Source organism: Sinorhizobium mexicanum, from assembly GCF_013488225.1.
Classification (GTDB): domain Bacteria; phylum Pseudomonadota; class Alphaproteobacteria; order Rhizobiales; family Rhizobiaceae; genus Sinorhizobium; species Sinorhizobium mexicanum.
Genome location: NZ_CP041241.1, coordinates 734,214 through 791,884, shown reverse-complemented (window position 1 = coordinate 791,884; position 57,671 = coordinate 734,214). Strand labels below are relative to the sequence as shown.

At 62.0% G+C, this 57,671-nt stretch carries 50 protein-coding genes (2 of these 50 cut by a window edge); 20 read left to right on the top strand and 30 right to left on the bottom strand.

Annotated features, from left to right (window positions below):
* Nucleotides 1-677, bottom strand: the 5' portion of a protein-coding gene (locus tag FKV68_RS27905) for an aminotransferase class V-fold PLP-dependent enzyme (RefSeq protein ID WP_180943750.1). The gene continues 523 nt to the left of window position 1, outside the view; only the first 677 of its 1,200 coding nucleotides appear in the window; its start codon is at nt 675-677; its stop codon lies off the left edge, out of view.
* A 163-nt stretch (nt 678-840) separates the two neighbouring features.
* On the opposite strand from FKV68_RS27905, the gene FKV68_RS27900 reads away from it, so the two are divergent.
* A complete protein-coding gene (locus FKV68_RS27900; protein ID WP_246452765.1) occupies nt 841-1,653 on the top strand; it encodes an IclR family transcriptional regulator in 813 nt (270 codons plus the stop codon).
* 15 nt (nt 1,654-1,668) lie between these two features.
* Here FKV68_RS27900 and FKV68_RS27895 read toward each other — a convergent pair whose 3' ends face one another.
* The 5 genes from FKV68_RS27895 to FKV68_RS27875 all read right to left on the bottom strand — a co-directional run bounded on the left by FKV68_RS27895 (nt 1,669) and on the right by FKV68_RS27875 (nt 6,834).
* Complete coding sequence (locus FKV68_RS27895) at nt 1,669-2,160, bottom strand: RidA family protein (RefSeq protein WP_245181741.1); 492 nt, start codon at nt 2,158-2,160, stop codon at nt 1,669-1,671.
* Between the two features lie 44 nt (nt 2,161-2,204).
* Complete coding sequence (locus tag FKV68_RS27890) at nt 2,205-3,410, bottom strand: amidohydrolase/deacetylase family metallohydrolase (protein WP_180943749.1); 1,206 nt, start codon at nt 3,408-3,410, stop codon at nt 2,205-2,207.
* A 3-nt stretch (nt 3,411-3,413) separates the two neighbouring features.
* On the bottom strand, nt 3,414-4,283 hold the full coding sequence (locus FKV68_RS27885; RefSeq protein ID WP_180943748.1) for an ABC transporter permease: 870 nt from the start codon (nt 4,281-4,283) through the stop codon (nt 3,414-3,416).
* On the bottom strand, nt 4,283-5,224 hold the full coding sequence (locus tag FKV68_RS27880; protein WP_180943747.1) for an ABC transporter permease: 942 nt from the start codon (nt 5,222-5,224) through the stop codon (nt 4,283-4,285). The genes FKV68_RS27885 and FKV68_RS27880 overlap by 1 nt, the downstream gene beginning before the upstream one ends.
* A gap of 77 nt (nt 5,225-5,301) precedes the next feature.
* A complete protein-coding gene (locus FKV68_RS27875) occupies nt 5,302-6,834 on the bottom strand; it encodes an ABC transporter substrate-binding protein (protein WP_180943746.1) in 1,533 nt (510 codons plus the stop codon).
* Nucleotides 6,835-7,250: 416 nt separating this feature from the next.
* Here FKV68_RS27875 and ugpB point away from each other — a divergent pair, with 416 nt between their 5' ends.
* From ugpB to FKV68_RS27855, 4 genes are all read left to right on the top strand, one after another.
* Nucleotides 7,251-8,561 carry a sn-glycerol-3-phosphate ABC transporter substrate-binding protein UgpB gene (gene ugpB / locus FKV68_RS27870; protein WP_180943745.1) on the top strand — a complete coding sequence of 437 codons (1,311 nt, stop codon included), beginning with the start codon at nt 7,251-7,253 and terminating at the stop codon, nt 8,559-8,561.
* A 67-nt stretch (nt 8,562-8,628) separates the two neighbouring features.
* Nucleotides 8,629-9,510, top strand: coding sequence for a sn-glycerol-3-phosphate ABC transporter permease UgpA (ugpA, locus tag FKV68_RS27865; protein WP_180943744.1), 882 nt, complete (start codon nt 8,629-8,631; stop codon nt 9,508-9,510).
* Nucleotides 9,511-9,519: 9 nt separating this feature from the next.
* Nucleotides 9,520-10,368 carry a sn-glycerol-3-phosphate ABC transporter permease UgpE gene (gene ugpE, locus FKV68_RS27860; protein ID WP_180943743.1) on the top strand — a complete coding sequence of 283 codons (849 nt, stop codon included), beginning with the start codon at nt 9,520-9,522 and terminating at the stop codon, nt 10,366-10,368.
* The gene (locus FKV68_RS27855) at nt 10,368-11,429 is read left to right on the top strand and encodes a sn-glycerol-3-phosphate import ATP-binding protein UgpC (RefSeq protein WP_180943742.1); all 1,062 of its coding nucleotides are present in this window, start codon (nt 10,368-10,370) and stop codon (nt 11,427-11,429) included. Before ugpE ends, FKV68_RS27855 begins: the two co-directional genes overlap by 1 nt.
* Nucleotides 11,430-11,468: 39 nt before the next feature.
* Here the strand turns inward: FKV68_RS27855 and FKV68_RS27850 are convergent, their stop codons facing one another.
* The 5 genes from FKV68_RS27850 to FKV68_RS27830 form a co-directional block, all read right to left on the bottom strand.
* Entirely contained in the window at nt 11,469-12,137 is a 669-nt protein-coding gene (locus FKV68_RS27850; protein WP_180943741.1) for an RBBP9/YdeN family alpha/beta hydrolase, read from the bottom strand.
* Between the two features lie 207 nt (nt 12,138-12,344).
* The gene (locus FKV68_RS27845) at nt 12,345-13,019 is read right to left on the bottom strand and encodes an HAD family hydrolase (RefSeq protein WP_180943740.1); all 675 of its coding nucleotides are present in this window, start codon (nt 13,017-13,019) and stop codon (nt 12,345-12,347) included.
* A gap of 115 nt (nt 13,020-13,134) precedes the next feature.
* On the bottom strand, nt 13,135-13,797 hold the full coding sequence (locus FKV68_RS27840; protein WP_180943739.1) for a metallophosphoesterase family protein: 663 nt from the start codon (nt 13,795-13,797) through the stop codon (nt 13,135-13,137).
* A gap of 204 nt (nt 13,798-14,001) precedes the next feature.
* Entirely contained in the window at nt 14,002-14,382 is a 381-nt protein-coding gene (locus FKV68_RS27835) for a hypothetical protein (protein ID WP_180943738.1), read from the bottom strand.
* Between the two features lie 162 nt (nt 14,383-14,544).
* A complete protein-coding gene (locus FKV68_RS27830) occupies nt 14,545-16,242 on the bottom strand; it encodes a phosphoethanolamine transferase (RefSeq protein ID WP_180943737.1) in 1,698 nt (565 codons plus the stop codon).
* 198 nt (nt 16,243-16,440) lie between these two features.
* Here FKV68_RS27830 and FKV68_RS27825 point away from each other — a divergent pair, with 198 nt between their 5' ends.
* From FKV68_RS27825 to FKV68_RS27785, 9 genes are all read left to right on the top strand, one after another.
* Nucleotides 16,441-16,791 (top strand): PepSY domain-containing protein, encoded by a 351-nt coding sequence (locus FKV68_RS27825; RefSeq protein ID WP_245181726.1) that lies wholly within the window; start codon nt 16,441-16,443, stop codon nt 16,789-16,791.
* A complete protein-coding gene (locus FKV68_RS27820; RefSeq protein ID WP_180943736.1) occupies nt 16,791-17,345 on the top strand; it encodes a cytochrome b/b6 domain-containing protein in 555 nt (184 codons plus the stop codon). Before FKV68_RS27825 ends, FKV68_RS27820 begins: the two co-directional genes overlap by 1 nt.
* A 13-nt stretch (nt 17,346-17,358) precedes the next feature.
* Nucleotides 17,359-18,033, top strand: coding sequence for a response regulator transcription factor (locus tag FKV68_RS27815; protein WP_180943735.1), 675 nt, complete (start codon nt 17,359-17,361; stop codon nt 18,031-18,033).
* Complete coding sequence (locus FKV68_RS27810) at nt 18,030-19,382, top strand: sensor histidine kinase (RefSeq protein ID WP_180943734.1); 1,353 nt, start codon at nt 18,030-18,032, stop codon at nt 19,380-19,382. Before FKV68_RS27815 ends, FKV68_RS27810 begins: the two co-directional genes overlap by 4 nt.
* 170 nt (nt 19,383-19,552) lie before the next feature.
* Complete coding sequence (locus tag FKV68_RS27805) at nt 19,553-20,257, top strand: CerR family C-terminal domain-containing protein (protein WP_180943733.1); 705 nt, start codon at nt 19,553-19,555, stop codon at nt 20,255-20,257.
* Nucleotides 20,254-21,261, top strand: a complete 1,008-nt coding sequence (gene hlyD / locus FKV68_RS27800; protein WP_180943732.1) for a secretion protein HlyD — start codon at nt 20,254-20,256, stop codon at nt 21,259-21,261. The genes FKV68_RS27805 and hlyD overlap by 4 nt, the downstream gene beginning before the upstream one ends.
* A complete protein-coding gene (locus FKV68_RS27795; RefSeq protein ID WP_180943731.1) occupies nt 21,258-23,018 on the top strand; it encodes an ATP-binding cassette domain-containing protein in 1,761 nt (586 codons plus the stop codon). Before hlyD ends, FKV68_RS27795 begins: the two co-directional genes overlap by 4 nt.
* On the top strand, nt 23,015-24,169 hold the full coding sequence (locus FKV68_RS27790; RefSeq protein WP_180943730.1) for an ABC transporter permease: 1,155 nt from the start codon (nt 23,015-23,017) through the stop codon (nt 24,167-24,169). Before FKV68_RS27795 ends, FKV68_RS27790 begins: the two co-directional genes overlap by 4 nt.
* Nucleotide 24,170: 1 nt before the next feature.
* Nucleotides 24,171-25,283 carry an ABC transporter permease gene (locus FKV68_RS27785; RefSeq protein ID WP_180943729.1) on the top strand — a complete coding sequence of 371 codons (1,113 nt, stop codon included), beginning with the start codon at nt 24,171-24,173 and terminating at the stop codon, nt 25,281-25,283.
* A 5-nt stretch (nt 25,284-25,288) separates the two neighbouring features.
* On the opposite strand, the gene FKV68_RS27780 is transcribed toward FKV68_RS27785, so the two are convergent.
* The 4 genes from FKV68_RS27780 to FKV68_RS27765 all read right to left on the bottom strand — a co-directional run bounded on the left by FKV68_RS27780 (nt 25,289) and on the right by FKV68_RS27765 (nt 27,629).
* On the bottom strand, nt 25,289-25,675 hold the full coding sequence (locus FKV68_RS27780) for a type II toxin-antitoxin system VapC family toxin (RefSeq protein WP_180943728.1): 387 nt from the start codon (nt 25,673-25,675) through the stop codon (nt 25,289-25,291).
* Nucleotides 25,672-25,917: a type II toxin-antitoxin system Phd/YefM family antitoxin gene (locus tag FKV68_RS27775; protein WP_180943924.1), complete on the bottom strand. Its 246-nt coding sequence runs from the start codon at nt 25,915-25,917 to the stop codon at nt 25,672-25,674. Before FKV68_RS27775 ends, FKV68_RS27780 begins: the two co-directional genes overlap by 4 nt.
* Nucleotides 25,918-25,975: 58 nt before the next feature.
* Nucleotides 25,976-26,578: an alpha/beta hydrolase gene (locus FKV68_RS27770; protein WP_180943727.1), complete on the bottom strand. Its 603-nt coding sequence runs from the start codon at nt 26,576-26,578 to the stop codon at nt 25,976-25,978.
* A 118-nt stretch (nt 26,579-26,696) separates the two neighbouring features.
* Nucleotides 26,697-27,629 carry a VOC family protein gene (locus FKV68_RS27765; RefSeq protein WP_180943726.1) on the bottom strand — a complete coding sequence of 311 codons (933 nt, stop codon included), beginning with the start codon at nt 27,627-27,629 and terminating at the stop codon, nt 26,697-26,699.
* A 240-nt stretch (nt 27,630-27,869) separates the two neighbouring features.
* Here FKV68_RS27765 and FKV68_RS27760 point away from each other — a divergent pair, with 240 nt between their 5' ends.
* Nucleotides 27,870-29,693 (top strand): sensor histidine kinase, encoded by a 1,824-nt coding sequence (locus FKV68_RS27760; protein ID WP_180943725.1) that lies wholly within the window; start codon nt 27,870-27,872, stop codon nt 29,691-29,693.
* Nucleotides 29,690-31,054, top strand: coding sequence for a sigma-54-dependent transcriptional regulator (locus FKV68_RS27755; protein ID WP_180943724.1), 1,365 nt, complete (start codon nt 29,690-29,692; stop codon nt 31,052-31,054). The genes FKV68_RS27760 and FKV68_RS27755 overlap by 4 nt, the downstream gene beginning before the upstream one ends.
* Nucleotides 31,055-31,059: 5 nt before the next feature.
* On the opposite strand, the gene FKV68_RS27750 is transcribed toward FKV68_RS27755, so the two are convergent.
* The 5 genes from FKV68_RS27750 to FKV68_RS27730 form a co-directional block, all read right to left on the bottom strand.
* Nucleotides 31,060-32,406 (bottom strand): mechanosensitive ion channel family protein, encoded by a 1,347-nt coding sequence (locus tag FKV68_RS27750; protein ID WP_180943723.1) that lies wholly within the window; start codon nt 32,404-32,406, stop codon nt 31,060-31,062.
* Nucleotides 32,407-32,659: 253 nt separating this feature from the next.
* Nucleotides 32,660-34,261 carry an ABC transporter ATP-binding protein gene (locus FKV68_RS27745; protein ID WP_180943722.1) on the bottom strand — a complete coding sequence of 534 codons (1,602 nt, stop codon included), beginning with the start codon at nt 34,259-34,261 and terminating at the stop codon, nt 32,660-32,662.
* Between the two features lies 1 nt (nt 34,262).
* Nucleotides 34,263-35,393, bottom strand: coding sequence for an ABC transporter permease (locus FKV68_RS27740; protein ID WP_180943721.1), 1,131 nt, complete (start codon nt 35,391-35,393; stop codon nt 34,263-34,265).
* Nucleotides 35,386-36,309 carry an oligopeptide ABC transporter permease OppB gene (gene oppB / locus FKV68_RS27735; RefSeq protein WP_180943720.1) on the bottom strand — a complete coding sequence of 308 codons (924 nt, stop codon included), beginning with the start codon at nt 36,307-36,309 and terminating at the stop codon, nt 35,386-35,388. The genes FKV68_RS27740 and oppB overlap by 8 nt, the downstream gene beginning before the upstream one ends.
* A gap of 54 nt (nt 36,310-36,363) precedes the next feature.
* Nucleotides 36,364-37,962, bottom strand: coding sequence for a peptide ABC transporter substrate-binding protein (locus FKV68_RS27730; RefSeq protein WP_180943719.1), 1,599 nt, complete (start codon nt 37,960-37,962; stop codon nt 36,364-36,366).
* A gap of 753 nt (nt 37,963-38,715) precedes the next feature.
* Between FKV68_RS27730 and fba the strand changes: the two genes are divergently transcribed.
* A complete protein-coding gene (gene fba, locus FKV68_RS27725; protein WP_180943718.1) occupies nt 38,716-39,762 on the top strand; it encodes a class II fructose-bisphosphate aldolase in 1,047 nt (348 codons plus the stop codon).
* A gap of 106 nt (nt 39,763-39,868) precedes the next feature.
* Here the strand turns inward: fba and FKV68_RS27720 are convergent, their stop codons facing one another.
* The 5 genes from FKV68_RS27720 to FKV68_RS27700 all read right to left on the bottom strand — a co-directional run bounded on the left by FKV68_RS27720 (nt 39,869) and on the right by FKV68_RS27700 (nt 46,236).
* Nucleotides 39,869-41,662 carry an ABC transporter ATP-binding protein gene (locus FKV68_RS27720; RefSeq protein ID WP_180943717.1) on the bottom strand — a complete coding sequence of 598 codons (1,794 nt, stop codon included), beginning with the start codon at nt 41,660-41,662 and terminating at the stop codon, nt 39,869-39,871.
* Nucleotides 41,663-41,670: 8 nt separating this feature from the next.
* Nucleotides 41,671-42,708 carry a glycosyltransferase family 2 protein gene (locus FKV68_RS27715; protein ID WP_180943716.1) on the bottom strand — a complete coding sequence of 346 codons (1,038 nt, stop codon included), beginning with the start codon at nt 42,706-42,708 and terminating at the stop codon, nt 41,671-41,673.
* A gap of 1 nt (nt 42,709) precedes the next feature.
* Nucleotides 42,710-43,813 (bottom strand): glycosyltransferase family 2 protein, encoded by a 1,104-nt coding sequence (locus FKV68_RS27710; protein ID WP_180943715.1) that lies wholly within the window; start codon nt 43,811-43,813, stop codon nt 42,710-42,712.
* A gap of 16 nt (nt 43,814-43,829) precedes the next feature.
* Complete coding sequence (locus FKV68_RS27705) at nt 43,830-45,017, bottom strand: acyltransferase family protein (RefSeq protein WP_180943714.1); 1,188 nt, start codon at nt 45,015-45,017, stop codon at nt 43,830-43,832.
* 394 nt (nt 45,018-45,411) lie between these two features.
* Nucleotides 45,412-46,236 (bottom strand): MerR family transcriptional regulator, encoded by an 825-nt coding sequence (locus FKV68_RS27700; protein WP_180943713.1) that lies wholly within the window; start codon nt 46,234-46,236, stop codon nt 45,412-45,414.
* A 229-nt stretch (nt 46,237-46,465) separates the two neighbouring features.
* Here FKV68_RS27700 and FKV68_RS27695 point away from each other — a divergent pair, with 229 nt between their 5' ends.
* Together FKV68_RS27695 and FKV68_RS27690 are read left to right on the top strand one after the other, a co-directional pair.
* The gene (locus FKV68_RS27695) at nt 46,466-47,734 is read left to right on the top strand and encodes a 4-aminobutyrate--2-oxoglutarate transaminase (RefSeq protein WP_180943712.1); all 1,269 of its coding nucleotides are present in this window, start codon (nt 46,466-46,468) and stop codon (nt 47,732-47,734) included.
* A gap of 128 nt (nt 47,735-47,862) precedes the next feature.
* Nucleotides 47,863-49,338, top strand: a complete 1,476-nt coding sequence (locus FKV68_RS27690; RefSeq protein WP_180943711.1) for an NAD-dependent succinate-semialdehyde dehydrogenase — start codon at nt 47,863-47,865, stop codon at nt 49,336-49,338.
* A gap of 15 nt (nt 49,339-49,353) precedes the next feature.
* Here FKV68_RS27690 and fabI read toward each other — a convergent pair whose 3' ends face one another.
* Genes fabI through FKV68_RS27670 form a run of 4 tightly spaced genes read right to left on the bottom strand, consistent with a single transcriptional unit; the run spans nt 49,354 to nt 54,552 of the window.
* Nucleotides 49,354-50,139, bottom strand: a complete 786-nt coding sequence (gene fabI / locus FKV68_RS27685; RefSeq protein ID WP_180943710.1) for an enoyl-ACP reductase FabI — start codon at nt 50,137-50,139, stop codon at nt 49,354-49,356.
* Between the two features lie 14 nt (nt 50,140-50,153).
* On the bottom strand, nt 50,154-51,338 hold the full coding sequence (locus FKV68_RS27680; RefSeq protein ID WP_180943709.1) for an acetate/propionate family kinase: 1,185 nt from the start codon (nt 51,336-51,338) through the stop codon (nt 50,154-50,156).
* A gap of 4 nt (nt 51,339-51,342) precedes the next feature.
* Entirely contained in the window at nt 51,343-52,299 is a 957-nt protein-coding gene (locus tag FKV68_RS27675) for a phosphate acetyltransferase (RefSeq protein WP_180943708.1), read from the bottom strand.
* An 18-nt stretch (nt 52,300-52,317) separates the two neighbouring features.
* Entirely contained in the window at nt 52,318-54,552 is a 2,235-nt protein-coding gene (locus FKV68_RS27670) for a DUF3141 domain-containing protein (protein WP_180943707.1), read from the bottom strand.
* A 362-nt stretch (nt 54,553-54,914) separates the two neighbouring features.
* Here FKV68_RS27670 and htpG point away from each other — a divergent pair, with 362 nt between their 5' ends.
* A complete protein-coding gene (htpG, locus tag FKV68_RS27665) occupies nt 54,915-56,804 on the top strand; it encodes a molecular chaperone HtpG (RefSeq protein WP_180943706.1) in 1,890 nt (629 codons plus the stop codon).
* A 189-nt stretch (nt 56,805-56,993) separates the two neighbouring features.
* On the opposite strand, the gene FKV68_RS27660 is transcribed toward htpG, so the two are convergent.
* Nucleotides 56,994-57,671, bottom strand: partial view of a CaiB/BaiF CoA transferase family protein gene (locus FKV68_RS27660; protein WP_180943705.1) — the 3' portion only. It continues 510 nt past the right edge of the window; the window shows 678 of its 1,188 coding nt (coding positions 511-1,188); its start codon lies beyond the right edge, outside the window; its stop codon occupies nt 56,994-56,996.

The window sequence follows — 57,671 nt, the reverse complement described above, 5'->3', positions numbered from 1 at the left end:
CCGGCGACGATGCCCGAGGTCGGCCCGCCGAGGAACTTGTGACCGGAATAAAGTGCGATGTCCGCGCCCGCCGCGAGGAAGCCCCTGAGATCGTACTCTGAGGCCGCATCGACGATGACCGGCACGCGCCTGGCATGGCAGACTTCGACGAATTCGCTGAGGCCGACCAGACCGTATTGCACGACGTGGTGGGAAACGACATACACAGCGGCGGCGGTGCGCTCGTTGATCGCGCCTTCGACGTGATGGCGATGGGTCGAGGTGGCCTGACCGACGAGTACGGGCTTGGCTCCGGCGAGGCGGATTGCTTGGTCCACCGGCGCTCCATAGCTCACGACGTGGCCCATCTGGATGATGACTTCGTTCTTGAGCCCCGCCGTATCCGGGAGGCGCTCGATCGCGGCGATGTCGTCCCCCGTGATAGCGCCGGCGACGGCGAGGCTGATGCCGGCGGAGCAGGAGGCGGTGACGAACCCCGCCTCGCCGCCCGTCAGTCGCGCGATCACCGGGCTTATCTTGCGTTGCAGGTCGTTGATCTCCACGAATTGCGGCAGTATGGCTGTCATCGCGGCGATCGCTTCCGGAACCACGATCGATGCGCCGAGGCTCGTCATCGTGCCGGATACGTTGATAACGGGACGAAGTCCGAGGGCGTCGCGGATGTCGCGGTCAGGCATAGTGATCTCCATCAGATTTTCTCGCATGCGAGGCACAAAGAGTATTCCGTTTTTGCGGAATATCTACCATAATAATGTCATCTAAGCGATCGCCCCGCGCCCGTCGGCCAGGCATTCCGCCGTCCGCGACGGGGGGCATCTGACACGGTACGGGAGCAGAGACGTGGACAGCAACGCGATTGAAGCCGAACTCAAGTCGGAGCCGGCCGTCAAGGCGCGCCGCTCGCGCGTCAGCGGCATGGATCGGGCGCTGCAGGTGCTCGATTTCCTTTATGAAACCGGTTCGCCAAGCAGCGTCTATGCGATCGCCAAGGCTGTCGGCGCACCGCTTTCCACCATCTACGTGACCGTCGATGACATGGTGGAGAAGAACCTGCTTAGTCGCGACGCCGATGGGTCGGTCTGGCTCGGCGACCGCCTTTATCACTACGGCCTCGCCTATGCCCGCTCGCTCGATTTCCTGGGTGTCGCCACCCGCGAGATGCATGATCTCGGCCGCGAGGTTTCCGAAACCATCCAGCTCTGCGGCCGCGACGGCGACTATATGCAGGTGCTCGCCATGGCGGACGGGCCGGGCCATTTCCAGGTGACGTCTCGCGTCGGCACGCGTGTGCCGCTCAACTGGACCGCGTCGGGCCGGCTGCTGGTCGGGCATCTCCCGGCCGACGAGCGGCTCGAACTCTTTCGCCGCTGTGCCCGCTCCTCGCCGACCGGGCGGGCAGATATCGACCCCGCGACCCTTTCGACGCAGGCGGAAAGCGCTCTCACGGCCAAGCTCTCGATCCAGGCGGGTGAATCCGATTATGCCGTTGCCTGCGTCGCCGCACCGATCCTCGACGATAAGGGAAGTTGCGTCGCAACCATCTCCATCGTTCTGCCCGAGCAGAAGGTCCTCGACGACCGGGACCATTACGCCCGGCACGTCCAGGTTTCCGCCGAGCGGATCGAGAAGATGATGGGCTGGCGCAGCCATTGATCGCTTCCTCCGCTGTCAGTCGTGAAGTGCGACGATCGCTTCGATCTCGACGGTGATGTTGCCGGGTAGCGAGCCGAAACCGACCGCCGAGCGCGCGTGCTGACCCGCCTCGCCGAAAACGTCGATCATCAGGTCCGAGCAGCCATTGATCACCCGCGGATGTTCACGGAATTCCGGCACGGCATTGACCATGCCGAGGATCTTGACGACGCGCTTGACCCGGCCGAGATCGCCGAGCGCGTCGTGCATCACTGCCAGCAGGTTGATGCCCGTCAGGCGGGCGTGATCGTAAGCGCTTTCGACATCCACCTCGGCGCCGACCTTGCCGGAATGCAGGTGGCCGTCGACCTCGCGCGGACCCTGGCCGGAAAGGTAGAGGATGTTGCCTTCCCGGACATAGGTCACGAAATTGGCGATCGGCGGCGGCGCGGGAGGAAGATCGATGCCGAGGACGGCCAGGCGCTCATAGGGTGAGGCCGGCGAACGATCCACTTTCTTCTGGTCCAAGCTGTTCACGCGAATTCCTGTCTGGTTCTGTTCTTCTGTCTGCTTCAACGGTAGCTGAAGCCGTGGCTATGATCGGAGCATTCGACATGCTGCGGCTGGTAGCGGTTGGCCGCGACGAGATGGCTACCCATCACGGCAAAACGCGGCTCGAAGAGGCGGCTGAGATGAGCCTCGGCGCCGAGCGAATCGAAGACCTTCAGACCGGAGTCGACCAGGTCGAAAATGGTGAATTCCGCGCGGGCACCGACGTCCAGGAGGTCGTTCATTGGCAGGCGGATGACCGAGGCCGGCGCCTGTGTCACGGCCTCGACGACCTTTTCGAAAGGCATGCCAACGCTCAGGAGCTTCGACATGGTGGTGCCAAGGTCCCAGACCGACTGGTTCATGCTGCGCAAATGCACGTCCGTGGAGATGGAGAAAGGCATCAGGCCGCGCTCGATTGCGACCTCGGCAACCCGGAAGGAGAACGAGGCGCCGCCGTGGCCGATGTCGAGGCGGATGCCTTCACCGGCGCAGCGTTCGGCGAGCGCAAACAGATCCTCGTCTTCGATGATGCTGCTGCCGGCCTTGCCGTTGAAGCAGTGCGTGACGATGTCGCCGGGCCCGAGGATTTCGAGCACCTCGTCGTAGAGCGCCGGAGGCTCGCCGACATGCACCATCATCGGAATCTTCAGGATCTTGGCGATCTTCTTGCCGAGTTTGACCGGTGTCACGCCCCAGGAGCCGGTGATCACGTGGCTCGCGCGCACCTTGAGGCCGACGATGTGCTCGCGGTTCGCCTGGTAGCAGGCGATGATGCGGTCGATGTCGATCGAGCGGATGTCGCTGAGTTCGCTCACCCGGTTGCAGGCAACGAGACCAATCGAGCCGAGATTGAGGAACGCCTTGATGCGCTCTCGCGACGGCTCGATGATATATTCGCGGAAGCCGTGGAAGTTCGCCTCGCCCGCCGAGCCGGCATCGACGATCGTCGTGACGCCGCGCTCCAGGCCGCAGACCTGCGGACGCACGGAAATATCGGTGCCGCCGTGCCAGACGTGGGCATGAAGATCGATCCAGCCGGGCGAGATCCAGGCGCCTTTGCCGTCGACCCGGCGCGTGCCTTCCGGCGCCGAAAGGCCCTTTCCAACCGTCGCGATCCTCCCATCGGGACCGACGAGGATATCGATCGTTTCGGCGGGCGTCGGCGTGCCGAAGGCGACGGGTTTGACATTGCTGATGAGAATGGGCTCAGCGGTTCCGTTTGGCATGGATCAGAGGTCCTTTCTGAGGCGGGGGTCGAGCAGGTCGCGCAGACCATCGCCAACCATCTGGAGCGACAAGACCGAAAGCACGATGGCGATGCCCGGAAACAGCGTCACCCAGTCGGCTTGTCCGATATATTGACGGCCTGCTGCGATCATCGTGCCCCAGGTCGGGATTTCGGGGCTTACGCCGACACCGAGGAATGAGAGCCCGGCTTCGGCGAGCATGGCGTGGGCGAAGAGGAAGGTGCCCTGCACCAGGATCGGCGAGACGAGGTTGCGCAGCACGTGCCGCGTCATGATGTGCGGCGTCGAGATGCCGAGCGCCCGGGCCGCCTCGATATAGGGCAGTTCGCGGATCACCAGCGTGGAAGCGCGCACCACCCGTGCGAGCCTCGGCGCATAGACGACGCTCAAGGCGACGATCACGGTCGTCAGCGACGGGCCGAGGGCGGCGACGAGCGCGATCGCGAGCAGGATGTCCGGAAAGGCCATCATGGCGTCGATCAGCCGGGCGATCGGCGTGTCGAGCTTGGGGAAAAAGCCGGCGACGAGCCCCATGACCACCCCGATCACGGTTGCAAGCGCCACCACTGCGGCGCCGACGAGAAGCGAAAGCCGGCCGGCATAGATGGTGCGCGAGAACACGTCGCGGCCGAACTCGTCCGTGCCGAAGAACCACCGCAGGCTTGGCGGCGACAGCCGGTTGACGATGGAGAGCTTACCGGGCGCATAAGGCGCGACAAGCGGCGCGAAGATCGCAAGCAGCACGAAGACGGTGAGAACGACAAGCCCGAAGGCGACCGTCTTGCGCTTGAAGAGGCGCCGCAGGAATTTCTGGCCTTCGCTCGGCGCGGGGGTGGATACGGTGGCGGACATCAGTAGCGCACCCTTGGGTCGACGAGGAGATAGAGCATGTCGATAGCGAAATTGATCAGCACGTAGAGTGCAGCGATCACCAGCAGCGCGCCCTGGATCACGGGATAGTCGCGCCTGAGCACCGCGGAGACCACGAGATTGCCGACGCCCGGCAGGCCGAAGACGGTTTCGGTGACGACAGCGCCGGAGATCAGGACCGCCGCGGTGAGCCCTATGATGGTGAGGATCGGTATCAGCGCGTTCTTCAGCGCATGCTTCATCACCACGCGCCGTTCGCCAAGGCCCTTGGCACGGGCGGTGCGGATGAAATCGTCGCCGAGTACGTCCAGCATCGAGGCGCGGGTGAAGCGCAGAATGAGCGCCGAGGAGACGACGCCGAGCGCGATCGCCGGGAGTGTCAGATGATACATGCGCTCCAGGAACGATGCGCCGGGTCCGCCATAGCCCGAGACCGGGAACCAGCCGAGCCGTACGGCAAGCACCTGGATCAGGATAAGACCGAGCCAGAAGCTCGGCACGCTGGCGGCAAGCATCGCCAGAGTGGTCGCCGCTTGGTCCACGAGCGAGCCGCGCCGATAGGCGGCATAAATGCCGATCGGCAGGGCGATGGCGCTCGCGATGAGAATGGAGAACAGTGTGAGGAAGAACGTCGGCTCAGCCCGTTCGGCGAGCGCCGACGTCACCGGCTGGTTGAGGAAGATCGACTGGCCGAGATCCCCCTGGAGCAACTGGCCTATGTAATAGACATATTGCAGGACCAGCGACTGGTCGAGGCCGAGCCGGCTGCGCAGTGCAGCGATGTCTTCCTGCGTCGCTTCCGGCCCGAGCATCACGGCGGCGGGGTCGCCCGGCGTCACGCGCACGATGACGAACACGATCGTGACGACAAGCGCCATGACGACGATCATGCCGAAAAGGCGCTGAAGGATGTAGCGTATCATGGTGACCTCGAACTTCTCTCAGGCGCACGCCGCATTCCGGCGAGCACCAGGCTCGCCGGAGGGTTCTGGTGCGAGCATCACTTCTTGATCGAAGCGTTCCAGAAGTAGGGCCAGGGCGCCGGAGAAACGCCATCGAGCGTCTTCGACTTCGCGGACAAGGCGTTGAAGTCGCCGATCTTGATGAAGGGCACTTCTTCGTAAATCACCTTCTGCACGTCCGCCCACAGCGCCACGCGCTTGGCCGGGTCGGACTCCGCATTGAAGGCATCGACGGCCTTGGCGCGCGCCGGCGTGTCCCACTGGCCCGGCGCCTTGGTCGACATCATGCCGATGAGAGCCGGCTCCGGCAGGAAGGGGCTGTGGGTGATGTAGATGTCCCAGAGCGTCGGGTCGGCGCGGCGCTGGGTGAGCGTCGCCCAGTCGACCACCTGCAGATCCACGGTGAAGCCGGCGAGTTTCAGATATTCCGCCGCAACCTGCGCCATCTTGTAATGAAACTCGTACTGCCGGCTCGTCAGGATCCTCAGCGGCTCACCCTTGTAGCCCGCCGCCGTCAGAAGCTCAGCCGCCTTCTCGGGATCAGCAATATTGTAGTTGCCGTCGGTTCCCGCATCGGTGCGCCAGGAATATTGTGCCGGGTAGAGTGCCGCGTCGAGCGCGTAGAAATCAGTGCTGCCGAAGGCGGCCGCCATCATGTCTTCCATGCTGAGCGCCGCGCGGATCGCCTTGCGCAACTCCTGGTTCTTGGTGATGCCGTTGCCGGAGTTCAGAACGAAGACCGGCCAGCCGAAGGGTTGCAGCATCACCGGCTCGGAAGCGCTGGAGCCTTTCACGCGTTCGAGCGATTCGACGGGAAGCGAATCGACATAGTCGTACTGACCGGAAACGGCGGCCTCGATGCGTGTGTTCGGATCCGGTACCGGCACGAAACGGATCTCGTCGGCGTATTGATGGCGTGCGCCGCCATAGCCGTTGGCTTCACCCTCGGGCGAGGCGTAGTCGTCAAAACGTTCGAGTTGGATATATTGGTCGGCCTTGCGTTCCTTGAGTTTGTAGGGGCCGGTTCCGACGAAATCGGCCATCGGCTCGGCCTGCTTCTCCGAGGGAAGCACGATCGCGGCCGAATTGTTGAAAGCGAGCAGGGACACGAGCGGCGCATAGGGCGCGTTGAGCGAAATCTTGACCGTCAGCGGGTCGACCGCTTCGACGCCGGCAATCGTCGCTGCGGTCTGCTTGCCGCGTGATGCCGTCTTCATCCAGCGTTCGAGCGAGGCGACGACGTCCTTGGCATCCAGGTCGGTGCCGTCATGGAACTTGACACCGGAGCGCAGCTTGATCGTGTAGGTTTTGCCGTCGGCGCTGATGTCCGGCATGCCGGCCGCGAGCAGCGGCGTCGGCTTCCAGTCCTTGTCGAAGGTATAGAGTGTTTCGAAGATGTGCTGTGAGACAATGCCGACGAGATCGGCGGTCGAGGCCATCGGATCGAGTGTCGGCGGCTCACCCACCGTCGCTACATTGATCACCCCTCCCCTTTCCTGATCAGCGAAGGCGAATGACGCCGACGCGACGAGCGCCGTGCCGAGAAGCAGTGCGAGCTTAGCTGACTTCATGTCCGTTCCTCTCTTATTATTCCATAATTATGTTGTATAATGTGTTATATTGGAATACATGAAAGTCAGGATGTCAAGGCACCCCTACGCAACTCAGAAAGGGGAACCTAGGATGGCGGGTTCTGCCGAAGCGTTCGCATAGTAAGCGGAGGACGAATTCCCAGCGTTAGCGCCCGCTTCTGAGGCGTCATCCAACCTCTGCAGGTTGACATCAGCGATGGCACAAACGGCTTTGCGCGCGACCTGAAGCCTGCGCTAACCGGAACAGAAATTCCGCATCGCGATTTTCATTGCGTATTCATTCCATTTCGTTTCTACTGCGCAGGCTTTCGCAGCGAAAGGCGGATGTGGACGAAGTCGAGGAGGGACTGTCCCGTCAAGCGCCTGTATTTCTTAGCTTGCACGAACTGGGAGGAATGATCTTGAAACGATTCAGCTGGACGCTCAGGGCTACTTCGGCACTTTCGGTTTTTCTCGGAACCGAAGCTTTTGCAGCAACTGAGCTTGCCTGGTGGCACGCGATGACTGGTGCCAACAACGAAGTGGTCGAGCAGCTTGCCAAAGAGTTCAATGAGAGCCAAAGCACTTACAAGGTGGTTCCCGTTTTCAAGGGCACCTATCCGGAAACGCTGAACGCCGGTATCGCGGCATTTCGTTCGAAACAGGCACCGGCAATCCTGCAAGTCTTCGACGCGGGCAGCGGTGTGATGCTGGGGGCTGAAGGTGCGGTCGTCCCAGTCGCCGACGTGTTGCGGAACGGCGGATACGAATTCAACAAGGACGAGTATCTCCCCGGTATCGTCTCCTACTATTCCAAGGCCGACGGCACCATGCTGTCGTTCCCCTACAATTCATCGTCGCCGATCCTCTACTACAACAAGGACGCGTTCACGAAGGCGGGGCTCGACTCCGAGAAGCCGCCGGCAACCTGGCCCGAGGTTTTCGAAGCGGCCAAGAAGATCAAGGCCAGTGGCGCCTCCGCCTGCGGCATCACCTCCACCTGGTTGACCTGGATTCAGACCGAGAATTTTGCCGCCTGGAACAATGTGCCCTATGGCACGAACGAGAACGGGCTTGCGGGCCTTAATGTCGAACTCAAGATCGACGCGCCATTGTTCGTCCAGCATTTCCAGGCCATCGCCGACTTGGCCAAGGACGGCACGTTCCGCTATGGCGGGCGGACCTCGGAGGCAAAGCAGCTGTTCACCTCGGGTGAATGCGCGATCCTGACCGAGTCTTCCGGCGGTCTCGGCGACATCATCAAGTCGGGCGTCAATTATGGCATCGGGCAACTCCCCTATTACGAGGGCAGCGGCCCGCAGAACACGATTCCCGGCGGCGCGAGCCTTTGGGTCTTCGCCGGCAAATCGGACGACGAATACAAGGGCGTTGCCGAGTTCTTCCACTTCCTTTCGCAGACCGAAATCCAGGCGCGTTTGCATCAGGTCTCGGGTTATTTGCCGGTGACTATGGCAGCTTACGACGAGACGAAGAAGTCCGGTTTTTATGAAAAAAATCCGGGCCGCGAAACGCCGATCAAGCAGATGATGGGCAAAGCACCGACCGAAAACTCGAAGGGTGTGCGCCTCGTCAACCTCCCCCAGGTCAGAGACATTCTCAATGAAGAATTTGAGGCAATGCTCTCCGGCCAGAGGGACGCCCAGAGTGCCTTGAGCGAGGGTGTCAAGAAAGCCAACGCAGCGATCGCTGCGGCGGTCAGCAATTGACACCAGGTGCACCCTGCCCGCGTCGTTCACCGCCGCGGGCACTCATCTTTCAAGGAAGGGGAGCACGTTGCAGCCTGTCGTCTTTCCCAACAAGATCCTGCCCTATGTTCTGTTGGCGCCGCAGATCATTCTGACGGTGGTCTTCTTCTTCTGGCCAGCGAGCCAGGCGCTCTATCAGTCGGTCCTGCGCGAGGATCCGTTCGGCCTCAAGTCGGGCTTCGTCGGGCTCGCCAACTTTCGGATCATTCTCTCCGACCCTGCCTACCTGCATTCCTTGGAGGTCACGGTGGTCTTCAGTGCGGCGACGGCACTCCTGTCGATGGCGGTGGCGCTGCTGCTGGCAGCGTCGGCGGATCGCGTCGTGCGGGGGAGGAATGTCTATCGCACCCTTCTGATCTGGCCCTATGCCGTAGCTCCGGCGGTTGCCGGAATGCTGTGGCTTTTCATGTTCAACCCGGCGATGGGGACATTCGCCTACCTGCTTCGGCGCAACGGCCTCGTTTGGGATCCGCTCCTCAATGGCAACCAGGCGATGCTGCTCGTCATCATCGCGGCCGCCTGGAAGCAGATCAGCTACAATTTCCTGTTTTTCGTCGCAGGCCTGCAGGCCATCCCGAAATCTCTGATCGAAGCGGCATCGATCGACGGCGCCCGCGGCGTCAAACGTTTCTGGACGATCGTCTTCCCCCTGCTTGCGCCGACAACGTTCTTCCTGCTCGTCGTCAACACCGTCTACGCGTTCTTCGACACCTTCGGGATCATCCACGCCGTAACCGGCGGCGGGCCGGCAAGGGCGACAGAGACGCTGGTCTACAAGGTGTACAACGATGGTTTCGTCAATCTCGATCTCGGTGGCTCGGCCGCCCAATCGGTGATCCTCATGGCGATCGTTGTTGCGCTCACGGCGTTCCAGTTCCGTTTCGTCGAAAAGCGCGTCCACTATTCGTGAGTTGCCGATATGATCGAAAACCGTCCCATTTCGAACCTGGTCGGGCATCTTGTGCTCGTCATCGGTATCCTGATCGTCGTCTTTCCGATCTACTACACGTTCGTGGCTTCGACGCGAACGTCCGTAGAGATCATCCGCCCGCCGATGTCGCTCTCAATCGGCTCCCAATTCGTGGAGAACTATCGCGAGGCCATGACGGGCGGTGTCGAGCGCGTTGTGGGCGTCAGCCTCGAGCGGCTGCTTTTCAATTCGACGATCGTGGCGCTCGCGATTGCCGTCGGCAAGATCGTCATCTCCTTTCTCTCCGCTTTCGCGATCGTCTTCTTCCGCTTTCCGATGAAGATGGTCTGCTTTTGGATGATCTTCATCACGCTGATGCTGCCGGTGGAGGTTCGGATATTGCCGACCTACAAGGTGATCGTCGACCTCGGATTGATCGACACCTATGCCGGATTGACCCTGCCGCTGATGGCCTCGGCAACGGCGACATTCCTGTTCCGCCAGTTCTTCCTGACGATCCCGGGCGAATTGGTCGAAGCGGCGCGCATCGACAATGCCGGTCCCTTTCGCTTCATGCGTGACATCCTGCTTCCGCTTTCGAGAACGAACATCGCAGCCCTGTTTGTCATCCTCTTCATTTACGGGTGGACACAGTATCTCTGGCCGCTTTTGGTCACGAACGACGCCAAGATGAATACGATCATTATCGGGCTGCGACGAATGGTCGATTTCGCGGACGCGTCGACTCCGTGGAACTACGTCATGGTGACCGCGATCCTCGCGATCATTCCTCCCGTTCTTGTCGTTGTGTTGATGCAGCGCTGGTTCGTCAAAGGCCTCGTGGAGACGGAGAAGTAATGGCTGAAATCATCCTCAAGGATATTCGCAAGACCTATGCTGGCGCGGTCGAGGCGATCCAGGGCGTCTCGCTCGAGATAAAGGATGGCGAACTCGTCGTGCTTGTCGGTCCTTCCGGCTGCGGCAAGTCAACCCTTCTGCGCATGATCGCGGGGCTGGAAGGCATAACGTCCGGCGAGATCCTGATCGGAGATCGACGCGTCAATGAACTGGATCCGGCCGAACGCGACATCGCCATGGTGTTTCAGAATTATGCGCTCTATCCGCATATGACGGTTCGTCAGAACCTCGCCTATGGCCTCAAAAATCGCAAGACGCCGAAAGACGAGATCGAACGACGTATCGCAAACGCCGCGAAAACGCTCGAAATTGAACCCTATCTCGACCGCAAGCCGCGCCAGCTTTCGGGCGGGCAACGCCAACGCGTCGCGATGGGACGCGCGATCGTTCGCGAACCGGCCGCCTTTCTCTTCGATGAGCCGCTGTCGAACCTCGACGCCAAGCTCAGGGGGCAGATGCGCATCGAGATCAAGCGGTTGCAGCGTTCGCTTGGAACCACAAGCGTCTACGTGACACACGATCAGATGGAAGCGATGACGCTCGCCGACAAGCTGGTCGTCGTCAACGCCGGACGCATCGAGCAGGTGGGCACGCCGATTGAACTCTATGAGAAGCCGGCGACCGTGTTCGTCGCGACCTTCATTGGTTCGCCGTCCATGAATCTGCTCGGCGGCGACTCCGCCACCGATGGATGGTCGCTGGCGCCGAATTTCCCAAGGCCATCCGGATCGTTCACGATCGGGGTCAGGCCGGAGGACCTGACGGTCGTCGCGGAGCACGCCGGGGCCGGCGACTTTGAAGCGACGGTGCGCATCGACGGTATCGAGCTGGTGGGCGCCGAGAGTCTATTGCATGGCAGGCTCGCGAGCGGACAGGGCCTGGTCTTTCGCGTCTCGGGACGAGCTGCCTTTCAGATCGGCGATGAAGCCAAAGTCGCCGCCAGCCGTGAAAATCTCCATCTTTTCGACGCGCAAGGCATACGGGTAACGCGCGGTTCTTGACCGGCCATTTGCGGCGAGTGGGGTATTCGCTGGGTCGTGTCAACGAGGACTGGACGATTTTACGCCCTCTGGTCGGCTGGAAGGCAATTGAGGCAGCGTCTGTCGCGTGTCGGTATCGACAACAGAAAGCGAACCTGGATTTTTCCGTGTCGCTGGAGCTTGGGGTTTAAGACGTCCCATACCGTTCAACACCTTGAGCAGATCGTAGCCATGGGCCCAGCGGCCGAAACCGCTCGCGACATTGATGTGGCCCGCGTGGCCGAGATCGACGAGCCCGCTGCCCCATGTTCCGGAAAGCGGCTTCAGGCGATCGAACGGCATGTAAGGATCGTTGAGACTACCCACGATAAGGCTGGGGAACGGCAACACAAGATTTGGCATCACCCCGAAGTCGATAGCGCCGGGATGCAGCCGCTCCGTTTCGTCGAGGTCGCACGGCGCGACCAGGAGGGCACTCCTCACGCGTTTGGCAAGCGCCCTGTCGGCCAAGGCTGCCACGAGAACCGAGCCGAGGCTGTGCGCCACCAGGTCGACCGTTTCATGTCTCGCGATTTCCGCCTCCAGCGCCGCCCGCCAGCGCGCAAGCGTCGGACGGTTCCAATCCTCCTGCTCGACGATGGCAGCGCCCAGGTGGTCGGCGAGCCAATGCCGCTGCCAATGCCCCTCGCCCGAGCCGAAAAGTCCCGGAACAATCAATGTTTTCGCCATGCTTTCCGCCTCTCAGCGCTCGCAAAGGTTCGGTCGCCGGTTCGACGGCCACAGTTTGCGATTGTGCCCCATGGCCAATGTGCCAGTAAGGAAAGAAGATTTATTGTCTATAATATTTATAGAATATCTTGCCGCACAAAGGATTGCGGCGTCGCGGCATGGCCGCGCATCCGAGAGGCTGTACTCTATGAAAAACGACCTGACGCGTCAGCGATTAAACCGATGTAGCGACAACCGCCCGTCATCACCGAGGCGGGCTTCGACGTCGCCGTAGTGCGCGAGCGTAAGATGGGGCGTATCGGCGGCTGCTACATGGGCCCCGGTGATGACCGCGACCTCCGCCCCCGCGGCTCTTCCTGCGAGGATGCCGGCCGGAGCGTCCTCGAAGACGAGGCAGTCCTCCGCGCGCACGCCGAGCCTTCCAGCCGCAAGAAGATAGCCTTGCGGGTCGGGTTTGCCGGCCGATACGTCTTCGCCGGTTATCATCAGCCGCGGCGTCGGTATTCCAGCAGCGGCTAGGCGGCGAATGGCGAGTTCGAGCGGCGCCGAGGTGACGATCGCCCATTTCTCTGGTGGCAGGGTGTTCAGAAAGGCGACGGCGCCCGGAATTTCGACGATGCCCTCGACGTCGGCGATTTCTGCTGCGGCCAGTTCGCGCGCTTCATGTTCCGCGTCGACGGCGAGGCCCAGCTTGCTGATGGTGTCGACGGCCCGTACGCCATGCACTGACTTCATCAGGACGTCGCGATCAACACCGTTGCGAACTGCCCAGGCTCCCCAGACCCGTTCGACGACAGCCATCGAATTGAGCAACGTTCCATCCATGTCGAACAAAAGGGCGGAAAATCTTTTCGTGAAAAGCGATGAATTCAAATGATCCAAGCCTGTCCCCTTAATTGATGGATTGCCCGTTGCGGCTCTCGGCAGCAGGCGACAAGTATCGCCTTGCGCACGGCAGCACAATCCTTGTTCACGTGCATATGACCGGCGTGGCGACCTAGCCGTCCACGCTCTCGGCCACGAGAAAACCGATCGGGCCGCCCGGCTGGTCGTCGTCGAAGACGGCGCAGGAAAGGACGCCGCCGAAGACGGCTCCGGAATCGACGTTGGTCCGGTTGCCGACGGTCCTGGGATTGCTTCGGCTGGGCGTATGGCCGTGGCACAGATGCTTACCCCAGTAGTCGCCGGAATGGTTCGGCGGCGTTCTGATCCAAAGCAGGATGTCGTCCCCCTGCTGGTCCAGCGGAATAGTCTCGTCGACCCCCGCATGCACGAAGATCCGATAATGATCGACGATGATCGACGGCCTCTCCGCCATCCAGACAAGATGGCTCAAGGGTATTGCCCCGCCATAGGATGCCATGGTCTCGTCGCCGCCGTTCATGAGCCAAGTGCTCATCTCGGCATGGCCTCTTCGGGCGGCCAGCAGCATTTCTTCATGATTGCCCTTGAGCGTCAGCCATTCCCAACCGGGCTTGGTGGGCCCCGCCATTATCCGCTCGACCACCCCGCGACTCTCCGGCCCCCGGTCGATCAGATCGCCGAGAAATATGATCCTGCCGCTCGGCACGGCGGATTCGATACTTGCCAGCAAGGCTTCGAGCTGTGCCAGGCATCCGTGAATGTCACCGACCGCGAAGGTAAGACGTCGGGCATTCATGCATTGGATCTCCTGCACTCGTCCAGGGCGGCGTTCTCCGCTGGTTGAGAAGCGACCGTCGCTGGTGATGGGGCTGCCAAACGTGGTGGCGCCGGTTGTGGGGCACAAGCTTTAGCGCATATTTTTCCCGAAGAGAATCCAAATTCCGGAAAAAATGCACGGACTCAAAGTGTTACGGCAGCCTTCTCAAGTCGCCTGAGGTCGTCAACCGTGCGAGGAGCCCTTCGGGATCGCGGAACTGACGATGGACACTGGGTCGCTTGCAGGAAACGTGTCTTCGAGACCCTCCTCCAGTTGCTCTTCCATCGCTTGCTGATCATGAGTCTGACGCGCATTGGCAAGCGCACCTTCCGGGACCGACGGAGATCGTCTCGTCCCGGTGATACCGGGAAGAGCCTCGTCAGCCTCGATGGCCGCAGCAAGAATCTGTTTTGCCCGTGCGACGACGTTAAGTCGATTGAGGGTACCTTCGGCATTCTGCGGGCAGGAAACCGAAACGATCTCTCCGGTGGCGCCTACGAATTCGACCGTGAACCCCGTCTTGCCGCCGCGCTCCGCATAGACCTGAATCCCCACGAACTGCATCGATTCCTCCTTCCGCGCAGATGCCGCGAAGCTCGCGATGAAACTGAATCACGCGCCAGCGGTCAGTTGCAAACGCTCGGGTGGCGTCTTGTTCGCTGAGTCTAACAGATTTGCAGTCCCGCCAACAGGTTCGCGCGGGGAGTGATGTTCACCGTTGATGCGTCAGAGTACCCCTGAAGCCGGATCAGCAACCGATTGACTGTCCACGGCGTGGAATCCGGGCGCGGCTTTTCCCGCATCGGGGCGCGTGCACGAGGCGAATGCGTCGAGTGTGCGGTTGTAGACCTTGGTCTCCACGTCCAGCATCCCGAGCACAGTGTGGAACAGATTGTCGTGCGATCTCGGTTGATCCCTTTCCTTGGCGAGACAGCCGGTATCGACCCTCATCGCCGCCTGGTACGTTTTGGAGAACCAAGCGATGAAGGGTACCTGGGTCTGTTCCTTCGGAGCGATGGCATAGGGCGCGCCGTGCAGATAGATGCCGTTCTCGCCGAGCGACTCGCCGTGATCCGACATGTAGATCATCGCACCGGCAAGCCGATCCTGATGCTTTTCCAGGAGCTTCGCAACGCTTGCGAGGACGTGATCGGTGTAAAGGATGGTGTTGTCGTAGGCGTTGACGATCTCGGCGTTGGTGCAGCGCATCAGTTCCGGCGTGCGGCAATCGGGCGTAAAGCGACGGAACGCCTCGGGATAACGCCGATAGTAAGACGGCCCATGGCTGCCGAGCTGGTGCAGGACGATCACGCTGTTTTTCGTCGTAGCGCCGAGCTTGTGATCCAGTTCCTCGAGGAAGATTTCATCGAGGCATTCGCCCTTGCTGCAGAGCGGGCTGTTCTTCTGGTTCGTCATGCTGGCGAAGCTGATGAGGTCGGCAATGCCCTTGCTGCCTGTGTTGTTGTCCCACCAGCTTACGGAAACGCCGGCGTGGGTCAGGACGTTGACGAGGTTCTCGGTCGAGCGCGCCTTCCAGTCGCTGTATTCGTCACGCGGGTAGACGGAGAACATGCAAGGCAGCGAGACCGCTGTCGCCGTGCCGCAGCTGGTCGTATTGGGGTAGTTGATGGCGCCGAGCGCCTTGAGTTCCGGATTGGTCTCGCGGCCGTAACCATCGAGCGAAAAGTTCATCGCCCGCGCCGTCTCCCCGGCAACAACGACAACGACCACAGGCTTTCCGACTTGCGCAATACGACCGCCTTGGTGTGCATCGGTGCCGAGCGGTTGAACGACGAGATTGCGCTCCCGATAGGTCGAAAGGCCGTAGCGTGCCGCCGCGATGAGCGGCCCGGTGGGATTGAACCGCTTCATCAGATCCGTGTGCTCGCGCAGCACATAGGCAAATGTCGCGAAGTTGGAATAGACCAGACCACCGGCGGCGAAGAGCGCGACGGTCACGAAAAGAAAATTAACGGCAAACTTTGGCAGGAAGCGACGGTGGCGTACCTTGATCCACGCCACAATCAGCGAAGGAGCGAGGGCATAGACCACCAGGTGCTGGGCAAGACTTCCCGTCAGGAGATGACTGGCCTCGGCCGGTGTCGTAACCACGGCGCTGCCGATCATGTCCCTGTCTATGATGATCCCGAATGCGTCGGCGAAATAGGAGGCGGAAGCCGATACGAGAATGAAGAAAATGAGCGCCGGCTTCATCAGGTATTTGACTGACATCGGGATCAGTATGGAAAACAGCGCCAGGAAGAGCGCCGCGCCGAAGACCAGCAAGCTCAACTTCGAAGTACCGAAATAGCGCGTCGCATGTGTCCAGAAGGAATTGTTGGTCGCCAGAAGTAAATAAGCAGCGGCGATGGCGCTCAAGGCTACGCTGCCGATCTCGGGCCGGCGAATTCTTGAAAAGGTCAAAACACTTGTCTCCAAAACGGCGAACAGCCCCACAGCGCCCCGCAAGCGCGCACCAGCTGTCCTTGGCGGCGTGCAGCCGAATCGCCGCCGCGTCTCAAGTCCATCGGCAGTACTGCCGCTAAGCTGTCGAAGTCCTGTCGGGCGATTGCGGAGGCTGACGAAGAGGGGCCCGGCGCCTGCATTTCGCGGCACAGACAGTTGTTCGACAGCAAGCCAAAGGCACGGTCGCCACCACCGCTGCTGATTTCCCATTCGATGGAGCTGTTTATGAGAACGACTCTTTTCTGCGCCCTCGCGGTCGCTGCCCTTCCCGCCCTCGCGCTTGCGGACGACGACAGCGCGTCCTGCACTACGAAGCCGCAGTCCGCATGGATGAAACCTGAGGTCGCCGCCTCCAAGGTTGAGGAAGCAGGCTATTCGGATGTGCGCAACATCAAGGTGGCCGGCTCCTGCTACGAAATATATGCTTTTACGGCAGAGCATCGGCGCGCCGAGGTTTACATGAATCCCGTGACTGCCGAGATCGTCAAAGCGGAGGTAGGTGATTGATGTCGCCGGCCGAAAGTCGGGAAGCATTGGCCTGCCGGCCCGGCGAAGTCCTCGTCTGGGATCCGGTCGTCCGGCTTTTTCACTGGGGCATCGTCCTGTGCTGCACCCTCAATCTCTTCCTGCTGGAGCCGGGAAAAGCGGTACATCGTTACATCGGTTATGCAGCCTTGGCACTGCTCGCCATTCGTTTCGTCTGGGGCTTCATCGGCACCAGACATGCGCGCTTCGCAGACTTCGTTCGCGCACCGGCGGTGGTTCTCCGGTATGGGCGCGCCGTTGCCACCGGCACAGCGGAACGCCACATCGGCCACAACCCCGCCGCCGGCTGGATGATGGTGTTGTTAATGGTCTTGCTGGCGGTCACGATCGTGTCCGGATGGCTGACGACGCTCGACGCTTTCTGGGGTAACGATCCGCTCGAAGAGGCACATGAATTCGTCGCGAACTCCATCATGGTGCTTGCCGGTGTGCACGCCGCCGCAGCCATTTTCGAAAGTTGGCACCTCAAGGAAAACCTCATATGGTCGATGGTAACCGGTCGTAAGAAGGCTTGATCCAGGAAACCATATGCGCCTCCTGCTCGTGGAAGACAGTCCCCGCCTCATCGAGCTCGTGGGCGAGACGATGCGTGACGCCGGCTGGCGACTTGACGCGGTCTCGACGCTTCACGATGCCGAGGCCGCGATCGCCGCACGGGAGCACGATCTCGTGCTTCTCGATCTGGGACTGCCGGACGGCGATGGTCTCGACCTGCTGAAGTGGATCCGGCACGAGCATCCCGGGCTTCCGGTGTTGATCATAACCGCCCGCGGATCGGTCGATGAACGCATCATGGGGCTCGACGCCGGCGCCGACGATTATCTCGTCAAACCCTTCCATCACCGCGAACTGCTCTCGCGCTGCCGGGCCATGCTGAGGCGGAATCCGCATGCGATACAGCCGATATTGGAGGCCGGTGCCTTGCGCTACGATCCGGCGACGGCCGACCTCACCTGTGACGGTTCCGTCGTACCGCTGCCGCCGCGCGAGCGGTCGCTGATCGAGATCCTGATGCGCGAGGTGGGCCGCGTCGTTCCGAAGCGCCGGCTTGAGACGGCGCTTTCGGAATACGGACAGGAGATCAGTTCCAACGCACTGGAACTTGCCGTTTCCAGGGTGCGCAAACGACTGCAGCCGCTCGAAACGGGCGTGCAGATCGAAACCGTGCGCGGAATTGGCTACCTGCTCAGGACGGGTTCATGAAGAGAAGAAATCCGTCGCTGATCGGCATCGTCGCGCGCCGCATCATCGCCTTCTCGCTTCTCGCGATGGCGCTGCAGATCGGCGTGGTCTTCGCCGACTATTGGTTCGACGATGACAAGCTCAGCGTGCTCATGCTGCAGCAGGAGACCGAGACTCTATCAAGGGGGATCGTGAACCGGGACGGCGTGTTGACCTACAAGCCGGACCATGAATTGCGCGAGCGTTATCTGGAAAGCCACGGTCGAGGTGGCGCGATCTATGTCCGGGTGCGCACAGCCTCCGGCTCGGTGCTCTTTTCCAATTGCACGACGGAGTGCGCCGCGCACTTTCTGCCATTAAGCGTCAACGCCCCGAATTTCTGGAAGCGGCTGATCGAGCCGGGCAAGCCCTTCAGCGTCGCCGGCGGCCAGTCCTTCGAGCAAGAAGGCGTAGCGGTTGTTGTGGAGTTGGCGATCCTCAACGATCCCAACGGCTTCATGTACAGCGCCCTGCTTCATGAGATGTTCGATTCGATGATCGTGCCGATGACGCTGATGTTCTGCCTAGTCATCGGCGCGACCATTTGGTCGATACGCAGCGCTCTGCGACCGGTGGCGGTGGCCGTCAGGGCGGCTGATGCGATCGATCCGCGCGACAGCGGCGCACGCCTGCCTGCGACCCGCATGCCGCAGGAAATCGAACGCCTTGTCAGCGCCGTCAATCGGCTGCTCGCCCGTGTTGCCGATCTGATCCAGTCGCAAAAGGTATTTTCGTCCTCGATCGCCCACGAGATACGCACACCCGTTTCGATCGCCAAGATGGAACTGAGCCGCATCGCCGACCCGCGTGCACGCAATGCCGAGCGCGATCTCGACGCGCTCACGCATATCCTCGAGCAATTGACGTCGCTCGCACGTGCCGATGCCGTCGACCCTTCCGCGTATCAGCGTGCGAATCTCTCGCTGATCGGGGCTGAGGTCACGGAGATGACGGCGCCATTCGTGTTCGATCAGGACAAGTCCATCGAGTTCGTCGACCACGGCACGACACCGGTCACTGTCATCCCCGCACTCGTCGAAAACATGCTGCGCAACCTGATCGAGAACGCCGTAAAACATAATCCGCCGGGCACCCGCATCCTCGTGACCTGCGGCCCCGGGCCTCTGGTCTCGGTCGAGGACAACGGCAAGGGACTGGTCGATTTGCCGGAGCATCACGAGGATCTCGGCTACGTCAAGCGCTCGGGCCAGATCGGCCTCGGCTTGAAGATCGTTCACCGGATCAGCCAATTGCACAAGGCAAAGATCGCGATCGACACCGCGCCCGATCAGGGAACGAAGGTCACGATCGATTTCGCTGCCGCAGCATAAGCCCCGCCTCGTGAACTGACTCGGCCCCGGAATTTCCCGGGCACGATGCATATTTTTGATCCGCTGATTTTTTTTGATGCGAATCTCGCGCTCAATGCACGATCGTCCTGCCCAAGCCGTACAAAATTCATTCGATTGACTTAATCAGCTGAATGAGATAATTTGAGCACATGATGAAAGACAGCGCCCCCTCTTCGCAACCTCGAGTCGACCGCGGCGACGCCACGCGGGAGAAGCTCCTCAACGCCTCCATCGACGTTTTCGGACGCTATGGTTTCGATGGCGCGACGACCCGCATGCTCGCCGATAAGGCGCGCGTGAACCTGCAGGCGATCCCCTATTATTTTGGCGGCAAGGAAGGCCTCTACATCGCCGCCGCCGAGCACCTCGCCTCGATCATTGGCGGACATGTCGCCGATCTGCGGAGCGCCATTCTCACGCGCTTCGCGGAACTCGATGCCGACGGAAAGGAAATGGCCCCTGCGGAAGCACGCGCGTTTCTGACCCAGATGGTTCAGAGGATGATTGTCCTCTTCGTCAGCGAGCAATCGGAAAGCTGGGCGCGCTTCATCATTCGCGAGCAGATGGAGCCGACCGAGGCGTTCACCCGCATCTACGGCAGCATCATGCGGCCGATGATCGAGATGGCGCGGCGGCTGATCGGCATCATTCTCGACGACGACCCCGCATCCGAACGCATCCGCCTGAGGACGCTGTCCTTCGTCGGAAGCGTCCTCGTCTTCCGGATGGCCCATGCCGCTGTTTATGCCCAGCTCGAATGGGAAACCGCCGGGCCGGACGAGCTCGAAATCCTGCGTCATCACGCGGCCGACCTCGTTGCCGCACTGGGCGCTGAAAAGGACTACAAGGCATGAAAAAAATAGCTATTCCCGCTCTCCTTCTCGCCGCAGTTGCGGCCGGGGGCTGGTGGTTCGACCTGCCGGCGCGGATCGGCTGGGCTGAGGACAATCGCCAGGCGGTTCTTTACGGCAATGTCGATATCCGACAGGTGTCGCTCGGATTCCGCGTCAGCGGCCGCATCGCGGAACTGCGTGTCGACGAGGGCGATGCCGTGAAGGCCGGCGATGTGATCGCCAGGCTCGACGCCGAGCCGTTCGAGCAGGCCGTCGACGCAGCCAAGGCGGAGGTGGAGGCCTTGACCTCCACGCTCGCCAAGCTCAAGGCCGGCGCGCGTGCCACTGAAATCGCACAGGCACGCGCCGTCCATGAAGAGCGCCTCGCCGAGCTCGAAAACGCCAACCTCGCCTACGAGCGCGCCCGGCAACTGCGGCCGAACGGCACGATTTCCCAGGCGGACCTCGATCAGGCGAGCGCTGCACGCTCCGCCGCGGTAGCCCGCGCAACCTCGGCGCGCGAGGCTCTGGCGCTGATCGAAGAGGGGAGTCGCGTGGAGGACGTAGCCACGGCGCAAGCACAAGTGAATGCGGCAACCGCGAAGCTTGCCAGTGCCCGGACGTCGCTCAAGGACACCGAGCTCGTCGCGCCAAGCGCCGGCGTCGTCCTCTCGCGCGTCCGCGAGACCGGCGCCATCGTTTCACCGGCCGACAATGTCTATGTGCTCTCGCTGACCGAACCGGTCTGGGTCCGCGCCTATGTCGCCGAACCCGATCTCGGCCGCGTTCACCCGGGCATGAAAGTCAAGGTGACCTCGGACACCGCCCCGAACAAGGCCTATGATGCGACCGTCGGCTTCATCTCGCCAGTAGCGGAATTTACGCCGAAATCAGTCGAGACGCCTGAACTCCGGACAGATCTCGTCTACCGGCTCAGGATCGTGGTCACCAATCCGGGTGCGGACCTGCGCCAGGGCATGCCGGTCACCATTCATCTGCCGACGGCCGGAGAGGCAATGTCATGACGGCCGCGGCCCCCGATATTGCTGCCTCCTCCGAACCCTTCGTACGGTTGACAGGTGTCACCAAGCGGTTCGGCGCCCCGGCGCCTGCCCTCGACGCCATCCACGGGTCGATCGCTGGCGGGCGTATCACCGGCCTCGTCGGCCCCGACGGCGCCGGCAAGACGACGTTGATCCGCCTGATGACCGGGCTCATGCTGCCGGAAGCGGGCACTGTCCAGGTGCTCGGCTACGACACGCGCACGGATCCGGCGAGCATCCAGGCGGCAATCGGCTACATGCCGCAACGCTTCGGCCTCTACGAAGACCTCTCCGTCCAGGAAAATCTCGACCTCTATGCCGATCTGCGCGGCCTGCCCAACGATGCGCGCACCACGACGTTCGGCGAACTGCTCGAATTTACCGATCTCAAGCGCTTCACGGCGCGCCTTGCAGGAAAGCTTTCCGGCGGCATGAAGCAGAAGCTCGGTCTTGCTTGCGCGCTGCTGCGCAAGCCGCGCCTGCTGTTGCTCGACGAGCCCGGCGTCGGCGTCGATCCGATTTCGCGGCGCGATCTCTGGAAGATGGTCGAAAAGCTGACGGCCGAAGGCGTCGGCGTCGTCTGGTCGACGGCCTATCTCGAGGAGGCGGAGGCGTGCGACCACGTCTTCCTGCTCAATCAGGGCAAGCTGCTTTTCGCCGGCGCGCCGCAGGAAATGACGAGTCGCGTGGCGGAGCGCGTGTTTCGGGTGAGCGGCATCGAAGGTCGCCGCCGCGAGAAGCTGGCGCGCCTTCTCGACGACGAAGGCGTGGTCGATGGTGTCATTCAGGGCGAGGCGATCCGCCTCGTGATGAAGGCGGGTCTCGAGCCTCCACCGCTTGCCGGCAACGGCGCCGCGACGGCATTGCGTGCCGACATCACGCCCCCGCGCTTCGAGGACGCCTTTGTCGACATGCTCGGCGGCGGCCCCGGTGGCCGCTCGCGGCTTGCGGAGACGCAGAGAACCTTTGCCGCAGACGCGGGCAAGGCGGTGATCGAGGCGCGTGGGCTAACCAAACGGTTCGGCGACTTCACCGCCGCCGAAAACATTACCTTCGACATCCCGCGCGGCCAGATCTTCGGCCTCTTGGGTCCGAACGGCGCGGGCAAGTCGACCACATTCAAGATGCTCTGCGGCCTGCTGAAGCCGACTGCCGGCGAAGGTCGGGTCGCTGGCTTCGATCTCAGGCGCGATGCCGCCGAAGCACGCAACCGACTTGGCTATATGGCGCAGAAATTCTCCCTCTATGGCGATCTCAGCGTCACCCAGAACCTCAATTTCTTTGCGGGCATCTACGGGCTTTCCGGCACGAAACGGCGCGAGCGCATCGCACTGATGACTGAGATCTTCGATTTTCGCCCGACCCAGGACATGTCGGCCAAGGACCTGCCGCTCGGCCTAAAGCAGCGCCTGGCGCTTGCCTGCGCCGTGCTGCACGAACCGGAGGTGCTCTTTCTCGACGAACCGACTTCGGGCGTCGATCCGATCACCCGGCGCGAGTTCTGGACACACATCAACGGCCTCGTGGAAAAGGGCGTGACCGTTCTCGTCACCACCCACTTCATGGACGAGGCGGAATATTGCGATCGCATCTCGCTCATTTATCGCGGCCGGTCGATTGCGCTCGGGTCGCCGGACGAGATGAAGGCGCGCGTCGCCAACAAGGACCTCCCTGACCCGACGATGGAAGACGCCTTCATCGCGCTCATCCAGGATTCGGAGGCGAAGGAAGCGGCATGAACGTGATCGGGAAGAGTAGCACCATTCAGGAGCGTGGTGGCAGGGCGAGACGCTTCACCGCCCTCGTGCGCAAGGAAAGCTATCAGATCGTGCGCGACCCAAGCAGTATTCTGATCGCCTTCGTGCTGCCGCTGATCCTGCTCTTCCTCTTCGGCTACGGTGTTTCCCTCGACACGACGCGGACGCGGGTCGCACTGGTGGTCGAGGAAGCAACGCCATCGACGCGCGATCTCGCCGCAAGCTTCCAGCAGTCGCGCTATTTCGCCGTCGTCAACGGCCACGACCGCCGCGAATTCGAGGACGATCTCGTGCTCGGCCGGGTGCGCGGCATCCTGGTGATTCCGGCGGGCTTTGCGGCCGACCACGCCGCGGGACGCCATCCGGCGATCCAGGTGATCGTCGATGGCTCGGATCCGAACACGGCGAATTTCGTTCAGAACTACGCGCAGGGTACCGTGGCCACCTGGGAGCGCCAGCGTTTCAGCGAGGGCGTGGGGCGCGCACCCGCGATTATTGCCGAACAACGCTTCTGGTTCAACGCGGAACTGACAAGCCGCAATTTCCTTGTTCCAGGATCGATCGCCATCGTCATGACGCTCGTCGGCACGCTACTGACGTCGCTGGTCGTGGCGCGGGAATGGGAGCGCGGGACGATGGAGGCGATGATGGCGACGCCCGTCTCCGCCGCCGAGCTCCTTGCCGGCAAGCTCCTGCCCTATTTCATTCTCGGGCTCACCTCGATGACGCTCTGCGTGCTGCTCGCGGTCTTCCTGTTCGGCGTGCCTTTCCGCGGCTCGGTGGCGGCGCTCTACGCACTCTCTGCCACGTTCCTCATGCCGGCGCTCGGCCAGGGACTGCTGATCTCGGCAGCCACCAAGAACCAGTTCCTCGCCTCGCAGCTCGCGTTGATAACAGCATTCCTGCCGGCGTTCCTGCTTTCCGGCTTCCTGTTCGAGATCAATTCCATGCCGACTGTCATCCAGTGGATCACCTTCGTTGTGCCGGCACGCTATCTGATCCCCAGCCTGCAGACGGTGTTTCTGGCCGGCGATATCTGGCCGATGTTCGCGCGCGCGATCGCGGTCATGCTTCTGATCGGCAGCGTCTTCTTCGCGCTTGCCGCACGCAGTACCAGAAAGAGGATCGGCTAAGATGTGGTGGACACGGCTGAAGGCGCTGATCATCAAGGAGCTTCTGGCGGTGCTGCGCGACCCGAAGGGCCGCGCCATCCTGATCGGTCCGCCGATTATCCAGTTGCTCGTCTTTTCCTATGCGGCGACCCTGGAGGTGAGGAACGTCGACCTGATCGTGCTCGATCGCGATACCGGCCATTGGAGCCAGGAACTGGTCCAGCAGATCGGCGGATCGCCGACCTTCCGAACCGTCACGCGGGCGAGCAGCCCGGCGGAAGTGCGACTCGCGATCGATACGCAACGCGTTCTTGCCGCATTGGAAATCGGCCCGACCTTCTCCCGCGACATCGAAGCGGGACGGACGGCCGAGGTCCAGGTGATACTCGACGGCCGGCGCTCCAACGCCTCGCAGATCGTTGCTGGCTATCTCAGCCAGATCGTCGGCATGCTCGCCTCGGAAACCCCCGCCGGAAAACGCGCGGCATCCGATGTGGTCCGGGTCGAGGCGCGCAACTGGTTCAATCCCAACCTCACCTACCAATGGTTCATGGTGCCTAACCTGGTGGCGAGCATTGCGCTCCTGATCGGGCTCATCGTCACCGCGCTTTCGGTTGCCCGCGAGCGTGAGCTCGGTACCTTCGACCAACTCATCGTTTCGCCGTTGCGGACCCACGAAATCCTCATCGGCAAACTGATACCGCCGATGATGATCGGGCTCTTCCATATCACGGTCTATATTCTCGCCGCCGTGTTCATCTTCGGCGTGCCGTTGCGCGGCTCGCTGATCCTGCTTTACGGCAGCGCGATCTTCTATCTCGCCTCCGTCGTCGGGCTCGGGCTTTTCATCTCGGCGCTGTCGATGACACAGCAACAGGCGATTCTCGGAGTCTTCCTGTTCATGGTTCCAGCCATGCTCTTGTCGGGTTTCGCGACGCCGATCGAGAACATGCCGTCCTGGCTGCAGCCGATCACGCTCATCAATCCGCTGCGTTATTTCCTGGTGATCGTGAAGGGGGTATTCCTCAAGGACATTCCGCTTGCAGAAGTGGTGCACCAGACCCTGCCGCTCTGCATGATCGCCGTCGTGACACTTTCCGCCGCCTCCTGGCTCTTCCGCAGCAGACTGGAGTGACGCGGTCAGACGAGCCGAATCGGCCCCGGGTACTTTCCGACGATCTCATCCGTGGTCAGCAGTGTCACGCCCTCGACTATCGACTGGGCGACCAGAATGCGATCGAAGGGGTCCTTGTGGATTGGCGGAAGTTGGTCGATTTCCACCGCATGGGCGCTACTGACAGGCAGTTCCTCATAGCCGTTGTCCAACAGGCCGCGGCGCAGCAGCCGAGGATTGGCCTCGAAATCGGCGCGCCCAAGGCTGCACTTGATGGCAATTTCCCAAAGGCTCGCCGCACTGAAAAAGAGCGCGTTCTCCTGATTTTCGATGAGCGCCCGGGCTTCTCGCGGCAACTGGTCGGGAGCGCCGGCCACCCAGAGGAGGATGTGCGTGTCGAGCAGTATGTTCATGCGCCGGTGCCGAATAGATTTTCAATCTCATCGCTGACCATACGATCGAAATCGTCCGGCACCACGATCTCGCCGGTCATAAAGCCGATCCGCTGCTTTTCGGTCTCGGAAGGCTGATCGAGGGCAACCACCTTCACCAGGGGCTTTCCCGCCTTGGCGATGATGAACGACTCCCCCCTCGCCGCCTTTTCGACCAGCCGCGACAAATGGGTCTTGGCCTCGTGAATATTGACGGTTTCCACCACTGCCTCCGCTGGATTGAACTTAGTTCATTAAACTTAGTTCAATCCAGCGTGGCTTTCAAGCTTTCACGAATCGCTCAACCGCGGCAATCTCGTTCCGCCGGATATCATGGCCGCCGGGATGCCACTCCACGGTGACTGTCGCCTTTTGAGCCTTGAAGTAGTCCGCGAGCGACTGCGTCAGCGGCGCCGGGCAGATCGGATCACGCTCTCCGGCAGTGATCAATATGCCTCGGCCTTCCAGCTTCGGATTGTCGTTCGGCCTGAACGGGATCAGCGGGTGCATCAGGACGGCTTTGTCAAAGGCACCTTCTTCGATGAGCACGTTCGCAATGATATTCGCACCGTTGGAATAGCCGAGCGCGATGATTTCCGAGGCCTCATGCTCGGATGCAAGCGTCCTGGCGAAGTTTGCCAGTTTTGTGGTGGCGCGCGCGAGATCCGCCATGTCGTAGACGCCCTCGCCGGTGCGCCTGAAGAAGCGGGCCGCGCCATGTTCCGAAACGTCGCCGCGCGGCGACACGATCGTCGCCTCCGGCAACAGTTGCGAACCGAAGCTGAAAAACTGGTTCTCGTCGCCCCCCGTGCCGTGAAGAACGAAGAGGATCGGACTGCCGGGCTTGCCGGCTTTCAATTTATGGACATAGCCATGGTCGACCATTGGAACTCTCCTTGGCACGCGGCCTGCGCCGATGCCATCGCTGTTCGTCATATCAAAGCCCAGCCCCTCCCCCGCGCCAGACGGAGGAGGAAATCTCGGCCGCAGAGATACCGGACGTTTATGCTTCCAGCTTCTGCAACTGGCTTTCGAGGATCGGGCGCAGGTGCTTGTGCTGCTGCGGCAGTTTCAGCGCCTCGCCGAGATGGGCAATTTCCTCGTCACGGTCAAAGCCGGGCTCGTTCGTGGCGATCTCGAACAGCACACCACCCGGTGTCCGGAAGTAGATCGCCCAGAAATAGTCACGATCGATGACCGGAGTGACGTGATAGCCAGTGTCCATCAGGGCCTTGCGCACTTCCAGCTGCTTTTCGCGATTGTCGACCGCGAAGGCGACATGGTGCACCGAGCCGGCGCCCTGCGCCGCGCGATTGACGTTGGGCAGCGTTTCGAGATCGACGAGGCCTGCGCCGTTGCCGCCCGGTACGATCAGCCGGGTAACGCCATCCTTGCGGTCGAACTCCTGATAGCCCATGAACTTGAGCAATTCGGAGGTGGCGCCCTCATCGCGCAGCCGCATGGCGACCGAATGGAAACCACGGATCGCGTGGTCTGCAGAAATGCCACCCTCGGTCCACGGGGCACGCGGGTCGTCCTTCACTTCGACCAGAGCGAAGCCGTCGCCATCCGGGCCGGCAAAGTTCAGGCGCTTCTCGCCGAAAGTTTCTTCGTCCTTGAGGCCGGTGACGCCGAGCTTGCCCAGGCGATCCCGCCAGAAACCGAGCGAACCGACCGGCACGCCGAAGACGGTCGTTCCAACCTCTCCCGTGCCGGCGCGGCCGCGCGGCATCTGCGGAAACGGGAAATAGGTCATCACGGTGCCGGGCGTGCCGCTCTCGTCACCATAGTAGAGGTGGTAGACGTCCGGTGAATCGAAGTTCACGGTCTTCTTGACACGACGCAAGCCGAGGGTGTTGGTGAAAAATTGGTTGTTGGTGCGGGCGTCATCCGCCATCGAGGTGACGTGATGCAGGCCTTTGATCTGGTCGAGCATTGTCAGTTTCCTTTCTGCCGGTCTGCAACCGGGCTCTTGATGGCGTATAGATGCGCTCTTCCCTTGCTTTGCGAAAGGCTGGCGCGGCCAAACGCATTGTCAACGCAACGTTGACACCTTGAGCTTCTCGTTAAGAAAAATCGACTGCTATGTGCGACTTGTCACCGATTGAGCGGATCCCTACCATCGACTAAATCCGTCATCCGAGAGGAACGCATGGGAGGAGGAGCCAGGCATTCCGTGAAATATCGTCTTGTGCTTGTGCTCTGCCTGCTGCCGCTCATCGCCGTGCCTGTTGCCTGGCAGGGCAATCTCGTCGCTACGCGCCGCTATATGCAGGAGGCTTCCGCCCAGGCGACCACGACGCTGAGGCTGGCCGTCTCCGCCTTGAGCGGCCACCTCAATCGCTACCAGGCGCTTCCGGCACTCATTGCAGATCACGATGACGTCAAGGAACTCGCCATGCGACCGCAGGATCGTCGGCTCCGCGAGACTGTCAACACCTACCTGAAGGAGATCAATGCCCTCCTCAGGTCCTCGGACATCTATGTCATCACGCCGGATGGCGACACGATCGCGGCAAGCAACTACGACGGCCCTGCCAGCTTCGTCGGTGAGAACTTCAGCTATCGCCCCTATTTTCAGGATGCCCTGAAGGGCGTGCAGTCCCGCTTCTATGCGCTCGGCACGACATCGCTCAAGCGCGGCTACTATTTCGGCTCGCCGATCCGCGTCGGCGATGAAATCCGCGGCGTCATTGTCTTCAAGGTCGATATCGAGACGATCGAGGCCTCCTGGCAGGGAGGCGAGTACAAGCTGTTCGTCTCCGATCCCGAAGGTATCATCTTCATGAGCGGCAGTCCGGAATGGCTCTATGCGAGTATCTTGCCGCTGACGCCCGACCGGCTCTCGCGCACAGAGGCCTCACGCCGCTATGCAAATGCGGTTCTGCGCCCGCTGCCGGTGTCGCTGAGCACGCTTTTCGATCACCAATTGATGCGGATTGCGACCGGTGACGCAAGCCGTGAATACCTCGTTCTTTCGCAATATATGACGGAAGCCGATTGGACGGTGAACGTCCTGATCGACACGGCGTCGGTCAAGACACAGGCGCTGACCGCGGTTGCCGCCGCTATGCTGCTTTGCGGCCTTGCCGGCCTCGCGGTTGCCGTCCTCTGGCAGCGCCGGGCGCGTCTCAGGGAGCGCCTGCTGATGCAGGCGCAAGCCCAAAGCGAGCTTGAGCACCGCGTCGAAGAGCGCACCGCCGATCTCGCGCGGGTCAATGCCCAGATCGAGGAAGAGATCGCGGAGCGGAGGCTCACGGAGCAGCAATTGCGCCAGACCCAGGCCGATCTCATCCAGGCGGGCAAGCTCGCCGGCCTCGGCCAGATGTCGGCAGCCCTTTCACATGAATTTAACCAGCCGCTTGCCGCCGCGAAGACTTACGCGGACAGTGCTGCTCTCTTGATCGAGCGGGGGCGCACCACCGAGGCGAGCGACAATGTCAGGCGCATTTCCGGCTTGATCGATCGCATGGCGTCCATCAGCCGGCATTTGCGCAATTTTGCGCGCAAGCCCAATGAGAAACTTGGCCCTGTGCCTCTCGACGAGGTCATGCGCGACACGATGGAAATCGTTACCGCGCGAATCAAGGCAGCCAACGCCGCTGTCAACATCGATCTCGGTGACGAGCCGCTGGTTGTCCGGGCGGGATCGGTCCGGCTTCAGCAGGTCCTCGTCAACGTTATCTCCAACGCTGTCGACGCCGTCGAGGGCCTTGATGATCGCGCGATCTCCGTCAACGCCTGGCGCGAAGGCGACAAGGTGATTCTCACGGTCCGTGACCGTGGGCCCGGTGTGGCATCCGCCATCGCCGAACGCATTTTCGACCCGTTCTTCAGCACCAAGGGTGTGGGCAAGGGACTGGGCCTCGGACTTTCGATCTCCTACAACATCATCAAGGATTTCGGCGGCAACCTGACTGTTTCGAACCACCCTGAAGGAGGTGCCGTGTTTCGCATCGAGCTTGCGACAAGCCGGAACCAGCGTGAGGCCGCCGAATGAGCGAGAGCCGTGTCCTGCTCGTCGACGACGAAGAGGAGCTTCGCCATTCGAGTGCCCAGGCGCTCGAGCTTGCGGGATTTCGCGTTGATGCGTTCGCCAGTGCCGAACACGCGCTCGAGTTCATCGGCTTCAGCTTTTCCGGCGTGGTGATCAGCGACATTCGCATGCCTGGTATGGACGGCATGACCTTCCTTCAGCGTATTCGCGAAATCGACGCCGAGGTCCCGGTGATCCTGGTGACCGGTCACGGCGACGTCCAGCTCGCCGTGCGGGCGATGCGCGAAGGCGCCTACGATTTCGTCGAGAAACCCTTCACTGCGCAAACGCTCGCGGGCACCATTCGCCGCGCGCTCGAGTGGCGCGGCCTCGTGCTTGAAAACCGCCGCCTGAGAGCGGTTGCAGGAAAGCGTGACGACATCGAGCAGCGACTGCCGGGACGGAGTCAGGCGATGGTCGACCTGCGGTACAAGGTCCGCGCCATCGGCGCGTCCGACGCCGATACGTTGATCATCGGCGAGACCGGGGTCGGCAAGGAAGTCGTGGCGCGCGCACTCCACGACTTGAGCAGCCGCGCCAACAGCCCCTTCATCGCCATCAATTGCGCCGCCCTTCCGGAGACGCTGATCGAGAGCGAGCTTTTCGGCCATGAGGCCGGCGCCTTTCCTGGCGCGCTGCGGCCGCGCTACGGCAAGTTCGAGCACGGGCGTGGCGGCACGATCCTGCTCGACGAGATAGGCTCAATGCCTTTCGATCTCCAGGCAAAATTCCTGCGCGTGCTGCAGGAGCGGGTCATAACCCGGCTCGGCTCCAACGAAGTCGTGCCGCTCGACGTCCGGTTCGTCGCCACCAGCAAGGTCGATCTGGAGCCCGAGGTTGCCGCCGGCCGCTTTCGCGCCGATCTGCTCTATCGCTTGAATGTGGCGACGCTGCGTGTGCCGCCGCTTGCACAGCGCCGTTCGGACATTGCCCTGCTTTTCATGCAGCTCGTGCGCGAATCCGCCGCGCGCTATGGCCGCGATGATGTCGAGATCTCTCCTGCTCTGGCGTCGGAAATCGGTGAACGCGACTGGCCTGGCAACGTTCGCGAACTGCGCAATGCGGCCGAACGGTTCGTGCTGGGGCTCGAAGCCGAACAGGACGACGCCACATCCGAGCGGCCGAACGGTGCGCGTCTCGCCGACAAGGTTGCCGCGTTTGAGAAGAGCCTTATCGCCGGCGCACTTGCGGCCCACGGCGGAGCGCTGAAGCCCGTTTACGAGTCTCTCGGGATCTCGCGCAAGACGCTCTATGAGAAGATGCAGAAGTTCGGCCTCGACAAAAGGCTTCTGGCGGCGGAGGCACAACGCGACGACGACGCGTGATGGCCTCACATGTTGGAACGGGATGCGGGCGCTGGACCGCTTCGCATTTCGTCGCCGCGTTCAAGCGAATCCACGACTTCGACAGGTGTCTTCATGATGATTTCACGATGCGGGAACGGGATTGAAATACCGGCCGCCTTAAAGGCATCCCACAATGCCATCAGGACCTCGCCACGCACGTTGGTCAGCCCGTTGCTCGGATCGGAAATCCAGAATCGCAGTTTGAAATCGAGCGACGATGACCCGAAGGCGGTCATCCAGCAGACCGGCTGCGCGTAGATACTGGAAACCCGTGGAATAGACTTCGCGGCCTCGATAGCTATCCGAACAACTTCGTGCGGATCGCTGTCATATGAGGTTCCGAAGCTGACCTCGATGCGGACATATTCACTGGAAAAGGACCAGTTCACGACCTGCTGGGAAATGAAATCCTCGTTTGGGATGAGATATTCCTTTCCGTCTCTCGTGATGACGGAGACGAAGCGCGAGCGCAAGTCGCGGATCGCGCCGAAGGTTTCTCCAAGCGTGATCGTGTCGCCCGGTTTGATCGACTTGTCGAGAAGGATGATGATTCCGGATATGAAATTGGAGACCACCTTCTGCAGGCCGAAACCGATGCCCACGCCGACGGCACCCGAAAAGACCGTGAGGGCCGTCAGGTCGATGCCTGTTGCAGATAGCGCGACAGCGCCCGCCAATCCGATCAAGGTGATCTTGATGAGCTTGCTGATGAGGACCTTGAGCGATGGGGTGAGATCCGCTGACTTGTGTATCCAGTGGGACGACATGTTGCCGATCAGGACAGCCAGCCAGATCAGGGCGGCAGAAAGGACGATGGCCTTCAAGACCAGCAACATGGAAAGACGGGCAGCACCGAGGTTGACGGCAATGTTATCCAGGGCCGTCAGGATCGTGTCATCCAGTCCAAGTGCGTAAAGTGCAAAGTAGAGCCAACCGGTGACAGCAACGACCCGTGCGAGCATTTGGTTTCTGATTATGCGGGTGAGCACCGCGATCACAAACCACGCCGCCACGAGGGTCAGGGCCGTGGCCACCAGCCACCGGTAGGACGGCCATCCAAATCGCGACAGTACCACATCCGCGATCCAGAGCCACACGATCAAGAAGAGCCATTGCAACCGCCGCATGAAGGCGATGATGACGCGGAGCAGATCGGGATTTCCCTTGATGGTGCGCGCGCGGGTCTCCAGTGCCGGCTCTATCCGTTTTGCCAGGAAACCGCAAAACAGGTAACCGGTTGCAATCACGATAGACTGATAGACCGTCCATTCGTTCAGAAGGGCGGTCTGCAGCCAAGATCCGGCAGCGTTGACCGCTTCTACGAAATCCATCGCCTTTCTCGTCGAATCCGCTGGGGCGGCCAGCAGATTCGAGTGTTCTCAAATACCGAATGCTCGGACATTATTGAAAACTCGTACTAGGCAAGGATGGTTCCTGACGTGGGCGAGCGGTGGAAATTCAGGGCTGGTTTTGGTCGTCGCGCTTTGGCCGATAGCTTCGCGACCACTGGGATGAAGCGGGGTAGAACCACACGAAAAAGGCAGGGACGCGCATGTCGCGCCCCTGCCATTCAAGCTGCAGATATCAGACGTTGAAGGCGGCGCCGATCAGCGTCTTGGTATAGGGCTCTCTCGGTGCCTCGAAGATCGCGTCCGTTTCGCCCTCCTCGACGATGCGGCCGTTCTTCATCACGATCACGTAATCCGACATCGCCTTCACGACGGAAAGATCGTGGCTGATGAAGATGTAGGAGAGCCCATGCGAACGCTGCAGGTCGCGCAGAAGCTCGATGACCTGCCCCTGCACCGAGCGGTCGAGCGCCGAAGTCGGTTCGTCGAGGATCACAACTTTCGGCTTCAGGATCATGGCGCGGGCGATCGCGATGCGCTGGCGCTGGCCGCCCGAGAACTCGTGCGGGTAGCGGTTGCGCGATGCTGGATCGAGGCCGACTTCCTTCAGTGCGGCGATCGCGCGGCGGTCCCGCTCTGCCCGGTTGAGCTCGGGCTCGTGCACGTAAAGGCCTTCGGTGATGATCTCGCCGACCGTCCGGCGCGGCGACAGCGAGCCGTAGGGATCCTGGAAAACGAGCTGGAGCTGGCGGCGCAGGGGCCGCATCGCGCTCCGGTCGAAGCTGGAAATATCGGTCGTGCCGAAGCGATAGTGCCCCTTGCTCGGCAGGAGCCTCAGCAATGCCCGTCCCAAGGTCGATTTGCCGGACCCGGACTCGCCGACGATGCCGATCGTCTGGCCTTGCCTCAGGCGCAGATTGACGCGATCGACAGCCCGGAACACCGAAGAACCACCCCGGAACAGCCCGCCGCCGATCGAATAATCCACCGAAACGTCGCGGCCCTCCAGAACGATCGGCGCGTTTTCCGGCGGCGACGCCTTGCGTCCGCTCGGCTCGGCTGCAAGCAGCATCCTCGTATAGTCGGCCTTCGGCCGCTCGAAGATCTCCGCCGTCGTGCCATGCTCGACCACCTCGCCCCGGCGCATAACCGCGACTCGCTCGGCGAAATGCTTAACGATGCCGAGGTCGTGCGTGATCAGCACGATTGCCATGCCGAAACGCTTCTGGAGCGACTTCAAGAGATCGAGAATCTGCGCCTGGATGGTGACATCCAACGCCGTCGTCGGTTCATCCGCGATCAGGATGTCCGGCTCGTTGGCAAGCGCCATGGCGATCATCACGCGCTGCCGCTGGCCGCCCGAGAGTTCGTGCGGATAGCTGTCGACGCGACGCGCCGGCTCGGGGATGCCCACGAGCTCCAACAGTTCGAGCACCCGCTTGCGCGCCTGCTTGAACGTTCCGCCGCGGTGGTGGACGATCGGCTCGGCGATCTGGCGACCGATCGTGTAGAGCGGGTCGAGCGACGTCATCGGCTCCTGAAAGATCATCGTGATCTTCGAGCCCCTGACGTCGTTCAGTGCCTTGGGCGCAAGGCCGATAAGCTCCCGGCCGCGATAGCTGGCCGAGCCGGTCACGGTGCCGTTCTTCGCCAACAGTCCCATGATGCCCATCATGGTCTGGCTCTTGCCCGAACCGGACTCGCCGACAACGGCCAGCGTTTCGCCGGCACGGATGTCGAGATCGATGCCTTTGACGGCCTCGACGGTACCGTCCGGGGTCGAAAAGTCGACCTTGAGGCCGCGGACGGTAAGAATGGATTCCTTCATCTCTGCCATGTCAGCGATCCTTCGGGTCGAGCGCATCGCGCAGGCCGTCGCCGACGAAATTCAGCGAAAACAGCGTGACGACGAAGAAGATGGCCGGGAAGATGAGCAGCCACGGCGCCGACTGGATGTTGTTTGCTCCTTCAGAGATCAGCGCGCCCCAGCTCGTCAGCGGCGCCTGCACGCCGAGGCCGAGGAAGGAGAGGAAGCTCTCCAGCAGGATGACCTTCGGTACGACGACGGTGACGAAGACGATGACCGGGCCGATCGTGTTCGGAATGATATGGCGGCGGATGATCTGCCAATCGGTCAGACCGAGCGCCTGTGCCGCGCCGACGAACTCGCGCCGCTTGAGCGCAAGCGTTTGCCCCCGCACGATACGCGCCATATCCAGCCATTCGACCGCGCCGATCACCAGGAAGATCAGGATGAAGCTGCGGCCGAAGAAGACAACGAGCACGACGACGAGGAAGACGAAGGGCAGCGAATAGAGAATCTCGACCAGACGCATCATGACGTTGTCGACGCGCCCGCCGATATAACCCGAGGTCGCACCGTAGACGACGCCGATTCCGAGCGAGACGAGGCTCGCGAGCAGCCCGACGGCGATCGAAATCTGTCCACCGAGCATAACGCGAACGAGCAGGTCGCGACCGTTCGAGTCAGTGCCGAACGGGAAATATTCGCGGTCCACCTGGCCCTCGACCTTCAGGGTACGGCCGTCATCTTCGGTCGCTACGACCTTCGTGCCCTCGAACTCGTTGGCCCTGTCGAAGTAGCGCGTCGCGCGTGGGTCGATCGGCTGATCCGAATTAATGGTGGCGGTGAACCGCTGGCCTTCAACGGCGAATTCCTTGAGCGTTACGCGGGCGCGTGTGGCAACGCCCTCCATTACGTCCTGAAGCGTCGACGCATCCGGCCTCGGCTCCAGGCTCGGACCGATCGAGACGTAGGACGGGAAGACCTGGTCGTAGGTATGCGGCGAGAACAGCGGTCCAAGGAACGAAAACAGCGCGATGAGCACCAGCATGATGCAGCCGGCCATGGCGGCGCGGTTGCGGCGGAAGCGGAGCGCAGCAAGCTGAAAGAGGCTGCGTCCCCTGGTCTCCGGCGTGGACGCCGGCGTTTGGACGATATCAGTCATGGCGGACCCTCGGGTCGAGCAGGCCGTAGAGAATATCGACCAGTAGGTTGAAGACGATGACGAAAATGGCGACCAGGATGACGGTGCCCATGACCAGCGTGTAGTCGCGGTTGATCGCGCCGAGAACGAAGTAGCGACCGACGCCGGGAATGGTGAAGATCGTTTCGACGACCGCCGAGCCGGTAAGAAGTGCGGCCGCACAGGGGGCGAGATAGGAAACGACCGGAAGCATCGCGCCGCGCATCGCGTGCGTGACGACGACCGCGCGGGACGGCAGGCCATAGGCCTTGGCGGTACGGATGTGGTCGGTATGGAGCGCCTCGATCATCGAGCCGCGCGTAAGTCGGGCGAAGACGGCGAGCTGCGGCAATGCAAGAGCGATCATCGGCAGGATCAGGAAGCGGAACGATCCGTCGCCCCAGCCGCCGGCCGGCAGCCACGACAGAGCGATAGCGAAAACGAGCGTCAGCACCGGGCCGACGACGAAGTTCGGAACGGTGACGCCAATGGTCGAGACCGCCATGATACCAAAATCGAGGGCGCTGTTCTGCCTCAGCGCCGCGATCGTGCCGGCGATCACGCCGCCGATCACAGCCAGAAGCAGTGCGTAGAAACCCAGCTCCATCGAATAGGGCAAGCCCTTGCCGATCAGCTGCGCGACGTTGTTGTCCTTGTAGATGTAGCTCGGACCGAAGTCGCCTGTCACCGCATTGCTGAGATAGTGAACGTATTGGCGCCAGAGCGGCTGATCGAGGTGATAGGTCCTCATCAGGTTCTCCATCGTGGAGGGAGGGAGAGGACGCTCGAGATTGAAGGGGCCGCCGGGGGCAAACCGCATCAGAAAGAAGGATATGGTGACGACGATGAACAGGGTCGGCACCGCACTCGCCAGTCGGCGGAGGATGAAGGGGATCATGGATGTGCTCCGGAAGCGACGCGCGGCAGACCAGCCGCGCGTCGCCTCAGTTCGTTATTCGGCGACGCTCAGGAACTTGCTCAGATGCGCGTTCGGTCCGTTGTCCTGCCAGCCCTTGACGCGGCTCGAGACGAGCCACAGGTCCGCCTGGGTGAGGAACGGGGCAATCGGCTGTTCCTTCATCAGCAGGGCCTCGGCTTCATGGAGAAGCTTCGCGCGTGCTGCCGGATCCTGTTCTTCATAGGACTTCTTCATCAACCCGTCGTATTCGGCGTTTTCGAAGTGGCCATAGTTGAAGGTCTTGTTGCTGCTGAGGCTCAGCGCCAGGAAGTTTTCGGCGTCGGCATAGTCGGCGACCCAGCCGGCACGCGCGACGTTGAACTTGCCGCCTTCCTGCAGGTAGGCGTAGTGCGACGACACGTCGAGGTTCACCAGCGAAACCTTTGCGCCGAAGGTGTTCTTCCACATGTCGGCGACGGCCGTTGCAACACGCTCGTGGTTCGGGTTGGTGTTGTAGCGGATTTCGATGTTGAGCGGCTTGCCGCCCTCACCGTAGCCGGCTTCCTTCATCAACGCGATTGCCTTGTCCTCGCGATCGAGTTGCGACATGTCCGCAAAGTCGGCCTTGGCGGGCTCACCGTAGCTCTCGAGGCCCGGCGGCACCATCGAGTAGGACGGCAGCTGCGAACCGCTGTAGATCTCCTTGGCGAGGAAGTCGCGGTCGACCGCCATCGACAGCGCGCGGCGAACGCGGACGTCGCTGTAGGGCTCCTGCCGCGTGTCGAAGGCGTAATAGTAGGTCGCAAGCGTCGGCGAGACGTGGACCTGGTCACCATAGGACTTGCGCAGGCGCTCGATCTGGTCGGCCGAGAAGTTGTAGGCGAGGTCCATTTCCTTTGCTTCGAAGCGGCGGACCGAGGCCGCCTGGTCGTCGATCGGATAGAAGATCACCTTGTCGAGCTTGACGTTGGCTGCGTCCCAGTAATTCGCGTTTTTCTCGACCGTCAGGCTGTCGTTCGGCACATGGGCGGTCAGCTTGAACGCGCCGTTCGAGACCATCACGCCCGGCTTGACGAAATCGGCAGCGTTCTTCTCGACGCTTGCCTTGCTGACCGGAAGCGCGGTCTGGTGCGCGAGCAGTTCCAGGAAGAACGGCGTCGGGCGTTCAAGCGTGATTTCCAGCGTCTTTTCGTCGACGGCCTTCACACCGAGCTGATCGACCGGCGCTTCACCCTTGTTGACCTTCTCGGCATTCTTGATCGGGAAGAGAATGTTGGCGTATTCGGCCGCCGTCTTCGGGTCTTCCACACGACGGAACGAGAAGGCGAAGTCTTCGGCCGTTACCGGCGAGCCGTCCGACCACTTGGCATCGGCGCGCAGCTTGAAGGTATAGACGGTGCCGTCATCCGAAAGCTCCCAGGTTTCGGCTGCACCCGGGATGATCTTGCCCGCGGCGTCGTAGATCGTCAGGCCTTCATACAGATCCTTCAGGATGAACTCTTCGATGTTGATCGACGTGTGGGCCTGGTCGAGCGTCTGCGGTTCGCCGGCGTTGCCGCGGTGAAGCACCGCTTCCGCAAGCGCCGGGCTTGCGCCGATCAGCAGCGAGCCAAGCAACGCTGCGGCGCTGAGTTTAAGTTTCAGTGAGGTCATTGTTTTTTCTCCTTCCCCTCTTTTTTGGGTTGTGATCGCAGGAGAGAAGGGCAAATTCTCAACAAAGGCAAGGCGCTTTGTGCGGAAAATTGCATCCTTCTCTATAGGCCATGATTTTCATAGACGCATAGGTTGTATTTCGTTTGCGGTGGATTTCGTCTCCTTTGCGACTTTGGCCAGGCTGGACAGCAACAGGCCGAACGGCAAACTGTAACGTTTTAGATCGAATTCGAGGATGGCCCTTTCGGCCCCAAAAACCGACCCGGAAAGGCCGAGATGCAAAGTTTGTGAATTGAAATGGCACTTTACGTAATATGCAAAAAAATATGCGGCTCCTGTCGCAATTTTTTTGCAATTCGCATGTACGCATCGACTGCGCCACGGCGTCGTCAAGGAGCGATTTCGTCCCTCGTAGACCACCGGCATGCGCGTATTTACCCTCCTCTCCGCGCCACCCTGCCAGCACCACCAGAAAGCGAAAGCCGCGAATTTTGACCGTGCGATTTCTCATCCACAGCAAAATCCGCTGACGCACGTCCATCAAGTGTTCGACCCTGCCGCTGTCCCCGTTGCCAAAAGACCCGCATGAACTATTGTGCCTTTGACTTGGTCCGGCCGCGTCGACTCCAGGTCCGCCGAAGCGCGGTCAAACCGTCTTCAGCGCCCTCGGGAACAAGACTCATCGGGTACTGAACCCGTGTCCGCCTATCCACGGCGCCTGGAGTGGGGCGTCCAGTATCAGGGAGATTTCGAATGGCATTGATCACATTGCGGCAACTGCTCGACCACGCGGCGGAGAACAATTACGCGCTGCCAGCCTTCAATGTGAACAATCTCGAATACATTCAGGCCGTCATGCGCGCCGCCGATGCGACGGATTCTCCGGTGATCCTGCAGGCAAGCCGCGGCGCGCGCTCCTATGCCGGGGACGCCTTCCTCCGTCATCTGATCCTCGGCGCGGCCGAGGAATATCCGCATATCCCCGTCTGTCTGCATCTCGACCACGGCGACCAGCCGTCGACCTGCATTTCTGCGATTACCAACGGCTTCACCTCCGTCATGATGGACGGCTCACTCGAAAAGGACGGCAAGACCGTTGCGAGCTATGAATATAATGTGGCGGTGACCGCGGAAGTCGTGAAGATCGCCCATGCGGCCGGCGTTTCCGTCGAAGGCGAACTCGGTTGCCTCGGCAATCTTGAGACCGGCGCCGGCGACAAGGAGGACGGCCACGGCTTCGAGGGTAAGCTGTCCCGCGAGGAGTTGCTGACGGATCCGGACCAGGCCTTCGACTTCGTCTCCAAGACGGGCGTCGACGCACTTGCAGTCGCGATCGGCACCAGCCACGGCGCCTACAAGTTCACGCGAGAGCCCGACGGCGAGATCCTCTCGATCGATACGATCGCCAAGATCAACCGGCGGCTGCCGAACACCCACCTCGTCATGCATGGCTCGTCGTCCGTGCCGGCCGATCTGCAGGAACTCTTCAATGCCTACGGCGGCAAGATGACGAAAACCTGGGGCGTGCCGGTCGCCGAGATCCAGAAGGCAATCCCGCTCGGCGTCCGTAAGGTCAACATCGACACCGATCTCCGGCTCGCCTTCACAGGCGAAATCCGCAAGCACCACCTCGAGCATCCGGACAATTTCGACCCGCGCAACTACCTGAAGCCGGCGATCGCGCGCATGACCGAGGTCTGCAAGGAACGCTTCGAGGCCTTCCGCGCTGCCGGCCAAGCCTCGAAGATCAGGGTGCTGCGCCTGCCGGAAATGGCCAAGGGTTACGCCAAGGCCGCCTGACCGCGATTGCGGGGGGCGCGCTTCTCCGTCTCCTGCAAGGTCCATGGGCAAGCAACAATCGCGATGCGGCGCGGCCGAAGGGGCGCCGCATTGTTTTTTGCAGAACTCAACCGTGGCGCTTCACGCCCGTCTCGTACTCGTAGAGCTGATCCATGCTCAACGAGGCTACGTCTGCCAACGGCGTCTGGCTTTTCACGCGGCCGCTGCCGAGAACCACCACGTCGTCGCAGAACGAAATCGTGCTGCGGTGGTGGCTGATCACGATGGTCGTGCGGCGACCGGCCCTTAATCTCAGCGTTTCGACGATCGCGGCCTCCGACAGGCCGTCCACGGCATTCGTGGCTTCGTCGAGGATCAGGATCTCGGGGTCGCGCACCAGCGCCCTGGCGAGCGCAATGCGCTGCCGCTGCCCCGCCGAGAGACTCGCGCCGCGATAGCCGACAATGGTCGCATATCCTTGAGGCAGCTTTTCCACGAAACTGTGAGCCTCGGCCAGTTTGGCTGCCTGCTCCACTTCTGCGATCGTAGCGTTCTGGCCGTAGGTGATGTTTTCGAAGATGCTGCCGTCCACCAGTTCGAGATCCTGGCTCGCGACGGCAATCTGGCGCCGCCACTGAGCGGGATCGATCTGATCGAGCGGCATGCCACCGACGAGGATGTGTCCTTCGTCGGGCTCCACAAAGCGGCACAGGAGATTGACGATCGTGGTCTTGCCGGCGCCTGACCGTCCAATGATTGCCGTCGAGCGGCCGCTGCGAATTGCGAAGGTCGCCGAACTGAGCACGATGGGGCGAGCCTCGGAGCCCGGATACCGGAACGTCACGTGATCGAATTCCATGTCCTCGCGCAAACCGGCGAACGGCTCATGACCAGTCGGAGGCTTCGGTTTGTCCGACGGATCGAGGAGCCAACGCACCTCTTCGAGCGACCCGCTCCAGCCCTGGATCTGCCCCCAGGACATTTGCAGCGCGCGCACGTGCGGCTGCAAACGATAGAGCAGCACGACGAAGGCGACGATGACCGGAAAGCTGACGCCGACAGACCAGGCACTGACGACCGCCCCAAGAAACAGGGCGGAATGCAGCACTTCGGTGAGCGGCGGCAACGAGCCCTGGCGGCTCTGCAGGACGAACCCGGCCCGGCGGACGGCGTCCGAAGCGGAGTCAAATACGGCCTTCTCGCGCTCCTCCTGGCCGAACACCCGGATCAGCCGCCCGGCATGAACGAGATGAAGCATCCTCGCGGCGAGTTCGCTGTTGAAGGACGTCACGTCGCGGCTCGGGCCTCTGAGAGTGGCCGACAAGACGGCGTGCGCGAGCTGGACGAGCACGAGGCCAAGCGCGACGAACAGCGTCATCTGCCAGGAAAGCAGCAACAGAAACGCCAGCAGGATGACGGCAGCAGAACCGTTGACCAGGGCCGCAAGCACGGTCTGTATGGCGTCGGAGGCCCGCCATGACTCGTTGGAGATGATGTTGAGCAGGCGACCGGGATTTTGCTGCAGGAAGAACGGATAGCCGATCCTCAAGAGCTGGTCCGAGAGAGCACTTCGGATCGCGTGACTTGCCTTTCCATAGATAAACATCGTCAGCAAAGTGTTCGCAAAGGCGAGAACATTCTTCAGCACGATCAGCGCCAGAACGCCCGCGGCGATCGCCAGCAGTCTCTGGCCATCATCGAGCCCTGCCCCCACCTGCTGGAAGAAGGCGGAGATCCCGTGCAATCCGCCGGCATCCTGACTTCCGGCAATGATGCCGAGCATCGGGATGATAAGGCCGATGCCGGCGCCTTCGAGCGCGGCGCTGACGAGGCCCAGGACCACGACGATCGGCAGCAGGCGCAACTGCCGCCCCAGTGCGTTGTGCAGAACGTGAAAACCCGGCAATAGGAACCGCAACATGACCGCCCTCACCCTAACTTTGCCGTTGTCTGGTCGATCTGACGCAGCTCTGCCCGCGGCGCCGGGCCGGTCGCGGCGAGGCGCGCGAACTTTGCAGCACCAAGCAGGTTCATCGACACGATCGGCCAATGGGATAGCTGGAGTTCAGGGTCGAACCTCTCACCGCCGAGGGTTTGGCCGCAAGCGGACCTCACCGTCCAGCAGAAGTGCTTGAGCAGCCATGGCGCCTTGAATAGGTGCTTCAAGCAAAGCGCGCCGTTGCCGAGGCTGTAGTTGCGGTGCAGCTTCTCGATGGCCTCGCGAGCCTTCCGGCCGTGGTGGTGATAGACGGTCATGTCGGGCACGTATTCCACCGGGATATCGAGCTGAAAGGCGCGTACGAGATAGTCGGTATCCTCCGCCGATTGCAGCGGCGCGCCGGCCCCGAAGCGCTCGTCGAAGCGGCCGACGAGCGCCGCGACATCGCGGTGCATCGTCATGTTGCACCCCAGCACGAAGCCCCCCGGGTGGACGTCGCGGGTCAATCGCGCGGCAACGCTCGATCGTTTGATCGTGAATGGCAGATCGGACGGATCACCAAGCTCGACGCGACCGCCGCGGATGATGCGCCGTTCGCCATCGGCGTAATGCCGCGCGAGATCGCTGAGATAGCGGCGGTGCACCTCGCAATCATCGTCGACGAAAACGAGAATCCGGCCGCGTGCCTGCTCCATTCCTGCGTTGCGCGCCGCGGCTAGGCCCGGGCGCGGCTCGGCGACGAGCGCCATCGCGACAGGCGACGCCGCCGCTATTCGGATAAGCTCGTCCGGCGTCCCGTCGGTCGAGCCGTTATCGACGATCACCAGCTCGCTGGTGATGGCAGCATATGCAAGACATGCGGTCTCGATCGAACGGATGCAGGCGGCAAGTGCCTGAACGCGGTTTCGCGTGCAGACGATGAAGCTCGCGAATGGCCGCGACCCGCCGGGAATTGAAGTCGCGGAGGTCGGCCGTGCGACCACTGCGCCGGGATGCTCTTGTGCCGTTGCAGAACTTTCGGATGCCATCTTAGGCCATGCCATTCTGGGGAAGAACGGTCGCGGCGGGCACCGATTGCAGGTACCGCGCCAGCCCGTCCACCCGCCTCGTCGCGGCAAGCGAAATGCGGCTGCACCACGGAGCACGCGCGCCGGCGAGCAAGCCGTATCGCTCGCGGCGCCGAATTAGGCCCCATTTTCCCGTCCGGGTCAGGAAAGCATGGGTCAGTTCCGGCCGCTCTTCATCGGCTATGAGCTGATAAAGAAAATAGAAGAAACAGAGGGCTCCGTCCGTATGGGCCTGCCGCACTTCCACCGGGAGAGACGAAATTTTCCGTTCGAGCGCCAGGACGAATTCGGCGAGATTTCGGATCGTTTCCATCGTGGTGGCGACGCCGATCTCGCCGAGCGCGCTCGTGTCATCGACAAGACATTCCCGCTCAAGGTTTTCGGCTACGATCTTCAGATGGGTCTGACGCATCCGGCGCTTGTGCGTGTTTGTGACGCTGTCGCCATGGATACGGTAGGCGACCAGGGCTTCATCGATAATCGTTACCGGCAAGCGATCGGCAATGCGCCTGAACAGATCGAAGTCCTCGGCATGCACGTAGCTCGGATCGTAAGCGAGCATCGGCTCCGGTATTACCTTCCGATTGTAGACCACGGTCGAATGCATGAAGATCGTGAAGAACATCGACAATGTGCGCAGGCTTCCGGATCGAAAGATCGGGTTGGGCGTACCGCGAATGATGCGATTGCCGATCAACGTGTCGATCGCCGTGCCACAAAGCGCGAGCTCGGGCCGTTGGCTGAACACCGCGACCTGACGCGAGAAGCGGGACGGATAGGAAATGTCGTCGGCGTCCATTCGGGCGACGAGATCGCCTCTCGCGAGGGCCAGGCCCTCGTTCAACGTGGCGATAAGGCCGCGGTTTTCGCGCGAGACGATGACGATACGGCCATCACTTTTCCGATACCTCTCCAGGATCTCCAACGAACGATCCGTCGACCCGTCGTCGATGGCAATGATTTCGAGGTGCTCGTAGTCCTGGCGCAGGACGCTTTCTATCGCCGCGGGGAGATAGGGTTCCGCGTTGTAGATGGGCAGCAGGACGGAGACCAATGGCGTGGGCATTGTTCAGCTCGCGTAGTTATTGAACATCTGACGTTTGAAGGGATTTGCGGGAGCTGACCGGTTCGGGGAGATAGGCGGGGGACTCGGCGTCCCTGCCCCCAACCCGCGCGCCTGCATTTGTGAAAGCCGACACAGCTCCGGATGCCCTCGGCCGGACATATGGAAAATGCCGTTTCAGTGCATTGAGCGGCTTCTCGAAGATCTGCCAGGAGATTGACGCGATTAGTAGCGTGGCGGCGCCGGCGACAAGGAACCGCCCAGGCCCCTGCTCGGACACATTGACGGGAAGCCAGGGCTGAGCCTTGACCGCCAGCGCGAGTACGATCGCATGATAGAGATAGACGCCATAACTGATGCGCCCGAGCGCAGTCAGGGGCGGAAGTTCGGTCAGCCGGCCGAGGTAGCCGCCGATCCCCCTTGAGCAATTACCAACCAGCATCGTCAGAGGCAGAAGGGGAAAGACCTCCAGCCCGATCCAGGCCAGCCACTCCAGCATCGGCGTCAACGTCGCGGGCCTGAGCCAAAATAGGAAGACGGATGCGCCCAGGAGCGGCATCCAACTCAATCTGGCCCATTGCGGCCAGGCCGTATTCTCCGACCGGTAGGCGGCGAGCAGAGCGCCGGAGGCGAGCGCGTCCATCGAGGCGGGGGGAAGCAGGTCGCGAGCCAGCGAGGGCTCACCCGTGAACGGCCAGTAAAAGCGGTAGGCGACGGAGCAGACGATGACGCCGACGCATATTGCTGCGATCGAGCGCCTCGGTGCGATGAGGACGATCAGCGGCCAGACGACGTAGAATTGCTCCTCAATGCTGAGGCTCCACGTGTGACAGAGGACCCACGGCGTCCACGCATCTTGGAGCGCATACCAGAAATTCGAAAGGTAAAGCGCGTGCCACGCCAGCACCGTCTTGGACCTCTCCAGGTCGATCAGCCAGACGATGCCGAGGACCGCGAAATAGGGCGGAAAGATGCGAAGCGCCCTGCGCGCATAAAAGGATTTCAGCGCCGTCGCCGGCTCGAATCGGGCATCTTCGCGTGCGTCGAGCAGCAGCCGGGTTATCAGGAAACCGCTCAGCACGAAGAACAGCCGCACGCCCATATGGCCCCAATAGGAGCCGTCATCCGCGAGAAAATGTCCGTAGAGCACCATCGTGACGGCAATGGCTCTGAGCCCATCCAGCTGCCGGTCGCGCGCAATCCGCATCGAACATCCCTCTCCGAGTTCAAACCTTCGCGGGATACTCTCCTGGTGGCACCAGCTCCCTACGCAATTCTGTTTTTGCCGCCGGTTTCGGTGAAAGTACTCTGGCGAGAGTCTCAAATTTGTGCAGGTAAACGAATGGTTAAGGGTCGGCCCAAGCGACAGTAGGAGCGAATAGGGCTAAACTTTGGCACCTTAAAGCCAAGGATAATGCTTCAGCAGTTGAGACATCTGAAGTGTGTCTTTGCGGCAATATCGGACTAAAGTCTGATTAGACATCAGATCGAGCGTAGCGTCGGCGACATTAGTTGCAGAAATCGTGACAATACAGCCGAGAGTCCGCAACGATAAGACTGTACTAATTCAACTATCCCGTGCGAGCGTCGGGGCGCGTCGACTAGAACGTCGGCGGCGTGTTGATCCACAGCAGAACGGTTTCGCCGTCGTGCCGATTGGACCAGGCATGCCGTCGGCGGCTCTCGAAATAGAGCGAGTCGCCCGGATGAAGATCGTAGAACTGATCGGAGTCCAAGATGAACTCAACGCGACCGGAAAGCACATAGACGAACTCCTCGCCATCGTGCCGATACGCACCCTCGCTCGATGCCCCCGGCGCCAGCACGAACCGATGGCAATCCATCTGGTTTCTGCCCTCGGCGAGCAATTGCACGGTCACCCCCGGTGTCGTGCGCGGCCAGTTGCGCCACTCGCCGGCCCTGACGAGCGCCCGTACTTCAGGCTCCTCCTCGCCGGAGAGGCTCGAAACAGTCGTGCCGAAATATTCCGCGAGATTGTGAAGAACGGCGACGGAGACGCCCTGTGAGGTGCGTTCCAGGGTCGAGAGGACCGATGCGGCAATGCCGACGTCGCTTGCCACCTGCTCGAGCGTCTTGCCCGCGGCATGCCTGAGGCTCCGCAACTTTCGGCCGACCTGGAGATCGGCATTGCTATCCTGCAATATGGCCGGAGCGGTGTCGTCGTTCGCGCCTTCGGCCTCCAGAGCCTCGCGAATGGCGGCCGGGTTTAGACCGCGCTCGGCGCGAAACCAGGAAATGCGTTTCAGCCGGGCAAGGTCCGCCTCGGTATATTGCCGATGGCCCGTTGCGGAACGCTCCGGTACCACGAGCCCCTGCGTTTCCCAAAGCCTGAGTGTCGACGCAGACACGCCGGCCAGCCTTGCCGCCTCGGCGACCTTGTAGCGCACATTGCCGGCTCCGCTCATCGATCCACTTCCTCTTTCCGGCATCGGCGCTCCAGGCGATTCCAGGCTGTCGGTACTGCTGGCAATCTAGCCGCCGCGCCCGTCGATTTACAAGAAGCGCCCATCAGTGGCGGTGTTGTCTCGATCACCAAATTTGATTTGCAATCCACCCGAAAAGATGTACCACTTCCGGGGAAAAATTGCAGAAAAAATGCAATATATTCCCCTCCTCGCAAACAGGACGACGATGATGACCAGCCTCACCGATCGCAAGAACGCAGCCATCTCCCGCGGTGTCGGGATGACGACGCAGATCTACGCCGACCGCGCCGAGAATGCAGAGATCTGGGACAAGGAGGGCAACCGCTACATCGACTTCGCCGCAGGCATCGCGGTGGTCAACACCGGTCATCGCCACCCCAAGGTGATCGCAGCCGTCAAAGAACAGCTCGATCGCTTCACCCACACCTGCCACCAGGTCGTACCCTACGAGAACTATGTCCATCTCGCTGAGCGCCTCAACGCGATCACGCCCGGCAACTTCGCTAAGAAGACCATCTTCGTCACCACCGGCGCAGAGGCTGTCGAAAACGCGGTCAAGATCGCCCGCGCCGCCACGGGCCGCCAGGCGATCGTCGCCTTCGGCGGGGGCTTCCATGGCCGTACCTTCATGGGCATGGCGCTGACCGGCAAGGTCGTGCCCTACAAGGTCGGCTTCGGCGCGATGCCGGCCGACGTCTTCCATGCCCCCTTCCCGATCGAGCTTCACGGCGTCAGCGTCGAACAGGCGCTTGCGGCGCTGAAGAAACTCTTCGCGGCCGACGTCGATCCGGGTCGCGTTGCCGCGATCATCCTCGAGCCGGTCCAGGGGGAAGGCGGCTTCTATCCCGCCCCGACCGCGTTCATGAAGGCGCTGCGCGAAATCTGCGACCAGCACGGCATCCTGCTGATCGCGGATGAGGTCCAGACCGGCTTTGCCCGCACCGGCAAGCTGTTCGCGATGGAGCATCATGACGTGGCGCCCGACCTGGTGACGATGGCGAAGAGCCTCGCCGGCGGCTTCCCGCTTGCCGCGGTCACCGGCCGCGCCGAGATCATGGATGCGCCCGGACCGGGCGGGCTCGGCGGCACCTACGGCGGCAATCCGCTCGGCATCGCCGCCGCCCATGCCGTCCTCGACGTCATCGAGGAGGAGAAGCTCTGCGAGCGCGCGAACCAGCTCGGCAACCGTCTGAAGCAGCGCCTCGCCGCAATCCGCGAAAAAGCGCCGGAGATCGTCGATATCCGTGGCCCGGGTTTCATGAATGCGGTTGAATTCAACGACGTGAAAACCAATCTGCCGAGCGCCGAATTCGCCAACAAGATCCGCCTCATCGCGTTGCAAAAGGGCTTGATCCTGCTGACCTGCGGCGTCCATGGCAACGTCATCCGCTTCCTGGCGCCGATCACGATCCAGGACGAAGTCTTCGCGGAGGCACTCGATATTCTCGAAGCATCGATCCTCGAGGCGCGTGGTTGACGGCAACTCGCGCGCCCGCTATCGCGGGCGTCCGGTCAACGATGCCGGCTCGGAGTGCGCAACAGCCGCTCCGCAGAAAAGAAGCGAGGCTTGGCCCTACGACAACAGGCCTCGCCGGAGGACGGCCCATGGGATCGACAGCCGCACTAACCAGACACCTTCGCGCCGCCGACCTGTTTGCCGGGCTCGCAAGCGTTACCCGCCCCTCCGGCCAGTGGACCGGCGCGACATTCGACATCTTCAATCCGTCGACCGGCGAATTGCTTGCGACACTGCCCGACATGGGGATCGAAGAGGCACATGCTGCGATCGAGGCGGCCGCCGCGGCGCAGGGGCTTTGGGCCGCAAAGCCCGCGAAAGACCGAAGCACGATCCTGCGGCGCTGGCATGACCTGATCGTCGAGCATGCCGACGATCTTGCCGCAATCCTCACCGCCGAAATGGGCAAGCCGCTGGTGGAAGCGAAGGGCGAAGTTCTTCACGCGGCATCCTATGTCGAATGGTATGCGGAGGAAGCCAAGCGCGTCTATGGGGAGACCTTCCCGGCGCCGGCCAACGACCGCCGCATGCTCGTCATCAAGCAGCCCGTCGGCGTCGTCGGCACCATCACGCCCTGGAATTTCCCGGCTTCCATGGTGGCGCGCAAGATCTCGCCGGCGCTCGCCGCCGGATGCGCGGTCGTATTGAAACCGGCGGAACAGACGCCGCTCGTGGCCGGCGCGATGTTCGTGCTCGCGCAAAAGGCAGGGTTTCCGACAGGCGTCGTCAATCTGCTTTACGCCTCGGAAGGCGCCCCGATCGGCCGCGAACTCTGCAGCAATCCGAAAGTTCGCAAGATCAGCTTCACCGGCTCCACCGAGGTCGGGCGGCTCCTGATGCGGCAATGTTCCGACCAGATCAAGAAAGTCAGTCTGGAACTGGGCGGCAATGCTCCCTTCATCGTTTTCGACGACGCCGATATCGACGAGGCGGTGGAAGGCGCCGTTCAGGCCAAGTTCCGCAATGCGGGCCAGGCCTGCGTTTCGGCCAACCGCATCTATGTGCAATCCGCCGTGCACGACGCTTTTGCGGAGAAATTCGTCGCCCGCGTGCGCGAGCTCACTGTCGGCGACGGGTTCTCTGCCGGTGCCGCGATCGGCCCGATGATCGACAGCCATGCGATTGAGAAGATCGAAGCGCATGTCGCCGATGCCTTGGCCAAGGGCGGAAAAGTACGATGCGGCGGCAGGCGGATCGGCACCAGGGGCACTTTCTTCGAGCCAACGGTTCTGACCGGCATTTCGCACCAGATGCGCGTCGCCCAGGAAGAAACGTTCGGCCCGATCGCGCCGATCATCCGTTTCGAAACGGCCGAGCAGGTGGTGGCCGAGGCGAACGACACGATCTACGGCCTCGCCGCCTATTTCTACGCCGAGAACCTGAAGCGGGTCTGGCACGTCGCGGAGGCGCTGGAATACGGAATGGTGGGCATCAATACCGGGCGGATGTCATCCGAGGCTGCTCCCTTCGGCGGCATCAAGCAATCGGGCATCGGCCGCGAAGGCTCCCGCCATGGGCTCGAGGACTACCTCGAGATGAAGTATCTCTGCATGGGCAACATCTGAGCGACAACAGCGTCGTCAGTCGACGATGTGGTAGCCGCCATCGACGTAAAGCACCTGGCCGGTTATCAATCGCGCCGCGTCATGGGCGAGAAACGCGGTCGCCATGCCGACGTCGTCGATATCGACGAGCTCGTGGGCCGGCGCCTTCAGCTTCGTCTTTTCGAGCAGCGCGTCGAATTCCGGGATGCCGGAAGCGGCTCGGGTGGCAAGGGCACCGGGAGAAATGGCGTGGACGCGAATGCCCTTGGGGCCAAGCTCGGCGGCCATGTAGCGCACGGCGCTTTCAAGCGCCGCCTTGGCGACGCCCATGATGTTGTAGTTCTCCACCACCACCTGTGAGCCGTAATAGGTCATGGTGAAGAGGGTGCCGCCGTTCTTCATCAGCGGCTCCGCGAGCTGGGCCATGCGGATGAAGGACCAGCAGGATATCTCCATCGTCGTCAGGAATCCATCGCGCGGCGCGTCCGTCACGCGCCCGCCGAGCGTGTCCTTCGGGGAGAAGGCTATCGAGTGGACGAGGAAATCGAGCTCTCCCCAGGTCTCGCCGATGTGCTCGAAGACCGTCTCGATCTGGCCGGGCACCGCCATGTCCAGCGGCAGGAAGATCGGCGAATCGAGCTCGCGCGCCAGCGGCTCGACATGTGGTTTTGCCTTGTCGTTGAGATAGGTCACCGCGAGTTCCGCACCCAAGGCACGAAACGCGCGGGCACAACCCCAGGCAATGGAGCGGTCGTTGGCAATGCCGACGATCAGGCCTTTGCGGCCTTCGAGAAGCTTGGCCTTCATAGTGGGGATGGACATGCGTGGTCTCCGGCTCAGGCGTTGGGAGCGCTGATGAGCGCCAAGGTATGGCGCGCGATCATCAGCTCCTCGTCGGTTGGAAGGACATGAACGGCGACCCGGCTCGCGGCCGCGGAGATCAACATTGCGCCGGCCTCGTTCGCCGCCGGATCAAGCTCTGCCCCGAGCCAGGCGAGGCCCTCGACAATGCGGGCGCGGATCGGTGCGGAGTTTTCGCCGACGCCCGCGGTGAAGACGAAAGCGTCGACCCCTCCCAATGCCGCCGTGAGCATCCCCGCATTGAGCACACACCGATAGACGAAATGTGCGACGGCAAGCGCGGCATGGGGGTCATCGCTTGCGAGAAGATCGCGCATGTCGTTCGAGAGGCCGGACAATCCTTTGAGCCCGGCGTCATGATAAAGGAGATCCGATACGGCTTGTGCCTTCATGCCCTTCTGGAGGATCAGGTAGAGGACGACACCCGGATCGAGCTGGCCCGGCCGCGTCCCCATGGGCAGGCCGTCGAGCGCCGTGAAGCCCATCGTGCTCTCGACGCTGCGACCCTCTCGCAACGCGCACATGGAGGCGCCGCTACCGAGATGAGCCACGATGACGCGTCCGCGGGCCGCCCGCGGCGCCACTTCTCGGAGCCGTTCGGCGATGTACTCGTACGAAAGGCCATGAAAACCGTAACGCCGGACGCCCTCATCATAGAAGGCTCGCGGCAGTGCGTAGCAATCGGTGTGCTCGGCATGGCCGCGATGAAAGGCGGTGTCGAAGCAGGCAACCTGTGGTACGCCCGGATTGATCTCCATGGCCATGCGGATCGGCGCCAGGTTGTTCGGCTGATGCAGAGGCGCGAGATCCTGGTAGCTTGCAAGGCGGTCGAGCACCCCCGCATCGATAAGCGCGGGCCGCACGTAGTCCGGGCCGCCGTGAACGACCCGGTGACCAACCGCCCGCAACTTGAAACCCTCCAGCGTCAGGAGCCAGCGTCTGGCCTCGGCAATGGCGGTCGGAAGATCGCGAACGGCCTTCGCGTCATAGGTCTGGTCGATGAGCCGGCTGCCGTCGGCCGCCGTCGCCTGCAGACGCGGCTTCGTGCCAATGCCGTCGATTTTCCCGCGAATCTGGCGCGTCAGGTCCATGCCGGCGATGCCGAAGACCTGGAACTTCAGGCTCGATGAACCGGCGTTGACGACAAGAAGAGCGTCCATGGCGCTATACCGCCGCCAGTTGTGCGGCTCGTCGCCGTGCCGCGTAGAGCGCAGCTACGGCGCACGATGCAAGGCGCGTGCGCACCGAATCCGCCCGCGAGGTGAGCACGATCGGCACACGGGCGCCAAGGACGATTCCCGCCGCGTCCGCATGGGAGAGGAAAGTCAGGTTCTTCGCGAGCATGTTCCCGGCCTCGAGGTCCGGCACGACGAGGATCTCCGCGTGGCCCGCAACCGGCGAATTGATGCCCTTGATGCGCGCGGCTTCCGGATCGATCGCGTTGTCGAAGGCGAGTGGCCCTTCGAGCAGGCCGCCAGTGATCTGGCCGCGCTCGGCCATCTTGCAAAGTGCGGCCGCCTCGATCGTCGACGGGATCTTCGTCGTCACCGTCTCGACCGCCGAAAGGATCGCCACACGCGGCTCGCCGAGACCGATCGTTACCCACAGGTCGATAGCGTTCTGGACGATATCGCGCTTGGCCTCGAGGTCCGGGAAGATGTTGATCGCGGCGTCCGTGATGAACAGAGTCTCGGCGTGGCCTGGCACATCCATCACGAACACGTGGCTGATTCGGCGATCAGTTCGAAGGCCGGTGGCGGAGGCGGCGACCTCGTGCATCAATTCGTCGGTATGGAGGCTGCCCTTCATCAGGAGTTCGCCCTTGCCTTCGCGGATCAACGCGACGGCCTTTGCGGCCGCGGCATGGCTGTGCGGTACATCGACGATTTCCCACCGCCCGAGATCGAGCCCATGTTCCGCCGCAACATTGCAAATTTTGGCTTCCGGCCCGACCAGTATGGGCGTGATCAGCCCCATCCCGGCGGCTTCCAGGGCACCTCCCAGCGACGTTTCATCGCAAGGGTGCGCCACGATGGTGGCCGCGGGCGCCTCGGCCCGTGCGGCCTCGATCAGTCGGTCATATTTAGACGGCTGGGTCGCCAGCGTGGTCACCTCGGACACTCGGAACTCCTTCTCCGGTCAGGATGCGTTGCGATCACGTGCGCCATTGCGCTCACTTGCGGCCTTGCGAACCACGAGAGGCACTGGTGCTTCACTGGTGAAACCAAAAAGCGCTGTAACCATTTGCAGCCGCTCGGCGGCAACGCCAGTCAACGGTCCGGGAGCTTCCAACACCTCTCGAAGGGCGGCAAAGGCAGCGCGGCGCTCCTCGATTTTCTCCGGCAGCAATTTTGGAATGGCCGCAAGCGCCGCCTCCTCGTCTACCAGCAACATGAAATATTGCGTGCGCATCAGCGCCTTGAACTCGGCAAGCGTCAATTGCTTGGCGGAGGGATGAGCGCGCCGAAGCCGGCGGACCGCTTCGAAACCACGCTCGTCGACCTTGCCGCGCGCTATGCCGACAAAAAGCAGCGCCCGGGCGAGAGCCTCCCGAAGGCCGCCCGTGGCCATGTCAGCTTTCAGCGCCGCGATCCTGTTCTCGAGGAGCGCATGGTGCAGCAGGTTTTTTGCCGCCTTGCGCGGAGCCCGGTCGGACTTCGTGTCGATGCCGAGCGCCGCTTGCAAGGCGGGCGCGCCGTAAACTGCGTGAAAGGTTTGCTCCGAAAGGTTCTCGACCATCTGGCGCCAGGCTTCCAACCCGTCGACCACCTGCCGGGACATGTTCTCTTGCAACGCCAGGAGTGGGTTGTCGGGTGCCGCCGGTTGGCGCTCGTCGCGGACGTTCCTGGCGGTCTCCTCGATCCAGGCCATGACGGGATTGCGTGGACCGAACACTTCATATTGCAGGCGCAGCGGATGCATGTTCCGCATCGCCTCCGCCATCGGTGGCGTTACCATCGCCTTGATCCAGGGCTGCAGATAGCTTCGGTAAAGCGCCAGATTGATCTCGGAGACCCTGGCGGCCGTGGCGAAGCGACGGTCATCCTCGAGATCGTTGCCACCGAAGGCGCGGATATCATCAAGCGTGCGCGCCTCGCAGCGCATCACCCATTCGCCGGTGACCAAATCACTGTTCTCTATCGCCGGTCCCACCGGCTCCAGCACGGCTTCGTAAAGGCCGGGCGGCAGCACGTCGATGAGGTCGATATTCGAGGCAAGCTCGTCGTGTTCCTTGCGCGCGACACCGGCAGAAACGAAGATGCCTAAGTGCCCGATCTTCTCATGCACGGTATAGACGATGGTCTGGCCGTGCGCGCGGATCTCGTCGACGCTGTCGTAAAGATCCAGGATCCAGTCGAGCGCCTGCGCAGGCGGCGTAATATTGTCGCCCTTCGAACAGAAGACAACGATCGGCGAGCGGATGTTGCGCATATCGATGGTCGTGCCGTCGGACGTCTGGATCTCGCCCGCGGCAAGCTTGTTGCCGACGAAGAGCTCGTCGACGATGAACTGCATCTCCTCGGCGTTCAGCTTCACATGGCCGCCCCACCAGCGCTCGAAGCCCAGATAGCGGCCAGCCTCGGTATCGATCTTCGAATAGAGGTTATATTGCTTGGTCCAGAGCGTGTTTGCGGGATTCTGGTTCTCGAAATTCTGCACCAGCCAGGCGCCATCGAATATGCCGGCGCCGAGATCGCCGGTGAGCGCCGTCAGCCAGCTGCCGCCGAGCAGCCCTCCCGAATAACGCATCGGATACTGGCCCCTGACACCCGCCCAGTAGGAAAGCGGGGCGCCCGCGATGATGATCGGACCGAACAGTTCCGGGCGCAAAGAGGCGAGGATCATCACGGCCCAGCCGGCCTGGCAATTGCCGATGACACAGGGCTTGCCATCGGCTTCGGGGTGGCGGGCGATCACGGTTTCGAGGAACACGGCCTCGGCGCGGGTGATATCCTCGATCGTCTGGCCCGCGACAGGCTCGGGAAGGAAGCCGATGAAATAGCAGGCGTGCCCCGCCTTCATCGCAACGCCGATCTCGCTGTCCGCCTTGAAGCCCCCGATGCCGGGCCCGTGGCCGGCGCGCGGATCGACGACGACGAACGGTCTTTTCAACGGATCGATCGCCGTACCGGCGGTCGGCACGATCCGCACGAGTGCATAGTTGACCGGCCGATCAAGCTTGCGGCCGTCGCAGACGAGCTCCGCTTCGTAGTCGAGCACGTGGGGCGCCGCGCGTGCCGTATGCTCTTCGTACTGGATGCCGCGCTGCCGCATCACGTCCAGAAACAGGATGGAGCGCTGCCAGGCATCAAGCGCATAGCCGTAGGCATCGGCAAAGGTTGGCGTTGTCGGGATGGTGGATTGCTCAGGCATGATGTCCACTCCACGCTGCGACCGAAGGTCGGTCCCATTGCTATCGGCAAATATGAGCAACCGTCTTTGTCGGGCGTTGATCTGCGTCAAAGAAGGCAGGCGGCAAGGCCGCGACATTATCGATCGTTAAAAACCCGTGGATGTCTTTGATTTTGCGTTATTTTATTTTGCGGGTCGGATGAGCGTAGCAACGCCGTGTTACCGTGATTTGACAGTTCACACAAAAAAATGCGCCGATCCCCTTCGGCCTTCAGTAGGCGCGCAGGCAGGATGGCACTGAACGGCACCGGTCGCAAGACGACCCTTGAAATTCCGCGCGCGGGCTGCCAATTGGGGCAAAAGCCAAGGAGGTCTGCAAGGCGATGAGTGAAGTCGAAATGTCCGTCGAGAAACATGTGTTCGAAGCCGATGTGGCGCGGCTACTCCATTTGATGGTGCACTCGGTCTATTCGGACAAGAACATCTTCCTCCGCGAACTGATTTCGAATGCGGCGGACGCCTGCGAGAAGCTGCGCTACGAGGCGATCGTCGCGCCTGAGCTGCTCGCCAACGATCCAGCACCGCGCATCACGTTGACGCTGGATGAGGAACGGGCGCGTCTCATCGTCGAAGACAACGGCATCGGCATGAGCCGTGACGAACTGGTCGAATCCCTCGGCACGATCGCCCGTTCCGGCACGCGGGCCTTCATGGAGCGGATAGAGGCGGCCCAGGGCAAGGAGGGCGCGCAGTTCATCGGCCAGTTCGGCGTCGGTTTCTACTCGGCCTTCATGGTTGCCGACAATGTCGACGTCGTTTCCCGGCGTGCGGGCTCCGACAAAGCCTGGCACTGGGCGTCGGACGGCAAAGGCAGCTACACGGTTTCCGCGGTTGAACTCGTCGATGCTCCGGCCCGCGGCACGCGGATCACGCTGCATCTCATGGACGACGCCAAGACCTACACATCGCGCTGGACGGTCGAGAGGATCGTCAAAGAGCAATCCGGCCACGTGCCCGTGCCGATCTCGATCGTCGAAAAACCCGGCGAAGAGCCCGCCCAGGTCGCGGACGGCACGGCTCTCTGGACCAAACAGAAGAGCGAGATTTCCAAGGAAGACTATGCGGATTTCTACCGCAGCGTCGCCGGGCAGTATGACGAACCGGCCGCCACCGTTCACTTCCGGGCCGAAGGTCGCCATGAATATACGGCGCTCGCCTTCGTACCGGGCTCCAAGCCCTTCGATCTTTTCGACCCGGATCGCAAGGGGCGGATGAAACTCTATGTCAGGCGCGTCTTCATCACCGACGAGGCCGAATTGCTGCCGCGTTACCTGCGCTTCGTACGCGGCCTCATCGACACGGCCGATCTGCCGCTCAATGTCTCGCGCGAAATGATCCAGGAAAGCCCGCTGCTCGCCAGCATCCGCAAGGGACTTACGAACCGTGTGCTGACCAGTATAGAGAAGCTGGCGGAAAGCGAGCCCGAGACCTTCGCCAAGGTCTGGGAGAATTTCGGCAGCGTCATCAAGGAAGGCATCTACGAAGATTTCGAGCGACGGGCACAGCTCATTGCGCTTTCGCGCTTCCGCACCACTGCGTCTGACGAAAATCAGCGCGCCTTGAACGACTACGTCAAGGACATGAAGGAGGGCCAGACGGCGATCTACTATCTGGCCGGCGACAACCTTGCGCAGTTGAAGGCTTCGCCACAGCTTGAAGGATTCCGCGCCCGCGGCATCGAAGTGTTGCTGCTCACCGATCCGGTCGACAGCTTCTGGGTGACCTCGGCGCCGGATTTCGAAGGCAAGCCGTTCAAGTCGATCACGCAAGGGGCGGCGGATCTCGCCGGCATCGCCAAGCAAACTTCCGACGACGCGACGTCCACGGAAGCGAGCCAGGCCGTGGCCGAATTCGTGACCTTCGTCAAGGCGACGCTCGGTGACGTGGTTTCCGACGTCAGGACGTCAGAGCGGTTGACGGAAAGCGCGGTCTGTCTCGTAGCACCCGAACATGGACCGGATCGCCAACTCGAAAAGATGTTGCAGGGTGCTGGTCGTATCGATGGCGCGGCAAAGCCGATCCTGGAGATCAATCCGGGCCACAGCCTGATCACGGCCATTGCTGCCTGCCCCGCCGAGGACGGCGCATTCCGCGAGGACGCGGTGAAGCTCTTGTTCGACCAAGCGCGTGTCCTCGACGGCGACAAGCCGGAAGATCCGCGCGCCTTCGCGGAGCGGCTGTCGCGGGTGTTCAGCCGGGCTTTGAAGAGTTAAGAACCTTAGCGGATATGCCCCTCATCCGGCCTGCCGGCCACCTTCTCCCCGCAAGCGGGGCGAAGGGACAAGCGGCAGCGCCCGCGCCAAAATCCCCTCGCCCCGCTTGCGGGGAGAGGGCCAGTCCTCGGGTTAAACCCGAGGAGAGGGGCAAAAGCCGCAAACTCGCAACGTGAAGCCTGGCCGGTCTCACCCTTTTGCTTTCGGGACGGTCATGCCGATCTCAGCCAGCACTTCCGCCGTATGCTCCCCAAGCCGCGGCACGCCGCGCTCGAGTGCGAGAGACGCGCCCGAGAAGCGAAGCGGTGTCCTGACACCGGGCGACGTACCGGCCGCCGCGCCGGTGTGCGGCGTAACCACCCGCATCTGCCGATGAAGGATCTGGGGATCGGTGAATACGTCCGCGACCGTATTGATGGGGCCGCCGGGGACGCCTGCCGCTTCGAGCTTCGCCAGAAGCGCATCCCGCGCGAACTTCACCGTTTCCGCGGCGAGCTCGGGTGTGAGAGTCTCGCGATATTGAACACGGCCCGCATTGGTCAGATATCGTTCGTCTGACGCCAGATCCGCGCGACCGAGCAGGTGGCAGAACTTGACGAACTGCCGGTCGTTCCCGACAGCGACGATCAAATGACCGTCAGCGGTCGGAAAGACCTGGTACGGCGCGATGTTCGGATGCGCATTGCCGAGGCGCCGCGGCGCCTTGCCCGAGACGAGAAAATTCAGCGCCTGGTTGGCGAGCACGCCGGTCATGCAATCGAGTAGCGCCATGTCGATCTGCTGCCCCTCGCCGGTGCGTTCGCGCTGCGCAAGCGCCGCCTGCACGGCAATCACGCCGTAGAGCCCGGTAAAGATATCGGCGAAAGC

Excerpts from the sequence above, each read along its gene's own strand:
- FKV68_RS27890 (WP_180943749.1), bottom strand. The coding sequence starts at position 3,410 with ATGCCAAACGGAACCGCTGAGCCCATTCTCATCAGCAATGTCAAACCC.
- FKV68_RS27885 (WP_180943748.1), bottom strand. The coding sequence starts at position 4,283 with ATGTCCGCCACCGTATCCACCCCCGCGCCGAGCGAAGGCCAGAAATTC.
- FKV68_RS27880 (WP_180943747.1), bottom strand. The coding sequence starts at position 5,224 with ATGATACGCTACATCCTTCAGCGCCTTTTCGGCATGATCGTCGTCATG.
- FKV68_RS27875 (WP_180943746.1), bottom strand. The coding sequence starts at position 6,834 with ATGAAGTCAGCTAAGCTCGCACTGCTTCTCGGCACGGCGCTCGTCGCG.
- ugpB (WP_180943745.1), top strand. The coding sequence starts at position 7,251 with ATGATCTTGAAACGATTCAGCTGGACGCTCAGGGCTACTTCGGCACTT.
- ugpE (WP_180943743.1), top strand. The coding sequence starts at position 9,520 with ATGATCGAAAACCGTCCCATTTCGAACCTGGTCGGGCATCTTGTGCTC.
- FKV68_RS27855 (WP_180943742.1), top strand. The coding sequence starts at position 10,368 with ATGGCTGAAATCATCCTCAAGGATATTCGCAAGACCTATGCTGGCGCG.
- FKV68_RS27850 (WP_180943741.1), bottom strand. The coding sequence starts at position 12,137 with ATGGCGAAAACATTGATTGTTCCGGGACTTTTCGGCTCGGGCGAGGGG.
- FKV68_RS27840 (WP_180943739.1), bottom strand. The coding sequence starts at position 13,797 with ATGAATGCCCGACGTCTTACCTTCGCGGTCGGTGACATTCACGGATGC.
- FKV68_RS27835 (WP_180943738.1), bottom strand. The coding sequence starts at position 14,382 with ATGCAGTTCGTGGGGATTCAGGTCTATGCGGAGCGCGGCGGCAAGACG.
- FKV68_RS27820 (WP_180943736.1), top strand. The coding sequence starts at position 16,791 with ATGTCGCCGGCCGAAAGTCGGGAAGCATTGGCCTGCCGGCCCGGCGAA.
- FKV68_RS27815 (WP_180943735.1), top strand. The coding sequence starts at position 17,359 with ATGCGCCTCCTGCTCGTGGAAGACAGTCCCCGCCTCATCGAGCTCGTG.
- FKV68_RS27810 (WP_180943734.1), top strand. The coding sequence starts at position 18,030 with ATGAAGAGAAGAAATCCGTCGCTGATCGGCATCGTCGCGCGCCGCATC.
- FKV68_RS27805 (WP_180943733.1), top strand. The coding sequence starts at position 19,553 with ATGATGAAAGACAGCGCCCCCTCTTCGCAACCTCGAGTCGACCGCGGC.
- hlyD (WP_180943732.1), top strand. The coding sequence starts at position 20,254 with ATGAAAAAAATAGCTATTCCCGCTCTCCTTCTCGCCGCAGTTGCGGCC.
- FKV68_RS27795 (WP_180943731.1), top strand. The coding sequence starts at position 21,258 with ATGACGGCCGCGGCCCCCGATATTGCTGCCTCCTCCGAACCCTTCGTA.
- FKV68_RS27790 (WP_180943730.1), top strand. The coding sequence starts at position 23,015 with ATGAACGTGATCGGGAAGAGTAGCACCATTCAGGAGCGTGGTGGCAGG.
- FKV68_RS27785 (WP_180943729.1), top strand. The coding sequence starts at position 24,171 with ATGTGGTGGACACGGCTGAAGGCGCTGATCATCAAGGAGCTTCTGGCG.
- FKV68_RS27780 (WP_180943728.1), bottom strand. The coding sequence starts at position 25,675 with ATGAACATACTGCTCGACACGCACATCCTCCTCTGGGTGGCCGGCGCT.
- FKV68_RS27770 (WP_180943727.1), bottom strand. The coding sequence starts at position 26,578 with ATGGTCGACCATGGCTATGTCCATAAATTGAAAGCCGGCAAGCCCGGC.
- FKV68_RS27765 (WP_180943726.1), bottom strand. The coding sequence starts at position 27,629 with ATGCTCGACCAGATCAAAGGCCTGCATCACGTCACCTCGATGGCGGAT.
- FKV68_RS27755 (WP_180943724.1), top strand. The coding sequence starts at position 29,690 with ATGAGCGAGAGCCGTGTCCTGCTCGTCGACGACGAAGAGGAGCTTCGC.
- FKV68_RS27750 (WP_180943723.1), bottom strand. The coding sequence starts at position 32,406 with ATGGATTTCGTAGAAGCGGTCAACGCTGCCGGATCTTGGCTGCAGACC.
- FKV68_RS27745 (WP_180943722.1), bottom strand. The coding sequence starts at position 34,261 with ATGGCAGAGATGAAGGAATCCATTCTTACCGTCCGCGGCCTCAAGGTC.
- FKV68_RS27740 (WP_180943721.1), bottom strand. The coding sequence starts at position 35,393 with ATGACTGATATCGTCCAAACGCCGGCGTCCACGCCGGAGACCAGGGGA.
- oppB (WP_180943720.1), bottom strand. The coding sequence starts at position 36,309 with ATGATCCCCTTCATCCTCCGCCGACTGGCGAGTGCGGTGCCGACCCTG.
- FKV68_RS27730 (WP_180943719.1), bottom strand. The coding sequence starts at position 37,962 with ATGACCTCACTGAAACTTAAACTCAGCGCCGCAGCGTTGCTTGGCTCG.
- fba (WP_180943718.1), top strand. The coding sequence starts at position 38,716 with ATGGCATTGATCACATTGCGGCAACTGCTCGACCACGCGGCGGAGAAC.
- FKV68_RS27720 (WP_180943717.1), bottom strand. The coding sequence starts at position 41,662 with ATGTTGCGGTTCCTATTGCCGGGTTTTCACGTTCTGCACAACGCACTG.
- FKV68_RS27715 (WP_180943716.1), bottom strand. The coding sequence starts at position 42,708 with ATGGCATCCGAAAGTTCTGCAACGGCACAAGAGCATCCCGGCGCAGTG.
- FKV68_RS27710 (WP_180943715.1), bottom strand. The coding sequence starts at position 43,813 with ATGCCCACGCCATTGGTCTCCGTCCTGCTGCCCATCTACAACGCGGAA.
- FKV68_RS27705 (WP_180943714.1), bottom strand. The coding sequence starts at position 45,017 with ATGCGGATTGCGCGCGACCGGCAGCTGGATGGGCTCAGAGCCATTGCC.
- FKV68_RS27700 (WP_180943713.1), bottom strand. The coding sequence starts at position 46,236 with ATGAGCGGAGCCGGCAATGTGCGCTACAAGGTCGCCGAGGCGGCAAGG.
- FKV68_RS27695 (WP_180943712.1), top strand. The coding sequence starts at position 46,466 with ATGACCAGCCTCACCGATCGCAAGAACGCAGCCATCTCCCGCGGTGTC.
- FKV68_RS27690 (WP_180943711.1), top strand. The coding sequence starts at position 47,863 with ATGGGATCGACAGCCGCACTAACCAGACACCTTCGCGCCGCCGACCTG.
- fabI (WP_180943710.1), bottom strand. The coding sequence starts at position 50,139 with ATGTCCATCCCCACTATGAAGGCCAAGCTTCTCGAAGGCCGCAAAGGC.
- FKV68_RS27680 (WP_180943709.1), bottom strand. The coding sequence starts at position 51,338 with ATGGACGCTCTTCTTGTCGTCAACGCCGGTTCATCGAGCCTGAAGTTC.
- FKV68_RS27670 (WP_180943707.1), bottom strand. The coding sequence starts at position 54,552 with ATGCCTGAGCAATCCACCATCCCGACAACGCCAACCTTTGCCGATGCC.
- htpG (WP_180943706.1), top strand. The coding sequence starts at position 54,915 with ATGAGTGAAGTCGAAATGTCCGTCGAGAAACATGTGTTCGAAGCCGAT.